We start from the raw sequence: 56,976 nt of genomic DNA on the forward strand, positions 1-56,976 counted from the left end.
CCTGATACGGGCTCAGCGCTTCACCGAGCAACAGACTGATACTTTCCATCTCGATCACCACTCAATAGTCCGAAAACAAAGTGCCTGGGGCGTGCTCACCATTAGTGACCACTGGCCCGAGTAGAAAGTTCTGGATTCCAGGTACACGCGCGTCGGCGCCTCTGGTTGTTAGAGCATGCACGGCAAAGATGACAGGGAAAAAACAAGCGCATCACCCGTCGCGGCTCCGCCCCCTGTCCGTCCAGCCGCCCAACAAACCACGCAATTGGCCATCGGCGCTATAGAACGGCACCGTCCACTGGTAGATATCCCTGATACCGTTCTTGAACTGCAATTGACGCTCGCTGAACCGCGCCTTGCGCGTACTCAACTGGCTGATGAACTCGGCATGCAAACGTTCAGCAGTCGCTTTGGGCAAGACATCCAGTTCAATCAACTGTCGGCCCTGAATCTGCTCGAAACGGGTCGCCAGGCTCTCCTCGTAACTTTTGTTGCACATGATCAAACGCCCTTCCAGATCACGCACAAACATCGGATCGGGCATGGCATCCATCAAGGCGTGCTGAAAGGCGAGCTGGTCGCCGAGGCTTTTCTCCGCTTCCAGCCGTTTCTTGATCAACACCGTGAAGCGACGACTCCACAGCAACGACAGCAAGCCAAACAGACTGACGAAGACCACTCCCCAGCAACCCCACTGGCTTAGCCGCTGCCATACAGTGGGCGCGTGCACCGGGCTGATACCGTCGAGCCATTTCAAGCGAATGGCGCGCAACTCGGCAGGCGGAAAAGCTTCGAGCGCTTTGTTGAGGATACTCAACAATTGCGCCTGGCCTTTGCGGACCGCCAGGTAATCGGGGTCCCACTTTCCCTCCAGGGTATGCCACACCTTAAGCTGTCCCGCGGGATAGAGATGCGCACCGATTTCGTTTTCGATGGTGGCATACGCCTCACCGCTCTCGACCAGCGCCCGGCCTTCGGCATAGGTTTTCACCGAGCGCAACACGATCGCCGGATGGTCACGACGAATCGTCGCCTCCAGCGCATGCCTGGCCGGTAGCACCAGCACCCGTTTTGCCATTTGATCCAGAGACTCAACGACAGGCATCCCCGCGCGCCCGATCAGCACCCAGCCAGCGCCCCCGAACGAGTGACTGAAATCCATAAACGTCTTGCGCTCGTCATTCATTGCCAGCGTCGTGGTCATGTCCGCGGCTCCACTTTCCAGACGCCCCATCAACTGATCAGTGGAAAACGTCTCTTCGTGAACAAATTGCAAGCCTGTCATGGCGCTGATGCGGTTGAGCAAATCGTTGTTCAAGCCGCTCCATTGACCGTGCTCATCCTTGAACAGATACAGCGGGTACTGCGCCGAAGCGACAATCACCCGAGGGTGTGCAGCAATCCATTCACGTTCTTGGGCATCGAGCTCGATCATCGCTCTGACGGCAGGCTCCGCGGACTGCGGCACTGCCAATTGCGCTGCTGTTGCCCCTTGAGCAAAACCCAGGGCAATGAGTAAAAACATCCAGCACACGGCTGGTTTTAATCCTTTGAAAAACTGCATCACCACTTCCTTGCTGTTCAACTCGTCTGTCCGTCATAGGCGGCTCTTCATTAACGAAGTGGGACAAGTGTGGCATGCAGAAACGAGAAAGCCCGTCAGGAGACGGGCTTCAAAATGTGACAGCTTTTAGCGCTTACAAGGGTTTACCACGGTTGCCATGCTGACTGACAAAGGCCTGTACAGCTTTCAGGTCGTTCGGCAACACGGTGCAACGCTCATCTCGCTCAAACAAATCAGAAAGATGTGCAGGGAGCTCAAGCGCTTTTCCTACGCCAGCCTTCTCCACCGCGTCCGGGAATTTGACCGGATGGGCCGTCCCCAGAATCACCATTGGAATATCCAGGCTACGACGGCACTCGCGCGCAGCTTTCACGCCGATGGCCGTGTGCGGGTCCAGCAATTCGCCGGTCTGCTCGTACACTTCGGCGATGGTTTCGCAGGTTTGTGCATCATCCACAGCCAGCGAATCAAACAGCTTGCGGGCTTCGGTCCAGCGCTCCTCTTCAACGCTGAAACCGCCACCCTGTTTGAAGCTGTCCATCAGGCCGGCAATGGCTGCACCGTTGCGACCGTGCAGGTCAAACAGCAGGCGTTCGAAGTTCGACGACACCATGATGTCCATCGACGGCGACAGCGTGGCGTGCAGGGTTTCCTTGACGTACTGATTACCGCTCATGAAGCGGTGCAGGATGTCGTTGCGGTTGGTAGCGACGATCAACTGGTTGATCGGCAGGCCCATGTTGCGCGCCAGGTAACCGGCGAAGATGTCGCCGAAGTTGCCGGTCGGCACCGAGAACGATACCGAACGCGCCGGGCCACCCAGCTGCAGCGCTGCGTGGAAGTAGTAAACGATCTGGGCCATGATCCGCGCCCAGTTGATCGAGTTCACCGCCACCAGACGCGTGCCTTTGAGGAAGCTCTGGTCGGCGAAGCTGGCCTTGACCATTTCCTGGCAGTCATCGAAGTTGCCTTCGATGGCGATGTTGTGGATGTTCTCGCCGAAGATCGTGGTCATCTGGCGACGCTGCACTTCCGACACGCGGTTATGCGGGTGCAGGATGAAGATGTCGACGTTTTCGCAGTGCTTGCAGCCTTCGATGGCGGCCGAACCGGTGTCGCCGGAAGTAGCGCCGACAATCACCACGCGCTCACCGCGCTTTTCCAGCACGTAGTCGAGCAAACGACCGAGCAGTTGCAGGGCGAAATCCTTGAAGGCCAGGGTCGGGCCGTGGAACAGTTCCAACACCCATTCATTGCCGTTCAGCTGACGCAACGGTGCCACGGCGTTGTGCGAGAACACGCCGTAGGTTTCTTCAAGGATCTTTTTGAAATCGGCGTCGGGAATGCTGCCGGTAACGAACGGGCGCATGACGCGGAAAGCCAGCTCGTGATACGGCAGGCCGGCCCAGGAGGCGATTTCTTCCTGGGTGAAACGTGGCAGGTTTTCCGGGACGTACAGACCGCCGTCGGTGGCAAGACCTGCCAGCAGGACGTCTTCGAAATTCAGGGCCGGTGCCTGGCCGCGGGTACTGATGTAACGCATGACTGACTCCAATGGACAGTGTTCGTAGTGCCGGGCCCGCAAGCGAGCCCGGTCAACGATATCGGCTTAGTTCAGGTGCTCGACGCGGATCCGTACAACCGGACCGACGACGCCCGCCAGGGCTTCGAGAGCGGCGATCGCATCGTTGATGTGCTGCTCCAGCACGCGATGGGTCAGCAGGATCATCGGCACCAGGCCGTCGTGTTCCTCGGCCTCCTTCTGCATGATCGACTCGATGTTGATGCCGCGCTCCGACAGGATGCTCGCCACCTGGGCCAACACGCCCGGATGGTCCTTGGCCTGAATGCGCAGGTAGTAGGCGCTTTCGCAGGCTTCGATCGGCAGGATCGGGTGAGCCGACAGCGAGTCCGGCTGGAAGGCCAGGTGCGGCACACGGTTTTCCGGGTCGGACGTCATGGCGCGAACCACGTCCACCAGGTCAGCGATCACGGACGAAGCCGTTGGCTCCATGCCGGCGCCAGCACCGTAGAACAAGGTCGAACCGGCAGCGTCGCCGTTGACCATGACCGCGTTCATCACGCCGTTGACGTTGGCGATCAGGCGATCAGCCGGGATCAGCGTCGGGTGTACGCGCAGTTCGATACCGCTGGCGGTGCTGCGTGCAACGCCCAGGTGCTTGATGCGGTAGCCCAGCGCTTCGGCATAGTTCACGTCAGCAGTGGTCAGCTTGGTGATGCCTTCGGTGTAAGCCTTGTCGAACTGCAGCGGGATACCGAACGCGATGGACGCCAGGATCGTCAGCTTGTGGGCTGCGTCGATGCCTTCAACGTCGAACGTCGGGTCAGCTTCGGCGTAACCCAGGGCTTGCGCCTCGGCCAGCACGTCTTCGAAGGTGCGACCCTTCTCGCGCATTTCGGTGAGGATGAAGTTGCCGGTGCCATTGATGATCCCGGCGACCCAGTTGATACGGTTGGCGGACAGGCCTTCACGGATCGCCTTGATCACCGGAATGCCACCGGCCACCGCCGCTTCGAACGCCACGATCACGCCTTTCTCACGTGCCTTGGCAAAAATTTCATTACCGTGAACGGCAATCAATGCCTTGTTCGCGGTGACCACATGCTTGCCATTCTCGATGGCCTTGAGTACCAGCTCGCGGGCAACGGTATAGCCGCCCATCAGCTCTATAACGATGTCGATCTCAGGGTTCGTGGCCACTTCGAAGACATCGTTGGTAATCGCAATACCGGTCGTCTGGAACTGAGGCTTTGGCGTGCGCATGGCAATTTGTGCCACTTCGATTCCACGCCCGGCACGACGAGCAATTTCCTCGGCGTTGCGCTGAAGTACGTTGAAGGTACCGCCACCGACGGTTCCTAACCCACAGATGCCTACTTTGACCGGTTTCACTGTGAACTCCCCATAAAACGGCCGACGCAAGGTCGGCCGTGAAAACAACCGCGTGCTCGCGGTTCTCTATTAATGGCCCGGCGATGTGGCTGCCGGACCATGATCGTCAATGGCTGACCGTGACGATGCGAATTTACTTCGCGCCCAGTGCCAGTTTGGCGACTTGTGGCGCCGGCTGGTAGCCCGGAATGACCTGACCGTCGGCCAAAACGATGGCCGGTGTACCGTTCACGCCGATCGACTGACCGAGGGCGAACTGCTTGGAAACCGGGTTATCGCACTTGGCGGCCTTGATTTCCTTGCCATCGACCATTTTGTCCATGGCCGCTTTCTTGTCCTTGGAGCACCAGACCGCTTGCAGCTGTTCGTCACCCGGCGAACCCAGGCCCTGGCGCGGGAACGCAACGTAGCGCACTTCAATGCCGCGCTTGTTCAGCTCAGGCACTTCGGCGTGCAGCTTGTGGCAGTACGGGCAGGTGGTGTCGGTAAATACGGTGATGTGCGACTTGGTTTCGCCAATGGCCGGGTAGACCACGGTGTCAGCCACAGGAATGTCGTTGACCAGTTTGGAAATACCCAGGCGCTCGGTCTTCTCGGTCAGGTTGACCGGTTTGCCATCCTTGAGCTGGAACAGGTAGCCCTGAACGACATACTGGCCGTCGGCGCTGGCATACAGCACACGGCTGCCCTTGAGTTTGACTTCGTACATCCCTGGCAACGGGCTGGCCGTAATGGTTTCGACGGGCACGTCGAGCTGGAGGTTTTCCAGGCTTTTACGAATGGCTTTGTCGGCCGCGTCATCGGCGACGGCAAAGGTGCTGACCAACGCAATGGCGGCGGCGGCGAAAATCTGGGTCAGACGCATGAGAACTCCTGAAGGCGGACAAATGGGACGATCAGAACGCCCGTGCCGAAACACCGGGTCATAAACGCCCATCGTGCAAACCGGCAAAGCCTACCACATAAGGTCCGTGTGGCCGAATGCGCCTGTCGTAAGTCATCTCACTCACCGTGCACGACGCTTTTATGTAGCAGCTGGCGAAGCCTGCGTTCGACTGCGCAGCAGTCGTTAAATCAGACACTGAGGTGTATCAGTTAAACCGCGGGCTCAGGGTTTACGGCTGCTGCGCAGTCGAACGCAGGCTTCGCCAGCTGCTACACGGTCCTGTGTTAGCCACGCGGGTGATGTTTGGCGTGCAGGTCTTGCAAGCGCGCCCGGGCTACATGAGTGTAGATCTGGGTGGTGGACAAATCGCTGTGGCCGAGCAGCATTTGCACCACCCGCAAGTCGGCACCATGGTTGAGCAGGTGCGTGGCGAAAGCATGGCGCAACGTGTGCGGCGACAGCGACTTGCCGATCCCGGCGACCTTGGCCTGGTGCTTGATGCGGTGCCAGAAGGTCTGGCGGGTCATTTGCTCGCCGCGCAGACTCGGGAACAGCACATCACTGGGGCGCCCGCCGAGCAGTTCGCCACGGGCATCGCGCATGTAGCGCTCAACCCAGACAATCGCTTCCTCCCCCATCGGCACCAATCGTTCCTTGCTGCCCTTGCCCATCACCCGCAACACGCCTTGACGCAAGTTGACTTGCTCCAGGGTCAGGCTGATCAACTCGGTCACCCGCAAGCCACAGGCATACAGCACTTCGAGCATGGCGCGGTCACGCTGGCCGATCGCTTCGCTCAAGTCCGGCGCCTTGAGCAAGGCTTCAACGTCGGCTTCCGACAGGGATTTAGGCAAAGGCCTGCCCAATTGAGGCATGTCGACGCGCAAGGTCGGATCGACAGCGATCAACTTTTCCCGCAGCAGATAGCGATAAAAGCCACGCACACCCGAGAGAAATCGCGCAGTGGAACGGGGTTTGTAGTTCTGCTCCAAGCGCCAGGCCAGATGATCGAGGATCAGCTCACGACCGGCGTTGATCAGCTCCAGATCCTTCTCCTGCAGCCAACCGTTGAACAGGGCCAGGTCGCTGCGATAAGCATCGCGGGTATTGTCGGAAAGACCTTTCTCCAGCCACAGGGCGTCGAGAAACTGGTCTATCAGCGGATGATCGATAGCAGGCATGGGCGCTCTAGGCACACAGTCTCGGGACTGCGCGCGAAAAAAAGGTGAACTGTAAAAATGGCCGCTAGTCTTTCATAGCCCGCCACTTCAAGGAACAGGAGCTTCAATGAGCGAACAGCAGATTCTGTTGGTTTTTGGCGGTATCGGTGCGGCAGCGTTGGGCTGCCAATGGTTGGCCTGGCGCCTCAAGTTACCGGCGATTCTGTTTCTATTGTTGACCGGGATTCTGGTCGGGCCGGTTCTGGGTCTGCTCGACCCGCTGGAAATGTTCGGACCATTGCTGATGCCGCTGGTATCGCTGGCGGTGGCACTGATCCTGTTTGAAGGCAGCCTGACCCTGCACCTTTCAGAATGGCGCGAGATTGGCAGCGTGGTGCATCGACTGGTCACCATCGGCGCGCTCTCGACCTGGGTGGTCATTGCCGTCGCGACCCATTGGCTACTGGGGTTCGACTGGTTGCTCGCCATTCTGTTCGGCAGCTTGACGCTGGTCACCGGCCCCATGGTCATCGTGCCAATGCTGCGCGTCGTGCGGCCGAAAGCCTCGATTGCCAACATCCTGCGCTGGGAAGGCATTGTCATCGATCCAATCGGAGCCCTGCTCGCCGTGGTGGTTTACAGCTTTATCATCGCCCGCGCCTCGGGTGATGGCTGGAGCCAAAGCCTGCTGACTTTCGGTGGCGTGATTGTGTGCGGCAGCTTATGCGGGATCGCCGGGGGCTGGGTGCTCGGCACGATCATCCGACGCCAATGGCTGCCCGAATACCTGCACAACCTGGCAGCGCTCGCGGCGGTGTTGGGGATTTTCATTGCGGCCAATGAAGTCATGAACGAATCCGGATTGCTGGCGGTGACGTTGATGGGGATGTGGCTGGCCAACATGAAGGGCGTGGATGTGCGCGACATCCTGCACTTCAAGGAGAACCTCAGTGTGCTGCTGATCTCCGGGCTATTCATTCTGCTGGCCGCGCGGCTGGACTTGAACGCCTTGATTGCACTGGGGCCGCTGGTGCTGATTCTGCTGCTGATCATTCAGTTGATTGCCCGGCCATTGAACGTGATGCTTTCCACGGCGGGTTCAAGCCTGAGCTGGCGTGAACGCGCGCTGCTGGCCTGGATCGCACCGAGAGGGATTGTGGCGGCGGCGGTCTCGGCGATTTTCGCGATTCGTCTGGATGAAGCCGGCCATGAAGGTGCCTTGCTGCTGGTGCCGCTGACGTTTGCTGTGATCATCGGCACGGTGGTACTGCAAAGTGCCACGGCTCGACCGTTAGCCCGGTTATTGAAAGTCGCTGAACCAGCGCCCAGCGGCTTCCTCATCGTCGGCGCCAACGGCCCGGCGCGAACCGTGGGCAAAGCCTTGCAACAACTGGGCAGTCGAGTACTGCTGACGGATTCAAGTTGGGAGAACATTCGGGCGGCGCGAATGGACGGTCTGCCCACCTACTTCGGCAATCCGGCATCACAGCATGCCGATGCTCATCTGGATCTGGTTGGCCTGGGGCATTTGCTGACCCTGTCACCTTCGGGCGAATTGAACACGGTGGCGACCATGCGCTTTCGTCATGACTTTGGTCATCAGCGCATGTTCGGCGTAGCCAGCGGCCAGGACAGCCGCCGCACCGACAAGCATCGGGCGAGCCGCAAGCATCGTGGGCGCTTGCTCGGCAGCGAGGGAATGACCTACGGCAAATTGGCCAGTCTGCTCAGCCAGGGCGCCGAGCTCTACAGCACGCATCTGACAGAAGAATTTGATTTGGAAGACTACCGGGAGCTGCACGGGGATCGGGCAACGTTGTTGTTCATCCGCGATGCCAGCGGATGGGTGCATGTGGTGACGCCTGGCAGTTCGCTGCAACCTTCGGCGGGGTGGACGCTGCTCGCGCTGATTCAGCCAGACACCGTCTGCGCCTGAGAAATCGCAGGCAACAAAAAAGCAGCCCGCAGGCTGCTTTTTTTTGCATCGGAAGCTGGACTTAAGCCAGTTTTTCCTTGATGCGAGCTGCTTTACCGGACAGGTCACGCAGGTAGTACAGCTTGGCTTTACGTACGTCACCGCGACGTTTAACGGCCATGCTGTCGATTTGCGGGCTGTAGGTCTGGAAAGTACGCTCTACGCCAACACCGTTGGAGATTTTACGAACGGTGAATGCACTGTTTACGCCGCGGTTACGCTTGGCGATTACAACGCCTTCGAACGCTTGCAGACGTGCACGGTCGCCTTCCTTCACTTTCACCTGAACGACAATGGTGTCGCCCGGGGCAAAGGTAGGGATTTCTTTGGTCATCTGCTCTGCTTCGAGTGCAAGGATGATTTTGTTAGTCATGCTGTGCTCCTAAGGTAAATCAACGGATTTACCATCGATACGTTGTTAACTATCGTCCCGCTCGCGGATGTATTCCTCGAGCAGCTTCTTCTCTTCTCCAGAAAGCGAGCGGCTTTCCAGAAGATCGGCTCGTCGTTCAAAGGTCCTACCAAGGGACTGCTGTAAACGCCAACGCCGGATGTGCGCGTGATTGCCACTTAGCAATACGTCGGGAACACGCTGATCCGCATACACCTCCGGTCGGGTGTAGTGCGGGCAATCCAGCAAACCATCCGTAAAGGAATCTTCCTCGGCGGAGTCCGCATGCCCTAAAGCTCCAGGCAGCAGTCGTGTAACCGCATCGATCAGGACCATCGCCGGCAGCTCGCCGCCAGACAGTACATAGTCGCCAATCGACCACTCTTCATCGACATGAGCTTCAATAAAACGCTCGTCAATGCCTTCATAGCGGCCGGCAATCAGGATCAATGCATCCAGATTCGCCAACTCGCGCACCGCCGACTGAGTCAGTTGACGGCCTTGGGGGGACAGGTAAATTACCTTCGCCGCCTCCCCGGCTGCTGCCTTGGCCTGAACCAGTGCATCTTCCAGGGGCTTGATCTTCATCACCATGCCCGGACCACCGCCAAATGGGCGATCATCCACAGTGTGATGTCGATCCGTCGTGTAGTCTCGCGGGTTCCAACAGGTGAGCTGCAACAGCCCCTGTTTCACCGCCCGACTGGTGATGCCGTACTCGCTGATGGCGGAGAACATCTCGGGAAACAAACTGATCACTTCTACGCGCAAGTTAGCCACGCTTAGAAATCCGCGTCCCAATCCACCTTCATCTCGCCTGCGGCCAGGTCGACAGCCAACACGCATTGCTCCGTATAGGGCAACAGACGTTCGCGATCATCCAGGCTGCCAGCGCAAGGCTTGACCACCATGACATCGTTCGAGCCAGTCTCTAACAGGTGATCGATCTTCCCGAACAATTGCCCGAGTGTGTCGATAACCTTGAGACCTTCCAGCTGGTACCAGTAGTACTCGCCGTCGGTCAGTTCAGGGAACAGGTTGCGCGGCACGCAGATCTCATAACCGGCCAGAAGACGAGCTTCTTCGCGATCATCGAGATCCTTGAGCTTTGCGACCAGGAATTTGTCATTCCCGCGTCCGCTGACCAGCTCTACCTGCTTTACATTACCGTCACGCTTGAGCGTCCAGGTTTTGTATTCCAGCAGGTTTTTAATTGGATCAGTAAAGGAGTACACCTTCACTTCGCCGCGAACGCCATGAACAGAATAAATTTTGCCAATAACGATCAAATCATCGGCAACAGCTGGCGTCGCGTTCATATTGCTCAGGCCGCAGCCTTAGCAGATTCCTTCAACAACTGAGCAACACGCTCAGAAGGTTGTGCACCAACGCTCAGCCAGTAGGCTACGCGCTCTTGGTTCACGGACAGACGGACTTCTTGACCACGAGCAACAGGGTTGAAGAAACCAACCTGTTCCTTGTGCGAACCGTCGCGCGGGTTGCGGCTGTCGGTTACGGTCAAGTGGTAAAACGGGCGCTTTTTGGAGCCGCCAAGGGCAAGACGGATTGTTAGCATGTGAACATCGTTCCTGTAGTCGGTGCTGCAAATCTAAAGGCACAGCGGGCATAGGTGCCCGAAAGGCCGCATATTCTAAGGAATATCCGGACTTTTGCAAATGACTTTTTCCGGCGGCCTATCGGACGCCATCCAGATTTGCTATAGAGCCGTCGTTGAAAACGGCCGGTCAGCTCCCGCCAAGTGCGGGTTTGCTGGAGATCCCGCATCCTTGCGGGTCTGCGCCGGTGCGATGACCGGCGCGGATTCTTTACATCTTTGGCATGCCGCCGCCGGGCAACATACCGCCCATGCCGCGCATCATTTTGGCCATTCCGCCTTTCGCGGAGAATTTCTTCATCATCTTCTGCATCTGCTTGTGCTGCTTGATCAAGCGACCGATGTCCTGCACCTGAGTGCCGGAACCCATGGCGATCCGGCGTTTGCGCGAACCACTGATCATCTCAGGGTCGCGGCGCTCGGCCGGGGTCATGGAGTTGATGATGGCTTCCATCTGCTTGAATTGCTTCTCTGCCGCACCCTGGGCGTTGCCCATCTGCGCCAGATTCACGCCGCCCATGTTCGGCAGCTTGTCCATGAGCCCGCCGAGGCCGCCCATGTTCTTCATTTGTTGCAACTGATCGCGGAAGTCTTCGAGGTCGAAGCCCTTGCCCTTCTTCAGTTTCTTGGCCAGTTTGTCGGCCTTGTCCTTGTCGAGGGTCGCTTCGGCCTGTTCGATCAGGCTGAGCACGTCGCCCATGCCGAGGATGCGTGAAGCAATACGCTCAGGGTGGAACGGATCGAGCGCTTCGCTCTTCTCGCCCATACCGATGAACTTGATCGGCTTGCCGGTGATGGCGCGAACCGACAGGGCGGCACCGCCACGGGCATCGCCGTCGACCTTGGTCAGGATCACACCGGTCAGCGGCAGCGCATCGCCGAAGGCCTTGGCCGTGTTGGCGGCATCCTGGCCGGTCATGGCGTCAACCACGAACAGGGTTTCAACCGGGTTGATCGCGGCGTGCAGCGCCTTGATCTCGCCCATCATCTCTTCGTCGATGTGCAGGCGACCGGCGGTATCGACGATGACCACATCAATGAACTTAAGCTTTGCTTCTTTTATAGCCGCTTGCGCGATGTCGACCGGCTTCTGGCTCAGGTCGGACGGGAAGAAGGTAACGCCGACTTCACCCGCGAGCATTTCCAGCTGCTTGATCGCCGCCGGACGGTAAACGTCCGCGGACACGACCATGACCGACTTCTTCTTGCGCTCCTTGAGGAAGCGCGCAAGTTTGCCGGCGGTGGTGGTTTTACCCGCGCCCTGCAAGCCGGCCATCAGGATCACGGCGGGTGGAACGGCGCTCAGGTTCAGGTCTTCGTTGGCCGCGCCCATCAGGCTTTCGAGCTCGGCCTGGACGATCTTCACAAAGGCCTGGCCCGGCGTCAGGCTGCGCGACACCTCGGTGCCGACAGCGCGTTCCTTGACCGAGTTGACGAAGTCTTTGACCACGGGCAAGGCGACGTCAGCTTCGAGCAACGCCATGCGCACTTCACGCAGGGTGTCTTTGATGTTGTCTTCGGTCAGCTTGGCCTTGCCGGTGACATGGCGCAGCGTCTGCGAGAGACGGTCGGTTAAGTTTTCAAACATTGCGCGATCCTTTCAGGCCCTGTGTAGACCGGGATAATGGCGGCCCAGACCGGAATAAACATGTGCTCGGCGAGCCTGCGGCGTGGGCAGGTCGCGGATTATAGCGAAGACTGCGTCTGGCGGACACCTCGCACTTTCGTGCCGCGGGGGTTCTATGCCAAACTCAGCGCCTTTCGGGCCTGCCTAACAGGATTTATGCTCCCCTTGTCACCCAGTTTGCTTACTACCCTCGCCGCCGCCTGCTTATATGCCGCTGCGACTCTTTATCAGGGCTCTCGTCTGGCCACCGGCGCCAAGGCGAACAAGCGCCTGCTGGTCACGCTCGGCGTGCTGGCCGTCCTGGCTCACAGCGCCAGCCTGTTCACCCATCTGCTGACGCCGATCGGCCTGGGCCTGGATTTTTTCAGCGCCGCCAGCCTGATTGCCGCAGCGGTCATCGCACTGACCCTGCTGGCCTGCTCACGGATCCCGGTGGAAAACCTGCTTATATTGCTCTTCCCGCTGGGGGCCGCGACCGTGTTGCTGGCGCAGCTCGCCCCGGCCGGCACCGTACAGGTCATCGACGAAGAACCGGGCATCCTCGCCCATATTCTCTTGTCGATCCTCGCTTACGGCATGTTTACCATTGCGGTGTTCCAGTCGTTGTTGCTGCTGGTTCAGGACCATCAGCTCAAGCACAAACATCCGTCAGGGCTGATCAAGAACTTCCCGCCGCTGCAAACCATGGAAAGCCTGCTGTTCGGCTTCCTGTGGGCTGGCTGGACCCTGCTATCGTTGTCGTTGATCTCCGGCTGGTTGTTTGTCGACAACCTGTTCGCCCAGCACCTGGTGCATAAAACCTTGCTGGCGTGCCTGGCCTGGGTTGTCTTCAGCGTGCTGCTGTGGGGCCGTAACCGCCTCGGTTGGCGCGGCCACAAGGCGATTCGCTGGACCCTCGCCGGTTTCTGCCTGCTGATGCTGGCGTATTTCGGCAGCAAGCTGGTTCGTGAATACATCCTGCATATCTGACGAGCGGCATTAATGGACGACTTGCCCATAGGGCCGATGCTCGCGGTATTGGCCCTGCTGATTTTATGGTCGGGGCTGTTTACCGCTATCGAAGTGGCACACCAGCATTTGCTGGCCCAGCGGACCGCATCGCGCTCGAGCGACAAACCGGTGGCGAAGCTGAGCTTTCCACTCAACAGCCTGATCTTCTGCAATACCCTGTGCCGCGCGCTGGTCATGGTCATCAGCACCTTGCTGGCGATCTTCACCTGGTCGGCCAATGGTCCGTGGGCTGCCTGCATCGGCGCCGGCGCCGCGCTGCTGATATTCGCTGACTACCTGCCACGCACCCTCGCCACTCGCTATCCGGACGCCGTGCTGAACCTGGGCAACACCTTGCTCGGCGCGCCCCTGAAAATCATCTACCCGCTCGCCTGGATGCTCAATGGCATCAGCCAGTTGCTGATGCGACCGTTCGGCCGCAAAGTCAAAGTGGTGCAGCAGAGCGAAGACGAAATGCCCACGGATCGCCATGACGATCAGGACCACGGCGTCTGCCGCCCGCATCCACTGTCCGGCATCCACGCGCTGGACAACATCACGGTCAACGACATTCTGGTGCCGCGCAGCGACGTCGACGGCATCAACCTCGACGACCCGATTGAAGAAATCATCGAGCAGTTGCGTCATAACAAGCGCACGCGCCTGCCGGTATTCCACAGCGATATCAACCAGGTCGAAGCCGTCCTCAACACCCGGCACATCCGTCACTTGCTAGGCGATGCAAGCTTGACCCTGGATGCGCTGATGGCGGCCAGCCACGACCCTTATTTCGTACCGGAAAGCACGCCGCTGCAGCTGCAGCTGCTGAATTTCCACAAGCAGCAGCGACGCTTGGGCATGGTGGTCGACGAGTACGGCGAAGTGCTCGGTATCGTGACCCTGGAAGACATTCTTGAAGAGATCGTCGGCGAGTTCGAAAGCCAACACAGCCTGAAGAATCCGCACATTCATCCACAGGCCGACGGGCGCCTGGTGATCGAAGGGGCGGCATCGATTCGCGAACTGAACAAGAGCCTGGGCTGGCATTTACCCAGCGATGGTCCAAAAACCCTTAACGGGTTGGTGACCGAGGCCCTGGAGACCATTCCGGACAGCGCCGTATGCCTGAAGATCGGACGCTATCGCCTGGAGATTCTGGAAACCGAAGATAACCGTGTCACGCGGGTGCTGATCTGGCATACCAGCTCAGTGCCAGCAATCCTCTAGCCTCAACCCCTGTAGCAGCTGCCGAAGGCTGCGTCCGGCTGCGCAGCAGTCGTAATACCGGACAATGCGGTGTTTCAGGGCGTCCGCGTGTACAGGGTTTACGACTGCTGCGTAGCCGGACGCAGCCTTCGGCAGCAGCTACAAGGATTTGCGCTTGTTTGATCGTTAGCAGCCTTCCTATAATCGAGTCGCTTACCCAAGCCCCGCCTTACTCCAGTGCTACCCGCACTCTGCGTTAAGCCCACATCCCTGGGTGTTCGACCATAATAATTCGCTCCACTGGGGCACATGACTGTCAGGGATAACCGCATGACGACCAGCACGACTTACACCCAAACCACACCTGCACAACCGACCAACTCCGCCACCCGCGTGGCCACCGCGAGTTTCATCGGTACCGCCATCGAGTTTTACGACTTCTACGTCTATGCCACGGCGGCCGCACTGGTGATCGGTCCGGTGTTCTTTCCGCAGACCTCCGGCACCGCGCAAATGCTGTCGGCATTCCTAACTTTCGGCATCGCCTTTCTTGCACGACCACTGGGCTCAGCGCTGTTCGGCCACTTCGGTGACCGTATCGGCCGAAAATCGACACTCGTTGCCTCGCTGCTGTTGATGGGCGTCTGCACCACGTTGATCGGCGTGTTGCCGGGCTACGACAGCATCGGTGCCTGGGCGCCGATCCTGCTTTGTGTGCTGCGCTTCGGCCAAGGCCTGGGACTGGGCGGCGAATGGGGGGGCGCGGCGTTGCTGGCGACCGAGAATGCCCCCAAGGGCAAACGCGCCTGGTTCGGCATGTTTCCGCAGCTTGGCCCTTCGATTGGCTTTCTGGCGGCGAACGGCCTGTTCCTGACACTGGCCATGACCCTGAACGACGAGCAATTCCGCTCGTGGGGCTGGCGCATTCCGTTCCTGCTCAGCGCCGCACTGGTCATGGTCGGCCTGTATGTGCGTCTCAAACTCCACGAAACCCCGGTGTTCGCCAATGCCATGGCCCGCCAGGAAAGGGTGAAGATCCCGCTGATCGAGTTGCTCAGCCAATACTGGGCGCCGATGCTGTTGGGTGCCGGCTCGATGGTCGTGTGCTACGCGCTGTTCTACATCTCGACCGTGTTTTCGCTGAGTTATGGCGTGTCGACCCTCGGCTATACCCGTGAAACCTTCCTCGCCTTGCTGTGCTTCGCAGTGCTGTTCATGGCGGCAGCCACCCCACTGTCGGCGTGGGCCAGCGACCGGTATGGACGCAAGCCAGTGCTGATCATCGGCGGCGTGCTGGCGATTCTGTCGGGGTTCTTGATGGAGCCGCTACTGACCCACGGTTCGACCTGGGGCGTGGCATTGTTCCTGTGCATCGAGCTGTTTCTGATGGGCGTGACGTTTGCGCCGATGGGTGCGCTGTTGCCTGAGCTGTTTCCGACTCACGTTCGCTACACCGGCGCATCGGCAGCGTACAACCTGGGCGGGATCGTCGGGGCCTCGGCGGCACCGTTCTTCGCACAGAAACTGGTGGCGATGGGGGGACTGAGTTATGTCGGCGGGTATGTGTCGGGGGCGGCGGTGCTGAGCTTGATTGCGGTGCTGTGCCTGAAGGAAACGCGTCACAACGATTTGAATCGGGTGGCCTGATAGAAGATCGTTCCCACGCTTTGCGTGGGAACGATCAGAGAGGAAGTTTACAGCTCTACAACAACAGCCTGAGAAGCACGGGTCGCCTTGGCGCGAGCCGCATCAATCGACTCATCACGCGCCAACGCCACGCCCATCCGGCGCTGACCGTTCACTTCTGGTTTGCCAAACAAACGCAACGCCGTGTCCGGCTCGCTCAACGCAGCACCCAGGTTAGCGAAAGCGGTCTGGGTCGACTGCCCTTCCACCAGAATCACCGCAGAAGCCGAAGGACCGAACTGACGGATCAATGGGACCGGCAGGCCCAGAATTGCCCGTGCGTGCAGCGCGAACTGCGACAGGTCCTGGGAAATCAAGGTGACGAGGCCCGTGTCATGCGGACGCGGCGACACTTCACTGAACCACACCTGATCGCCTTTGATGAACAACTCGACGCCGAAAATTCCACGACCGCCCAACGCTTCAGTCACGGCTTTGGCAACACGCTCGGACTCAGCCAGGGCAACCGGGCTCATGGCTTGTGGCTGCCAGGATTCCTGATAGTCGCCTTTCTCCTGACGGTGACCGACTGGCGCGCAGAACGTGGTGCCGCCCACATGACGCACGGTCAGCAGGGTAATTTCGTAGTCGAAGTCGATGAACCCTTCGATGATCACCCGACCTTTGCCGGCACGACCGCCTTCTTGCGCGTAATCCCAAGCGGTCTTCACGTCATCGGCACTGCGCAGCAGGCTCTGGCCTTTACCCGACGAGCTCATGACCGGTTTGACTACACAAGGGAAACCGAGGTCTTCGACCGCTTTGCTGTAGTCCTCGAAGGTATCGGCGAAGTGGTACGGCGAGGTCGGCAGGTCGAGCTCTTCGGCGGCCAGGCGACGGATACCCTCGCGGTTCATGGTCAGCTGTGCAGCGCGAGCAGTCGGGATCACGGTGAAGCCTTCGGCTTCCAGTTCGACCAGGGTGGCCGTGGCGATGGCTTCGATTTCCGGCACGATGAAGTGCGGCTTCTCGGCTTCGATCACTGCACGCAGGGCGGCGCCGTCGAGCATGTTGATCACATGGCTGCGATGGGCGACTTGCATGGCGGGTGCATTGGCGTAGCGATCCACGGCAATCACTTCAACGCCCAGGCGTTGCAGCTCGATCACCACTTCCTTGCCCAACTCACCACAGCCACACAGCAATACGCGGGTCGCGGTTGGCGACAATGGAGTTCCGATACGGGTCATCTCAGGTCCTCAAGAAGCGGATCATCGAGGGATGCGCCACGCGCTTCCCATGGGGAGAAAGCGCGGCATTTTACATGAACCTGAGGGTTTGGCTTCAGCTGACGACGGCCTGTTTGCGCAAGCGCCAGGCCATGATCAGCCACACGGCGGTCACGCCCGCGAACTTCGAGCCCATGGCCGTGAGGATCACGGCCGGGGTGAACGCGTCGATCATGCCAAAGAAGATGAAGGTATCGAGGGGAATGCTCAGCGCCGAACTTATCCACAGGCGGTCGTGCAGCGGGCGCTTGGTGATGCTGAACACCAGCCAGTCGATGCACTCGGACACGGCAAACGCCGTGGCGCTGGCCAAGGCAATGGACGGATCGGAGGTGACATAGGACAGGACCAGCGCCGCCAGCATCGCGGCGATGGCGCCGTGACCGAAACGGGTCTGCACCATGTCGCGCAACACGAACACCAGACCACCCCAGGCCGACCAGATGATGTCCAGGTGCGGAGCGGTGGAGAAGGCGTAGTTGATCAGCACGACGCTGCTGATGTAAGCGATCAGGAAGAGCATGGGGCGTGGGGATACCTGTCAATTTGGCGAACAGATTACTTCAGCCCTGCCCAACAACCAAACCCGAACACGAACCTGTAGCAGCTGGCGCAGCCTGCGTCCGGTTGCGAAGCAGTCGTAAAATCAGGCCATTGAGTCATTCAGGCAAACCTCACGTTCAGGATCTACGACTGCTACGCAGCCGGACGCAGCCTCCGGCAGCTGCTACAGGTCCGGGGTTTTACCGATCATCCAGACCAGCCCGCTGGACTTGGCCCGTTCATGACACAACCCCAACACCGCGCGGCGCTCGTCGTTGGTCATCCGGCTCCAGCGGGTAATCTCTTCCACCGTGCGCTGGCACCCGGTGCAAATATCATCCTCGTCCAACGCGCAAATGTTCACGCAGGGCGATAGCACCGGTCGTTCAGTGGCGCTCATTCTTCCTGCTCGACCAGATCACGGGCATAGCGTTGCGAGTTATGCACATAGTGAGCGGCGCTGGCCTCCAGCATCTTCTTCTGCGGCTCGGTCAGCTCACGCACCACTTTGCCCGGCGAGCCCATGACCAGCGAACCGTCCGGGATTTCCTTGCCTTCGCCGATCAGCGAATTGGCGCCAATGATGCAGTTTTTGCCGATTTTCGCGCCGTTGAGAATCACGGCATTAATACCGATCAAGCTGTAGTCGCCCACGGTGCAACCGTGAAGCATGGCATTGTGGCCGATGGTCACGCCGGTGCCGATGGTCAGCGGGAAGCCCATGTCGGTGTGCATCACGGTGCCGTCCTGGACGTTGCTGTTCTTGCCGATCAGGATCAGTTCGTTGTCGCCGCGCAGTACGGCGTTGAACCAGACATTGGCACCCTCTTCCAGTTTGACCTTGCCCACCAGTACGGCATTGGGTGCGACCCAGCTCTGCGGGTGGGTTTCGACGCGGGCGTCGCCCAGGCGATACTTCATCTTGTTGTCCTCAAGGCCAGGCAGGCTTATGCACAGCACGGTTCACGCCATACGAACGATGGCTTCAGGTGTTGATAAAACTCTTGGGCGGTTGATGCAGGCTGATTTTCGCGTCATAGAGCAGATTGATCAACTCGACGATCATAATCGCGGTGAGGCCCCAGATTTTGTATTCGCCATACCGATAGCTCGGAACGTACCAGCTACGGCCCTGGTAATCGATGCGATGGGTGTGTTCGCGCGGGTCCTTGCGGAAAAACTCGAGCGGCACGCTAAAGACGGCGGCGATCTCGGCATCGTTGGCCCGGTACTCGACAAAATCCGGAATCACCCCGACATAGGGTGTGACCTTGATACCGTGCAGGGAGATCAGCGGGCTAAGCGGGCCGATCACTTCAACCAGACCCGGCGGCAAGCCAATTTCTTCTTCGGCCTCACGTAGCGCGGTGAAAATCAGGTCGGGGTCCTCGGGATCGCGACGACCACCGGGAAAGGCCACTTCGCCACCATGGGTCGAGAGCCCGCTGGCGCGCAGGGTCAGAACCAGTTCCGGCTCATCACTGCGAGTGATGGGCACCAGTACCGCAGCTTCCGGGAAACGCTTGTCGGTTTCCAGTGTGCGAGGGGTGTGGTTACTAACTCGATGCAGTAGCTCGTCCAGCATGAGACTTCTCGATTTATTCGCTACTTTGCATCATGCACCAATCGAACCGAGCGCCCAAGCCCATAACCATTGCATGTCGCTAAACGACAACTTGCCGACAGACACCGCCGCACGCCAAGATAGGCGCAGCATTCAGGAACCCAAGCATGAAATTTTGCAGTCAGTGCGGCAACCCGGTGACCCAGCGCATTCCCGAAGGCGATTCGCGCCTGCGATTTGTCTGCGACAGCTGTCAGGTGATTCACTACCAGAACCCCAATATCGTCGCTGGCTGTGTCGCGACCTGGGGCTCGAAAGTGTTGCTGTGTCGACGTGCCATCGAGCCACGACTCGGTTACTGGACCCTTCCAGCCGGCTTCATGGAAAACGGTGAAACCATCGAGCAGGCGGCTATTCGCGAAACAGCCGAAGAAGCCTGTGCGCGGGTGCGCAACCTGAAGATCTATACGCTGATCGACGTACCCCACATCAGCCAGGTGCATGTATTCTTTCGCGCAGAGCTGGCGGACCTGGACTTTTCTGCCGGTCCGGAGAGCCTGGAGGTGCAGCTTTTCGATGAAGCCGACATCCCTTGGTCCGAGCTGGCTTTCCGCACAGTGGGCCGTACCCTAGAATGCTTCTTCGCTGACCGACGGACCGAGGTCTACCCCGTGCGTTCCGAGTCGATCCCGCCGCTCGCTCAGCCTGCCAATACTTAAAAAACACCTATAACTAAAAATAGCCGACACCTCCTAGGGATATCGTTTCAATGCGCTGGTTGCTTGCCCTGTTTTGCTTGTCGTTCGTCACGGTATCCCAGGCTTCTGCCGCGGGAACCCTGAACGGCAAAGCCATCGATAAAATTCTGGTCATCAAGTCCACCCACCAATTGCAATTGATCAATGACGGCCAGCCGCTCAAGACCTATCGCATTTCCCTGGGTAAACGCCCCAAGGGGCCGAAGCTGATGGAGGGCGACAAACGCACCCCGGAAGGCTTCTACTGGGTGGATTGGCGCAAGACCAGCGACAACTTCAACCTGGCGATGCACATCTCCTACCCGAACATCAGCGACTCTGCGCGCGCTCGACGCGAAGGCGTCGCACCGGGTGGCATGATCATGATCCACGGAACTCCAGACACTGAAGACACCCCTGAAGACCTGTTCCACACCCTGGACTGGACCGACGGCTGCATTGCCATGCGCAACATGGACATGCGTGAAGTCTGGAACCTGGTGCCGGACGGCACGATGATCGAAATCCGCCCGTAATCCGGACTATCAGTAGAAGCGCTGCATCCATCAATTCGCAGACAATAAAAAACCCGCTGAAATCGCTTTCAGCGGGTTTTTCGTTTAAGCGCTTGAAGGATCAGAAATCCTCTAACCGCCACACCTCATAAGCCGGCGTCTCGTAGGGATGGCTCTCTTTCAGCGCCAACACCACCGCCCGAATCAACTCATCGCTGACCACCAGCTCAACCTTCCATTCCTCAACCTGCTCGACCTGCCCCGCTTCGCCAATGAACGGCTGACTACCATCCAACGGCCGAAACTGGCCGAGGCCGAGCACTTGCCAGGCGCAATGGTCGTAAGCGCCGATCCGTCCGCCACCGGCGGCGAATACGGCACTCTTCACGTCTTCGACGTGACTGGCTGGAACAAAAAAGCTGAGCTTGTACACAGCTGTCAGTTAACCCGCTTTTAGTTTACCCAGACCCGAGCGTTACGGAACATACGCATCCAAGGTGCATCTTCGTTCCAGTCTTCCGAACGCCACGAGTTCTGCACGGCGCGGAACACACGTTCCGGGTGCGGCATCATGATCGTTACGCGACCGTCGCGGCTGGTCAAACCGGTGATCCCGCGCGGCGAGCCGTTCGGGTTGGCCGGGTATTTTTCGGTGACCTTGCCGTGGTTGTCGACGAAACGCATCGCCACGCAACCCGACAGATCGGCTTCCAGCAGTGCTTCTTCGCTGGCGAACTCGGCATGGCCTTCGCCGTGAGCGATGGCGATCGGCATGCGCGAACCGGCCATGCCTTGCAGGAAGATCGAGTTCGACTCCTGGACCTGAACCATGGCCACGCGTGCTTCGAACTGCTCGGAGCGGTTACGCACGAAGTGCGGCCAGAACTCGCTGCCCGGGATCAGTTCGTGCAGGTTGGACATCATCTGGCAACCGTTGCACACGCCGAGGGTGAAGCTGTCGTTACGTTCGAAGAAGCCCTGGAACGCATCGCGAGCGCGGCTGTTGAACAGTGCGGACTTGGCCCAGCCTTCGCCGGCGCCGAGTACGTCGCCGTAGGAGAAACCACCGCACGCCACCAGACCTTTGAACTCGTTCAGGTCGACACGGCCGGCTAGAATGTCGCTCATGTGCACGTCGATCGCGTTGAAACCTGCGCGGTCGAACGCGGCCGCCATTTCCACCTGACCGTTGACGCCCTGCTCACGCAGCACGGCAACCTGTGGGCGGATGCCTTTCTTGATGTAAGGCGCGGCGACGTCCTGGTTGACGTCGAAGCTGAGCTTGACGCTCAGGCCCGGGTTTTCTTCTTCCAGCAGCACGTCGAACTCTTGCTCGGCGCAGTCGGCGTTATCACGCAGACGCTGGATCTGGTAGCTGGTTTCAGCCCACTGACGTTGCAGCAGACGACGCTGACCTTCGAACACGGTGTCGCCGTTGAAGGTGATGCTGATCTGGCCGTTGTTCATCGGCTGACCGATCACCGACACGCAGTCGCCCAAGCCAGCCGCGCTGAACTGCGCAAGGATGTCCGGGGTCGAGTCCTGACGAACCTGAATCACAGCGCCCAGCTCTTCGTTGAACAGGATCGCCGCGATGTCGGCGGAAGTTTCCGCCAGGCCGTCGAGGTTCAGGCTCAGGCCGCAGTGGCCGGCGAAGGCCATTTCCACCACGCTGGTCAGCAGACCACCGTCGGAACGGTCGTGGTACGCCAGCAGGTGACCGTCGGCGTTGAGGCCCTGGATCACGGCGAAGAAGGCCTTGAGGTCTTCGGCATCGTCCACGTCCGGCGCTTGCGAACCGAGCTTGCCGTGAACCTGAGCCAGGATCGAGGCGCCCATGCGGTTCTGGCCACGGCCCAGATCGATCAGGATCAGGTCAGTGGTGCCCTTGTTCATGCGCAGTTCCGGCGTCAGGGTCTGACGGATGTCAGCCACTGGCGCGAAACCGGTCACGATCAGGGACATTGGCGAGGTGACGGTCTTGTCGACGCCTTCATCGCTCCAGCGTGTGGCCATGGACATGGAGTCCTTGCCCACCGGAATGGTGATGCCCAGCTCAGGGCACAGTTCCATGCCGACCGCTTTCACGGTGTCGTACAGACGCGCGTCTTCGCCCGGGTGACCGGCAGCGGACATCCAGTTGGCCGACAGTTTGATGTCGGAAATCTTGTTGATGCGCGAAGCCGCGATGTTGGTCAGGGTTTCGCCAATGGCCATGCGGCCCGACGCCGGAGCGTTCAGCAATGCCAGCGGAGTACGCTCGCCCATCGCCATGGCTTCACCGGTGTAAACGTCGAAGCTGGTGGCGGTGACGGCAACGTCAGCCACCGGGACCTGCCACGGGCCAACCATCTGGTCACGAGCCACAAGGCCGGTGATGGTGCGGTCGCCGATGGTGATCAGGAAGCTTTTGCTCGCCACGGCCGGGTGATGCAGAACGCGCTCGACGCAGTCGGCAATCGCCAGCGTCGACGGATCGAAGTCGTCGCCCAGTTCGCTTTCGCGAACGGCCGAGCGGTGCATGCGCGGCGCTTTGCCCAGCAACACTTCCAGTGGCATGTCCACCGGGCTGTTGCCGAAGTGGCTATCCGTGACAGTCAGTTGCGGTTCGGCAGTGGCTTCGCCGACGACGGCGAACGGGCAACGCTCGCGTTCGCAGATCGCTTTGAAACGCTCGAAGTCAGCCGGGCCGACTGCCAGAACGTAGCGCTCCTGGGATTCGTTACTCCAGATTTCGTGCGGGGCCATGCCCGGCTCGTCGTTTGGAATGTTGCGCAATTCGAAACGGCCACCACGGTCGCCGTCGTTGACCAGTTCCGGGAAGGCGTTGGACAGACCGCCTGCGCCCACGTCGTGGATGAAGCTGATCGGGTTCTTGTCACCCAACTGCCAGCAACGGTCGATCACTTCCTGGCAACGGCGCTCCATCTCAGGGTTTTCGCGCTGTACGGAAGCGAAGTCCAGGTCAGCCGAGCTGGTGCCAGTGGCCATGGAGGAAGCGGCGCCGCCGCCCAGGCCGATCAGCATTGCCGGGCCACCCAGCACGATCAGCTTGGAGCCAACGATGATTTCGCCTTTCTGCACGTGTTCGGCACGGATGTTACCCATGCCGCCAGCCAGCATGATCGGCTTGTGGTAACCGCGAACTTCGTCGCCACGCGGGGTGGTGATCGATTGTTCGAAGGTACGGAAGTAACCGGTGAGGGCCGGACGACCGAATTCGTTGTTGAACGCGGCGCCACCCAGTGGGCCTTCGATCATGATGTCCAGCGCGGTCACGATGCGCTCAGGCTTGCCGTATGGCACTTCCCACGGCTGTTCGAAACCCGGGATTTGCAGGTTGGACACGGTGAAACCGGTCAGGCCAGCCTTTGGCTTGGCACCACGGCCGGTCGCGCCTTCGTCACGAATCTCGCCGCCACTGCCGGTGGATGCGCCCGGGAACGGGGCAATCGCAGTCGGGTGGTTGTGGGTTTCGACTTTCATCAGGATGTGCACCGGTTCCTGCACCGCGCCGTACTGGCGGGTTTCAGGGTCCGGGAAGAAACGGCCGGCGACGTTACCGACGATCACCGAGGCGTTGTCCTTATAAGCCGACAGGACGCCTTCGCTGTGCATCTGGTAAGTGTTCTTGATCATGCCGAACAGGCTTTTTTCCTGGCTTTGACCGTCGATGTCCCAACTGGCGTTGAAGATCTTGTGACGGCAGTGCTCGGAGTTCGCCTGGGCGAACATCATCAATTCGATGTCATGCGGGTTGCGCTTCAAGCCGACGAAGGCATTGACCAGGTAGTCGATTTCGTCTTCGGCCAGGGCCAGGCCCAGCTCGGTGTTGGCTTTTTCCAGCGCGGCACGGCCGCCACCCAGCACGTCGATCGCGGTCAGCGGTTTCGGTTCGGCGTGGCTGAACAGGCCGGCGGCTTGTTCAAGGTTGGCCAGAACGATTTGCGTCATGCGGTCGTGCAGGGCATCACTGATCAGTTGGGCCTGGGCGTCGCTGAACTGGCCGGCGACGTAGAACGCGATACCGCGCTCCAGACGCTGGATCTTGCCCAGGCCACAGTTGCGGGCGATGTCGCTCGCTTTACTGGACCATGGCGAGATGGTGCCGAAACGCGGCAACACCAGGAACAGACGACCGGTCGGCTCTTGTACCGGAACACTTGGGCCGTACTTCAGAAGGCGCGCGAGCACCTGCTGTTCGTCGCCGGTCAGGACGCCGGTAACTTCGGCGAAGTGAGCGAATTCAGCATACAAGCCGCTGACAGCCGGGACCTTCTGGCTCAGTTGCTCAAGGAGTTTGCTGTGGCGAAAGGCAGAAAGGGCAGGAGCGCCGCGCAGGATCAACATCTTCGGGACAGCCTCGGGAAGGGGTGTGCTTTGAGGCCGTGCATTCTAGCCTAAACCGCCCGCGACATCACCCGAAACGGTACGGGTGGCTGCACCCGGGTGTCGGACCGTAGATCCGGGTCTGCAAATGGCGCTTAAAAAGGGTTATTTTTTCTGTCACAAAATGCGCTGCGGACCCATTCCTGCGGGCTCCGGAGCCGTTTTCAATTGCCTAGCAGACAAGCCCTTCGCTGTCGAGATATGGCGGCCGTGGTCCTTTGCGTATACTGCGCAGATGTTTTCCCCAATGGCTTTGCGTCCGCGGTACGCCAAATGGCTGATCGCAACCGGACTCTTCCTGGTGCTCAGTGGATGTGTTGATAAACCCAACACGCTGGAGCGCGTAAAGGAGGATGGCGTGCTGCGGGTGGTTACCCGAAACAGTCCCGCCACCTACTTCCAGGATCGCAACGGTGAAACCGGCTTCGAATACGAGCTGGTGAAGCGCTTCGCCGACGATCTGGGGGTGGAGCTCAAGATCGAGACCGCCGACAACCTCGACGACCTGTTCAATCAGGTGGGCACGCCTAACGGCCCGGTGCTGGCGGCTGCCGGCCTGGTCAGCAGCGAGGAACGCCAAAAGCAGGTCAGGTTTTCCCACTCTTACCTGGAAGTCACCCCACAGGTCATCTACCGCAACGGTCAGTCACGGCCAACCGATGCGGGTGATCTGGTCGGCAAGAAGATCATGGTGCTCAAGGGCAGCACCCACGCCGAGCAGTTGGCTGCGCTTAAACAGAAATATCCCGGCATAGAATACGAAGAGTCCGACGCGGTTGAAGTGGTCGACCTGTTGCGCATGGTCGATGAAGGTCAAATCGACCTGACGCTGGTCGACTCCAATGAAGTGGCGATGAACCAGGTGTACTTCACCAACATTCGCGTCGCCTTCGACCTCGGCGACGCCAGCAACCAGAGCTGGGCGGTGGCCGCCGGCGAAGACAACAGCCTGCTCAACGAGATCAACGCCTACCTCGACAAGGTGCAGAAAAACGGCACCCTGCAACGCCTGAAAGACCGCTACTACGGGCATGTCGATGTACTCGGCTACATGGGCGCCACTACGTTCGCCCAACACCTGCAACAGCGGTTGCCCAAGTACGAGCAGCACTTCAAGGCATACGCCAAGAAAGAAAAAGTCGACTGGCGCCTGCTGGCGGCGATCGGCTATCAGGAATCTTTGTGGCAACCGGCCGTCACGTCCAAGACCGGCGTGCGCGGCCTGATGATGCTGACCCAGAACACCGCGCAAGCCATGGGCGTGTCCAACCGCCTGGACCCCAAGCAAAGCATTATGGGCGGCGCCAAGTACCTGGCCTACATGAAGGATCAACTGGACGAGTCGATTCAGGAACCGGACCGCACATGGTTTGCCCTCGCGGCCTATAACGTTGGCAGCGGTCACCTGGATGACGCGCGCAAACTGGCGGCGAAGGAAGGGCTGAACCCGGACAAGTGGCTGGACGTGAAGAAAATCCTGCCGCGCCTGTCAGAGAAGAAGTGGTACAGCAAAACCCGTTACGGCTACGCCCGTGGCGGCGAGCCGGTGCATTTCGTGGCGAACATCCGTCGTTACTACGACATCCTGACGTGGGTCACGCAGCCTCAGCTTGAAGGTGACCAAGTGGCTGAGGGCAAACTGCTTGTACCTGGGATCGACAAGACCAAGCCCGCTCAAGAGCCTGCGCCGCTTTAACTATCACCAAAACACAATGTGGGAGCGGGCTTGCCCGCGATAGCAGAGTGTCAGTTAACGATTCTATTGACTGACACGACGCCATCGCGGGCAAGCCCGCTCCCACAGGGTTTTGTGTTTGCTCTTTAAGCTTTTGCGGCGGCCAGGATCAACGCTTTCATCTCCGACACCGCCGACTTGAAGCCGACGAACAACGCATGCGCCACCAGCGCGTGGCCGATGTTCAGTTCATTGATACCTTTGATCGCTGCCACCGCTTCTACGTTGTGGTAGTGCAGACCGTGCCCGGCGTTGACGATCAAACCCTGAGCCAGGCCAAACGCGACACCGTCAGCCACACGCTTGAGTTCTTCAGCCACCTCCGTCGGCGTCTCGGCATCGGCGTAACGACCGGTGTGCAGTTCGATGGCGGGGGCACCGACGCGGCGTGAAGCTTCGATCTGCCGCTCATCAGCGTCGATGAACAGCGACACCTCACAACCAATCTTGGACAGGCGATCGACGGCCGCTTTAATTCGCGCTTCCTGCCCTGCTACGTCGAGGCCACCTTCGGTGGTCAGTTCCTGACGAGTCTCCGGGACCAGGCAAATGTGCGCCGGACGGATGCGCTCGGCGAACACCATCATTTCTTCGGTGACGCCCATTTCGAAGTTCATGCGGGTTTGCAGCACGTCCTTGAGCAGCAGAACGTCGCGCTCCTGGATGTGCCGACGGTCTTCGCGCAAATGCACGGTGATACCGTCAGCGCCCGCCTCTTCCGCATCCAGCGCTGCCTTGACCGGGTCCGGGTAGCGAGTACCCCGAGCCTGACGCAGGGTGGCAACATGGTCGATGTTCACGCCAAGAAGAATGCGATTGCTGGTGGTCACGGAAGCGCTCCTGAAGAAGGTAAATTCGGTGCACAGCATACGGGGAGACTACGGCTTGCGAAACAACTCGCGACTGACCAGCGGACGACCGCCCAGATGGACAGCAAGCGCCTGACGCATCAAACGCTTGGCCGCTGACAGTGCGCCGGGGGCGGACCAGTCGGCATCGGCCATGGCCAGCAGCTCGGTGCCATTGAACAGACCGGGTTGCAGCAGGTAGACCCGCTCCAGGCCCGCGTCCACCTGCAGACGGTAGAGCCCGTCCGGGGCAATGAGCTCGCCATGGAGGTCAGTGGTCAATGCAAAACCGTAACCGAGATCGTCCAGCAGGCGCCATTCGAAGGAGCGCAGCAACGGCTCCAGCGGACGACCCTCTGCTAACGCCAACAACGTCGCAGCATAGTGATCGAACACAGCGGGATGAGGGTCTTCGGCGGGCAGCAGACGAATCAATAGCTCATTGAGATAGAGGCCACTGAACAGCGCCTCGCCATTGAGCCAGGTCGATACACCGGCGCTTTCCATGCGACCGACATTCTTCAACTCCCCCCTCCCACGGAACTCGACCTCCAGCGGCACGAATGGCCGCGCCAACGTCCCGGCCTTGCCCCGCGCACTGCGCAACACCGCCCGCAGCCGACCTTGCGGCGTGAGGAAATCCACCAACGCACTGCTTTCGCGGTAGGCGCGGGAGTGGAGAACGTAGGCGAGTTGGCCGATGGGAGGGTGTGACATGGACGTCAGGGTTCTCTGTGAGCGAGCGCAATTTTACAAACAACCAAAACCAATGTGGGAGCGGGCTTGCCCGCGATGGCGGACTCACATTCAACATCTCTGCCGAACATTACATCCTCATCGCGGGCAAACCCGCTCCCACAAGGTTCTACGGTGTCTCAGCAACCGAGACTTTACAGGTCGCCGTAACCCAACGAACGCAACGCGCGCTCGTCATCGGACCAGCCGCCTTTCACTTTGACCCAGAGGTTGAGCATGATCTTGGAGTCGAACAACAGCTCCATGTCCTTGCGCGCCTCGGTGCCGATGCGCTTGATGCGCTCGCCCTTGTCACCAATGATGATTTTCTTCTGGCCGTCACGCTCAACGAGGATCAAGGCATGAATGTGCAGGGTCTTGCCCTGCTGCTTGAACTCTTCGATTTCGACGGTGATCTGGTACGGCAGCTCGGCACCCATCTGGCGCATGATCTTCTCGCGCACCAGTTCTGCGGCGAGGAAACGGCTGCTGCGGTCAGTGATTTGGTCTTCCGGGAAGAAGTGATCGTTTTCCGGCAGATGCTCGGCGATCACGCGCTCCAGCGTTTCAAGGTTGTGCCCGTGCTGGGCCGAGATCGGCATGATCTGCGCGTTCGGCAGCTGTTCCTGCAACCAGGTCAGGTGCGGCATCAACTCGGACTTGTCTTCGATACGGTCGGTCTTGTTCAGCGCCACGATCAGCGGGCCGGTCACGTATTGGACGCGCTCGAGGACCATCTGGTCTTCGTCGGTCCACTTGGTGCGGTCAACCACGAAGATCACTACGTCGACGTCTTTCAACGCCGCCGAAGCGGTCTTGTTCATGTAGCGGTTCAGCGCCTTTTCGCCGCCCTTGTGCATGCCCGGGGTATCGACGTAGATCGCCTGCACGGCACCTTCGGTCTTGATCCCCAGCATGTTGTGACGGGTGGTTTGCGGCTTGCGCGAGGTGATCGCCAGCTTCTGACCCAGGATGTGGTTCAGCAGCGTGGACTTGCCCACGTTGGGACGGCCGACGATGGCAACATAGCCACAGCGAGTTGCGGTTGTATCAGTCATTGCCATTCTCCACACCCAGGGCAATCAGTGCTGCGGCGGCCGCTACCTGTTCGGCAATACGACGACTCACACCCTGACCTCGGCTTTTTTCGTTCAGTAAGGTGATTTCGCATTCGACGAAGAACGTCCGGCAATGCGGTTCACCCTGGATATCCACCACTTCGTAACGCGGCAGCTCACAGCCACGCGATTGCAGGAATTCCTGCAGGCGGGTCTTTGGATCTTTGTTGGTGTCCACCAGGGTCAAGCCCTCGAACTCCCCGGCCAGCCAGGCCAGTACGCGCTCACGTGCCACGTCCATGCCGGCGTCCAGGTAGATCGCACCAATCAGCGCTTCCAGGGCATCGGCCAGAATCGACTCGCGACGGAAACCGCCACTTTTCAACTCACCGGAACCCAGGCGCAGGTATTCACCCAGATCAAAACCACGGGCCAGTACGGCCAGGGTCTCACCTTTCACCAAGCGTGCGCGCAAACGCGACAGCTGGCCTTCGCGGGCCAGAGGGAAGCGATCGAACAGCGCCTCGCCTGCGACGAAGTTGAGGATGGCATCACCGAGGAATTCCAGGCGTTCGTTGTTGCGCCCGGCAAAGCTGCGGTGAGTCAGGGCCAGGACCATCAGTTCCTGATCCTTGAAGGTGTAGCCGAGCTGACGCTCTAGACGGCTTAAGGAGACGCTCACGGTTTACCCACGCTGAGTTCGTGGTTGGATTCCACCGCCATCGCCGAGAGTCGACGCAGGCCTGGGACAATTAACGCTGTGTTCAAAAATAACGTCCTGAATATCATTGGCTTCATGCTTCCGGCCCCGAAATCTATCGGTTCCAAAAATGCATTCGGCGCTGTGTTCAACAGCGCCGTGTGTGATTACTTGATCAGGCCAACCCGCGAAAAATTCGGCAGGTGACTGAGTTTAGGTTCCGGCCAGCTCATCCAGACTGCGAAGGCCTTGCCGACGATATTCTTGTCGGGAACCATGCCCAGCAGATCCTTGGGAATAGTTGGGTCATCCCAATAGCGACTGTCATTGGAGTTGTCGCGGTTGTCACCCATCATGAAGTAGTGCCCGGCAGGCACGGTCCACGAATGGTCCGGTGTTGCGCGATAGCGGCTCATTTCCTTGCGGATCAGGTGCTCGGCAACGCCGAGTTTTTCCTTATAGAGCTCAGCGCTACCCAGCGTTCCCGGCTCGGAGCCGACCATTTGTTCGGCAATCGATTCGCCGTTGACGAACAGACGCTTGTCAGCAGTGTAGCGAATCTTGTCACCCGGCAGGCCCACTACACGCTTGATGTAGTTGACGTTCGGATCGCTCGGGTAACGGAACACCATCACATCGCCGCGCTGTGGATCACCGACTTCGATGACTTTCTTGTCGATCACCGGCAGGCGGATCCCGTAAGAAAACTTGTTCACCAGAATGAAGTCGCCAACGTCCAGGGTCGGTTTCATCGAGCCGGAAGGAATCTGGAACGGCTCCACCAGGAACGAACGCAGGACCAGCACGATGAACAACACCGGGAAGAACGACTTGCCATATTCGACCAGCATCGGCTCTTTGTTCAGTTTCTCGACCACCTGCACATCAGGCTGGCTGACGCTACCCTGATAGGAGGCAATGGCGGCACGCCGACGCGGGGCCAGCAAAACCATATCGAGCAACGCCAACAAGCCGCAGACGAACACGGCGATGACCAGCAACAGCGGGAAATTTAGTGACATAGGACCTAACTATCCAACCTGAGCACTGCAAGGAAGGCTTCTTGTGGAATTTCCACGTTGCCGACTTGCTTCATGCGTTTTTTACCGGCCTTTTGCTTTTCCAGCAGCTTTTTCTTACGGCTGACGTCACCACCGTAGCATTTGGCCAATACGTTCTTTCTCAGCGCCTTGACGGTTGTCCGCGCCACAATCTGCCCGCCAATGGCGGCCTGGATTGCCACGTCGAACATCTGCCGAGGAATCAGTTCCTTCATCTTCTCGGTCAACTGGCGACCTTTGTAGTGCGAGTTGTCACGGTGCACGATCAGCGCCAGGGCGTCGACCTTGTCACCGTTGATCAGCACATCCAGTTTCACCAGGCTGGCCGATTGATAACGATCGAAATGGTAGTCCAGCGAAGCATAGCCGCGACTGGTGGACTTCAGACGGTCGAAGAAGTCCAGCACCACTTCGTTCATCGGCAGGTCGTAGGTCACTTGTACCTGGGAGCCGAGGAACAGCATGTCGACCTGTACGCCGCGTTTCTCGATGCACAGGGTAATGACGTTGCCCAAGTGCTCTTGCGGCACAAGAATATTGGCCCGCACGATCGGTTCGCGCATGTCTTCAATCGAGGACAGGTCCGGGAGTTTCGACGGGTTATCGACGTAGATCGTCTCGCCGGTCTTGAGCAGCAGCTCGAAGATTACCGTCGGCGCCGTGGTGATCAGGTCCAGGTTGTACTCGCGCTCCAGGCGCTCCTGGATGATTTCCATGTGCAGCATGCCGAGGAACCCGCAACGGAAACCGAAGCCCAGGGCATCAGAACTTTCCGGGGTGTACTGCAGCGATGAGTCGTTGAGCGTGAGCTTTTGCAGGGCTTCACGGAAATCTTCGAAGTCGTCGGAGCTGACCGGGAACAGACCGGCGTAAACCTGCGGCTGGATACGTTTGAAGCCTGGCAGTACATCAACGTCCGGCGTCGAGCTCAAGGTCAGGGTGTCGCCCACTGGCGCGCCGTGAATGTCCTTGATGCTGGCGATGATGAAGCCCACTTCACCGGCCTTCAGGTCAACGGTAGGGGTGTGTTTCGGGTTGAATACACCGACGCTGTCCACCAGGTGGATCTTGCCGGTGGATTTGACCAGGATCTTGTCGCCCTTCTTCACACGCCCGTGGCGCACGCGTACCAGGGAAACAACGCCCAGGTAGTTGTCGAACCAGGAATCGATGATCAACGCTTGCAGCGGATCTTCGTAGTTGCCAGTCGGTGCAGGAATGGTGGCGACCAGACGCTCGAGCACTTCGTCGACGCCCAGACCGGTCTTGGCCGAGCACTCGACCGCATCGGTAGCGTCGATGCCAATGATTTTTTCGATTTCTTCTTTCACGCGATCCGGATCGGCCTGCGGCAGGTCGATCTTGTTCAGGACTGGCATGACTTCCAGGCCCTGCTCGATCGCCGTGTAGCAGTTGGCAACCGACTGCGCTTCAACGCCCTGACCGGCATCGACCACCAGCAATGCACCTTCACAGGCCGCCAGCGACCGGCTGACTTCGTAGGTGAAGTCAACGTGGCCGGGGGTGTCAATGAAGTTCAGCTGATACTTGATGCCATCGCGTGCGGTGTAATAAAGGGTGACGCTATGGGCCTTGATGGTGATCCCGCGTTCACGTTCCAGGTCCATGGAGTCCAGCACCTGGGCCTCCATTTCGCGCTCGGCAAGGCCACCGCACATTTGAATGAAGCGGTCGGCCAGCGTCGACTTGCCATGGTCAATGTGGGCGATGATGGAGAAATTGCGGATATGACTCAAATCACTCACGGATCAACACTCAAAAAGGCTGCAGGCATAGCCCGCCGAAAAATAGCCGGGAATTGTACCTGATCCGCGGTGCAAGCGTCACGTTCACAGGTCAGACGGCGGGTACAAAAACGCCCCGGTCTTGCGACAGGGGCGTTTCTTCATGGCAGGCAACGACAGGAGAAGCCCGTAATCAACCGGCTCGGCGCAACAGCCAGACACCGGCCAGGGCACAGACGCCGGCCGGGATCAGCACCGCAAACAGCGGCGAGAAACCGAACACCAGGCTCGAAGGCCCCAGCAAATCCTGGACGATACGGAAGGTGAACCCCACCAGTACGCCGGTGAATACTCGCTGACCGAGGGTCACCGAGCGCAAAGGACCGAAGATGAATGAGATCGCCATCAGGACGAGCGCGGCGGTGACCAACGGCTGCAATACCTTGACCCAAAACGCCAGCCAGTAACGGCCGTTGCTCAAGCCCTGGTCTGCCAGGTAGTGGATGTAACCCCACAGGCCGGAGATCGACAGCGACTCTGGTGCCATGACCACGGTATCCAACAATTGCGGGCTCAGGGCGATTTCCCAGCGCTCGACCGGCGTCGTCACCACTTCGGTGCTCTTTTCATGGAACACCGTGGTCGTGATGTCGGATAGCTGCCAGTGATCCTTGTCGAACTCGGCACGCTTGGCGAAGCTGGATGACAGCATGCGCCGCTCGTTATCAAAGCGATACCGCGTCACGCCATACAGCAGGCCGTTGGGCTGCACGGAGTTGACGTGAATGAACTCCTCACCCTGGCGATGCCACAAGCCGTGCTTGGCGCTTTGCGCATCGCCGCTGCCTTGAGCCAGCGAGCGATTGGCCTGAGCCGTCACTTCGGTGGCCGGCGCGACGTATTCGCCGATCAGTACACCGACTGCCATCAGGATCAGCATCGGCCTCATGACCGCCCAGACGATACGGCCGATCGATACGCCTGCGGCGCGCATGATGGTCAGTTCACTGTTGCTGGCCAGGCTGCCCAGACCAATCAGACATCCGATCAGCGCGGCCATTGGCAACATGTCGTAAAGACGGCGCGGCGCCGTTAGAAAGACGTAGCTGGCCGCATCAAGCAAGGTGTAGGTATCGCTGATTTCCCCCATCTCATCGATGAAGGCGAAGAGCGTCGCCAGGCCAAGAATGATCCCAAGCACGGCCAGAATGGCCACAAACACGCTGCTACCGATGTAGCGATCGAGCTTAACCACGAGCCACCTCCAACGCGCTGCGGCGACTCGCCATTTTCAAGCGCAACGGCTCCCAGTACAGCAATCCGAGACCAATGATCAGGAACAACCCGTGAACCCACCACAACCCCAGGGCTGGCGGAATCTTGCCCTTATCAAGAGCACCGCGAGCGGCAATCAGGATGGTCAGGTAAGCCATATAAAGAAGAATCGCCGGCAGCAACTTGAGGAAGCGACCCTGGCGCGGATTGACTCGCGCCAACGGCACCGCCATCAGGGTCACGATGAAAACCAGCAACGGCAGGGACAGCCGCCATTGCAGTTCAGCGCGCAAGCGAGTGTCGTCGCTGCCGATCAATGAACGGGTAGACATTGCATCACGGTCGGTCACTTCGTCGCTGACGTCCGGTTTTGGCAGCAACACGCCGTACTCGTCGTATTTGATCGCACGATAGTCGGCCTGCCCCGGATTACCGTCGTAGCGATAACCGTTGTCGAGAATCAGGTAGCGGTTGCCGTCCGGGCGGATTTCCTGACGGCCCCTTTCGGCCACCAGCACGGAAATCCCGCGATCCTTCTGGTCAGAGCTGGTGTTTTTTTGCGAAATAAACACGCCGCCCAGTTTGACGCGGTCATCCGTCAGCGTTTCGGTGTAGGTCACGCGAGTTCCGTCACGCAGGGCCTGGAAGCGACCCGGCTCGAGGGTGTCGAACTCGGTCAGGGCGTCCTGCTTGTTCAGCAACAACTGGAACTGATTGGCACCTTGTGGCGCCAGGCCCAGGCTCAACCACGCCACCACCAGCGCAACCAGCGTGGCCGGAAACAGCGTCATGGCGAGCAGACGCTGCTGACTCATACCGGTTGCCGACAACACCGTCATTTCGCTTTCAAGGTACAGGCGACCGTACGACAGCAGGATCCCGAGAAACAGGCCCAGAGGCAGGATCAACTGCAGGAAGCCTGGCAGACGGAACCCCATGATCAGGAACAGGGAGCCGGGATCCAGCAGGCCAGCGGCCGCCTGGGCAAGGTATTTGATAAAGCGACCGCTCATGATGATGACCAGCAGCACGGCGCTGACGGCGCTCAAGGTCAACAGGACTTCGCGGGATAGATAACGGAAGACAATCAAACCAGACACTCCAGGGTTGTCAGGCTAAGGCGGCCAAACAAGCAAACGTATCAGGCGCCCCACAGGACAGGGCCGCCGAAAAAGATGGCGCATTATCCTGTGATTGAGTGCGCCTGTCACTGCGCATGCTCAAGCTGGCGGTCAATGCGTTGAAGATCGTACAACCGAGGGTTGTCAGGCGCAGGGAGCGAGGTTCAAACTGCGGCCTTTGTCGCAGGCCGTGACCTGCGTCTTCCATCTATATAAGCAAGCGTCTGTGCGTCGCCGTTTTGCCCACGCACGTTGACCATTATTCAGGGACCCGGACATGGAACTGGTTGTAAAAAGCGTTAGCCCAGAAACGTTGAAGACCGCCACGCTGGTTGTCGCCGTCGGCGAAGGCCGCAAACTCGGTGCCGTGGCCAAACAACTGGACGAATTGAGCGGTGGTGCGATCAGCGCAGTGCTCAAGCGTGGCGACCTCGCCGGCAAAGTCGGCCAGAGCCTGTTGCTGCACAGCCTGCCGAACCTGAAGGCCGAGCGCGTTCTGTTGGTAGGCGTGGGCAAGGACGAAGAACTGGGCGACCGCCCGTTCCGAAAAATCATTGCCGGCGTACTCAACACCCTCAAAGGCCTGGGCGGCAACGATGCGGTACTGGCCCTGGATGAAGTCGTGGTCAAAGGCCGCGACAGCTACGGCAAGACCCGCTTGCTGGCGGAAACCCTGGTGGACGGCGAATACAGCTTCGACCAGTTCAAGAGCCAGAAAGCCGAACCCCGCGCCCTGAAGAAAGTCACCTTGCTGACCATCAAGGCTGCACAGGCTGAAGTCGAGCGCGCCGTGGCCCACGCCACTGCCATCGCCAACGGCATGGCCTTCACCCGTAACCTGGGCAACCTGCCGCCAAACATCTGCCACCCGACGTTCCTCGGCGAACAGGCCAAGAACCTCGGTAAAGAATTCAAGACCCTGAAAGTCGAAGTCCTTGATGAAAAGAAGATCAAGGAACTGGGCATGGGTTCGTTCTACGCCGTCGGCCAGGGCAGCGCCCAGCCACCGCGCCTGATCGTCATGCAATACAACGGCGGCAAGAAATCCGAGAAGCCATACGCGCTGGTCGGCAAAGGCATCACCTTTGACACGGGCGGCATCAGCCTCAAGCCTGGCTTGGGCATGGATGAAATGAAGTACGACATGGGCGGCGCCGCCAGCGTATTCGGTACCCTGCGCGCCGTGCTTGAGCTGAAACTGCCGATCAACCTGGTGTGCATTCTGGCCTGCGCCGAGAACATGCCGAGCGGCAACGCTTCGCGCCCGGGCGACATCGTCACCACCATGAGCGGCCAAACCGTGGAAATCCTCAACACCGACGCCGAAGGCCGTCTGGTGCTGTGCGACGCCCTGACCTACTCCGAGCGTTTCAAGCCACAAGCGGTGATCGATATCGCCACCCTGACCGGCGCTTGCGTCGTTGCACTGGGCGCCCACACCTCGGGCCTGCTGGGCAACAACGACGAACTGATCGGCCAATTGCTCAGCGCCGGCAAGGCTGCCGACGACCGCGCCTGGCAACTGCCGCTGTTCGATGAATACCAGGAGCAACTGGACAGCCCGTTCGCCGACATCGCCAACATTGGCGGCCCGAAAGCCGGCACCATCACTGCTGCCTGCTTCCTGTCGCGCTTCACCAAGAACCTGAACTGGGCACACCTGGATATCGCCGGCACCGCATGGACCAGCGGCGGCAAGGACAAGGGCGCCACTGGCCGTCCGGTTCCATTGCTGACCCAATACCTGCTGGACCGCGCCAAAGCCTGAAACCGATGACCCTGAACGGCGTCACTTTAGGGTGACGCCGGTCAAGGCTCAGGAACCGCAATGACCAAAGTCGACTTCTATATCCTGCCCAGCGCCGATCCTTCGGCTCGGCTGGATTTCGCCTGCAAGCTCACCGAAAAAGCCTGGCGCATGGGCCACCGCATTTACTTGCACTGCAGCGATGCCGCCCAGCGCGAGGAGCTCGATGCACGTTTGTGGGCGTTCAAGGGCGAAAGCTTCGTGCCTCATGGTCCTGCCGAAAGCGAACCGCAGAGCTTGATTGTGCTGGGGCTTGGCGATGACTGCGGTCAGCACCAGGATCTACTGGTCAATCTCGACCTGAAAGTGCCGGCATTCGCCAACAAATTCGCCCGCGTGGCGGAAGTGGTGGTGGAAGAGCCGATGATTCGTGCGGCTGCGCGGGAGAGTTTCCGTTTCTACCGCGAACAGGGCTATCCTCTGCAAGACCACCGTTTACAGCGACTCTGAGCATTCCGATGGACACTCCGAAACCGCAACAACAGTCCGCGCACCTGCTGGACGACCTCGAGTCGATCCGCCAACTGCTCGGCGATGACAACCTGCAACCACCGCTGCTGACCGACACGGTCGTTGACGGTGACCAGGAGCAGATTCCCATGTTGTTCGAATCTGTCGACAACGCGCCACAGCCCGTCGAACCCCCTTCACCGCCAGCCGCAGCCGCGCAACCATCACCGCCCCCGAGTAAAGGTCCCGACGCCCTGCTGCATCTGGACAGCGAATTGCGCGCTGCCGCGCTGTTGATCATGCAGGACGTGATCGACGACTTCGCCCCGCACATCGAAACCGAAATCAAACGCCGGCTGGATGCGCGGATGGAACGGTTGCTGAGCCAGTACGAATAACTCCCACAGTAGATCAGCGCTGTATTTGATACAGCGCCCTGTCCGCACCTGCTCGCCCTCTGCCCCTTGCCCCGCTATACTTGCCGGCTTTTCCTGAATAAATGCCAATAGGGTCCCGCCGCGCATGGATAAGACCTACCAGCCGCACGCCATTGAAGCTTCCTGGTACAACACCTGGGAGTCAGAGAATTACTTCGCCCCGCAAGGCGCGGGCGAGTCCTACACCATCATGATCCCGCCGCCGAACGTCACCGGCAGCCTGCACATGGGTCACGGCTTCAACAACGCGATCATGGACGCCCTGATCCGTTTCCGCCGCATGCAGGGTCGCAACACCCTGTGGCAGCCGGGCACCGACCACGCCGGTATCGCCACCCAAATGCTGGTGGAACGCCAACTCGAAGCTCAAGGCCAGAATCGTCACGATCTGGGTCGTGAGAAGTTCCTCGAGAAAGTCTGGGAGTGGAAAGATCAGTCCGGCGGCAACATCAGCCGTCAGATCCGCCGCCTCGGCTCGTCCGTGGATTGGAGCCGTGAGCGCTTCACCATGGACGATGGCCTCTCGGAAGCCGTAAAAGAAGCCTTCGTACGCCTGCACGAAGACGGTTTGATCTACCGCGGCAAGCGTCTGGTCAACTGGGACACCAAGCTGCACACCGCGATTTCCGACCTTGAAGTGGAAAACCACGACGAGAAAGGTTTCCTGTGGAACCTCAAATACCCGCTGGCCGACGGCGTAAAAACCGCGGAAGGCAATGACTATCTGATCGTCGCGACCACTCGCCCGGAAACCATGCTCGGCGACGCCGCCGTGGCCGTTAACCCGAACGACGAACGCTACAAAGCCCTGATCGGCAAATTTGTCGAGCTGCCTCTGGTTGGCCGCCGCATTCCGATCATCGCCGACGATTACTGCGACCCTGAATTCGGCACCGGTTGCGTGAAAATCACCCCGGCCCACGATTTCAACGACTACGAAGTCGGCAAACGCCACAACCTGCCGCTGCTGAACATCTTCGACAAGAACGCGGCCGTACTGCCGGCCTGCCAGGTGTTCAACCTCGACGGCACGCTGAACGACAGCATCGACGGCAAGATCCCGGCCGAATACGTCGGCCTCGACCGTTTCGAAGCGCGCAAGCAAATCGTTGCTGCATTCGACGCTGCAGGCCTGCTGGTCAGCGTCAACGATCACGCCCTGAAAGTGCCGAAAGGCGACCGTTCCGGCACCATCATCGAGCCGTGGCTGACCGACCAGTGGTACGTGTCGACCAAGCCATTGGCCGAGCCGGCCATCGCCGCCGTTGAAGACGGCCGCATCGCCTTCGTGCCAAAACAGTACGAGAACATGTACTTCTCGTGGATGCGTGACATCCAGGATTGGTGCATCAGCCGTCAACTGTGGTGGGGCCACCGGATTCCGGCCTGGTACGACGAGTCGGGCAAAGTCTACGTCGGTCGCGACGAAGCCGAAGTTCGCGCCAAGAACAACCTCGGTCCGGACGTTGTACTGCAACAGGACAACGACGTTCTCGACACCTGGTTCAGCTCGGGGTTGTGGACCTTCTCCACACTCGGCTGGCCTGAGCAGACCGAATTCCTGAAGAAATTCCACTCCACCGACGTGCTGGTGACGGGCTTCGACATCATTTTCTTCTGGGTTGCCCGGATGATCATGCTCACCATGCACCTGGTGAAAAACGAAGACGGCACACCACAGGTTCCGTTCAAGACCGTCTATGTTCACGGCCTAGTGCGTGATGGCCAAGGCCAGAAAATGTCCAAGTCCAAGGGCAACGTCTTGGACCCACTGGACATCATCGACGGCATCGAGCTGGAAGAGCTGGTGCAGAAACGCACCTCCGGCATGATGCAGCCGAAACTGGCGAAGAAGATCGAGAAGCAGACCCGCGAGGAGTTCGCCGACGGCATCGCCAGCTATGGCACCGACGCCCTGCGTTTCACCTTCTGCTCGCTGGCGTCCACCGGTCGTGACATCAAGTTCGATATGGGCCGCGTTGAAGGCTATCGCAACTTCTGCAACAAGATCTGGAACGCCGCGCGCTATGTTCTGGACAAGGGCGAAGACTGCGGCCAGAACGGTGAAGCCTTTGAGCTGTCCCTGGCGGATCGCTGGATCATTTCGCAGTTGCAACGCACCGAAGCCGAAGTGACCCGTCAACTCGATCAGTTCCGCTTCGACCTGGCGGCACAAGCCTTGTACGAGTTCATCTGGAACCAGTATTGCGACTGGTACCTGGAACTGTCCAAGCCTGTGTTGTGGGACGAGAACGCACCGGTCGAACGCCAGCGTGGCACCCGTCGCACCCTGGTTCGCGTACTGGAAGTTGCGTTGCGCCTGGCGCACCCGTTCATGCCATTCATCACCGAAGAAATCTGGCAGCGCCTGGCGCCGCTGGCCGGTATCGAAGGCAAGACGATCATGCTGCAACCTTGGCCAGTGGCTAACGAAGCGCGCATTGATCAGGCCGCCGAAGACGACATCGAATGGCTCAAGGGCTTGATGCTCGGCACACGCAACATCCGTGGCGAAATGAACATTGGTCCAGGCAAGCCGCTGCCATTGTTCCTGAAGAATGTCAGCACCGAAGACCAGCGTCGCCTCACCGAGAACGATGCCCTGCTGAAGAAACTGGCGCGTCTCGAATCGATCACTGTTCTGGCTGCCGGCGAAGAAGCACCGCTGTCTGCCACGGCACTGGTTGGCGAGATGGAAGTGCTGGTACCAATGGCTGGCCTCATCGACAAAGGTGCGGAACTGGCGCGTCTGGACAAGGAAATCCAGCGTTTGCAAGGTGAAGTGCAACGCGTCGGCGGCAAGCTGTCCAACGCTGGCTTCGTCGACAAGGCCCCGGCCGAAGTGATCGACAAGGAGCGCGCCAAACTGGCTGAAGCCGAACAGGCTTTGAGCAAGTTGGCCGAGCAGCATGCGCGGATTGCCAGTCTGTAACGGCAAATCGCAATGAAAAAGGGAGGCCCGCAACGGCCTCCCTTTTTTGTGCCTGTCACTTTATAACTAACAACGACTATTCCTGTAGGAGCCGAGCTTGCTCGCGATGGCGGCTGAACATTCGACATAGATGCAGCCTGACCGTCCGCCATCGCGAGCAAGCTCGGCTCCTACGGGAATCTGTGTTGCTTCTGATATTGCGTTCCCAAGAGCTGGATGTGGGACAATACCCGCCACTTTTAGCCATACCCGAATCGACCTCGCCCATGAACGCCCCCCGCACACCTAGACCTGCGCGTAAAAAGCCTGACACCGCGACCCCGGCCAAAGCCGTGGAACCGCGCGAAAAAGCCAGCCTTCACCCGCGCAACCGCCATCAGGGTCGTTACGACTTCCCGGCGCTGATCAAAACCACGCCGGAACTGGCGAAGTACGTGATCATCAACCCGTACGGCAAAGAAAGCATCGACTTCGCCAGCCCCGATGCGGTGCGTGTGTTCAACCGGGCGTTGCTCAAGTCGTTCTATGGCATCGCGCATTGGGACATCCCGGCTGATTACCTGTGCCCACCGGTTCCGGGTCGTGCCGACTACGTGCACTTCCTCGCCGACCTGTTGGCCAGCGTCAATGACGGTGAAATCCCTCGCGGCGCGCCAGTCAAAGTGCTCGATATCGGCATGGGCGCCAACTGCGTTTATCCGTTGATCGGCTACAGCGACTATCGCTGGCACTTCCTCGGCTCGGAGATCGATCCGACGGCCGTGGCCGCTGCCAAAGCCATCGTGCAGTCCAACGGGCTGAACAAAGCCATCCAGCTGCGTCAGCAAACCAACCCCAAGCACATTCTGCTGGGCCTGCTGGAGCCGGGCGAACGTTTTGACCTGACCATGTGCAACCCGCCGTTCCACGCCTCGATGGACGAAGCGACCAAGGGCAGCGAGCGTAAGTGGCGCGCCTTGGGCCGTGCCGACCCGAAACGTAAATTGCCGGTGCTGAACTTCGGCGGACAATCGGCTGAGCTGTGGTGCGAAGGTGGCGAGGCGCGGTTTGTCACGCAATTGATCGCCGAGAGCGCCCATTTCCAACACAAAGTGCTGTGGTTCAGCACCCTGGTGTCGAAGGCTTCAAATCTGCCAGCGATCCAGACCGCCTTGAAAAAGGCCGGCGTCCTGGAAAGCCAGGTGGTGGAAATGTCCCAAGGACAAAAGCAAAGCCGCTTCGTTGCCTGGACCTTCCAGACAAAATCCGAACAGCAAGTGTGGCGTGAACGCTGGGCTCGTAAAAGCTGATTAGCGACTGCAACAGCGGCTGACCGCCGGTCAGTCGCTGAATCGCAGACACAAAAAAACCGTGCCCGGATTGCTCCGGAGCACGGTTTTTTTTAACAAGTCTTACTTGTTAACAGCGTCGGTCAGGCCTTTGGCCACAACCAGCTTGATAACTTTCTTGGCAGCGATTTCGATGGCAGCGCCAGTCGAAGGGTTACGGCCAGTACGGGCAGGACGCTCAGTCACTTTCAGTTTGCCGATACCTGGCAGAGTGATTTCGCCGCCGTTTTCCAGCTGATCAGCAACGATTTGGCCCAGTTGGTCCAGAGCGTTACGCGCGGTGGTTTTTGGCGCGTCGATGGCTTCAGCGATGTCGGCGATCAGTTGGTCTTTAGTAAGAGCCATGTAGTGTTCCTTCCCTATCAAATTCATATGGATTGCAGAGTGCAGTGTCAGCCATCGAGCCCGATCTTCTGGATCTGGCACCCTCGGCCAATAACCACTGGATCGGGGTTATAGATACCGAAATCAGGGTTTGGTTCGACCTGACAAATGCTGAATGCACGCTTAACGCAGTGACTTCGCGTAAGACGGGGCAAAACTAGCACAGAGACGGGGAAATATCCGCCTCTAGCTACCCATTTGGTCAGCTTTATTGCTCTAAATCGGGAAAAAAACGCATAAGCACCGTCGGTCGCCCGGGATTTGCCCTTCATCCCGCGCCAAAACCAGTGGTTGCGGTACACTTGGCACTTTTTCGGGGAGCACGCCCTCCTCTCTTCATTCAGCCGAGAAGCCCATGCCGATCCGTCATTGCATCGTCCACCTGATCGACAAAAAACCCGACGGCACACCCGCAGTTCTTCACGCCCGCGACTCTGAACTCGCCGAGTCGAGCGCGATCGAGAACATGCTTGCCGACCTCAATGAGAGCTACAACGCCAAACAAGGCAAGGCGTGGGGGTTTTTCCATGCCGAATCCGGCGCGCACCCGTTCAGCGGCTGGCTGAAGGAATACTTCGAGGGCGGCAAGGACTTCACGGCGTTCAGCCGGGTGGCAGTAGAGCACCTGCAAAAGCTGATGGAAGAGTCGAACCTCTCGGTGGGCGGCCACGTGCTGTTTGCCCATTACCAACAAGGCATGACCGATTACCTGGCCATCGCGCTCCTGCACCACAGTGAAGGCGTTGCAGTGACCGATCAGCTGGATGTCACCCCGTCCCGCCATCTGGATTTGGGCCAATTGCACCTCGCGGCGCGGATCAACGTGTCCGAGTGGCAGAACAACAAGCAATCCAAGCAGTACATTTCGTTCATCAAAGGCAAGAACGGGAAAAAGGTTTCGGAGTATTTCCGCGACTTCATCGGTTGCCAGGAAGGTGTCGACGGCCCTGGTGAAACCCGCACTTTGCTCAAAGCCTTCAGCGACTTCGTGGAAAGTGAAGATTTGCCGGAGGAATCTGCCCGCGAGAAGACCAAGACCCTGGTCGATTACGCCAGCAGCCAGGCCAAACTCGGTGAGCCCATGGGCCTGGAAGAACTCTCGGAGCTGATCGACGAAGAGCGCCCGAAAGCCTTCTACGATCACATCCGTAACAAGGACTACGGCCTGTCCCCGGAAATCCCGGCGGACAAACGCACCCTGAACCAGTTCCGCCGCTTCACTGGCCGCGCCGAAGGCTTGTCGATCAGCTTCGAAGCACACCTGCTGGGTTCGAAGATCGAGTACGACGAAGAAGCCGGCACGCTGATCATCAAAGGCCTGCCCACCCAACTGACCGACCAGCTCAAGCGACGCAACTGATGCTGAACAGCATCCTGAAGAAATTCCTGCTGATCGTGTTGGTGGTCGTGGTCTACCAGAACTGGGGCAAGATCGAGCGGGTGTTCAACCCCTCACAAGTCGTGTCAGAGCAGACGCAGGCCAAGGCCAACGTCGTGCTCTACGCGACCGACTGGTGCGGCTACTGCAAGCTGACCCGGCGTTTTCTCGACCAGAAAGGTATTCCGTACAAGGAATTCGACATCGAGAAAGATGCCGAGGCGCGCAAGGCTTATGAAGCCTTGGGTGGTGGCGGAATTCCGATCATCGACGTGAATGGTACGTTGATTCGCGGGTATGACCCGGATGCGATCCTCGCCGCATTGAAGTAACTCTTCGCCTCACACAATTCCTGTAGGAGCCTGGCTTGCCCGCGATGGCCGCGACTCGGTCTAACAGTCACACCGCGTAATCGTTCATCGCGGGCAAGCCATGCTCCCACAGGGGCAGGTCAGTGTTTCTCGATGCGGAATCCGAACCGTGGAAAGTGCACATGCACCACGCCGCCACGCTCGTCTTCACGACGCAGAATCAATTCCTCGCTGCCCGCGAACACTAATTCCCCGGCCACCGGATCAACGCCATAATCGGTTGCGGCAATGACCACCTGCTGGCCCGCCTCAAATCCATTGGGCTCATCGAACTGCTCATCCGGCAGTGCCGCTGGCGTGCTATTGCGCGCGATCTCCAGCGCCTCTTCGGAGGTCATCTCGCTGAAGGCACCGTGCCCGAAACCCAATACTCGCGCGTGCCACGCGGCAACCGCCGGGTAAGCATCCACCAGCGGTGCAGTGACCGGGGTGGCTTTGAGGAACCAGAGGCAATGCGCCAGGGCGAAGTCGGCAATCGACGGTTCGCCGAACAGGAAGTCACCCTGCTCGCGCTGCAATTGCAGCTCCAGCCGCGACATGATCGTGGGCCACTGGTGCCGCGCCTGCTCGGCGGACAATCGGGTCGCACTACCGCCACTGAACAATCCAGCGCGGTCAGCGAGAAACGCCTTGATTGCTTCCGGCGACAACCTGCCAAATCTGACGGCGATCGATTCCGGCTGAAACACCAGGCTGACCGCATGCTGGAACACCACCGAATCGGCCCATGCAGCGAGGGTCGCGGCAATCATTTCCTGACCTTCCGGGAAGAACGCCGGCAAGGCTTTTTCCTGTTCCAGTCGACGGGCGATCAGCGACGTGTCGCAGTAAATATCCGCCCCGATCTGCAATACCGGCGTCTTGCGGTAACCGCCAGTCAACGCCGTCAGATCGGGTTTTGGCATCACCGGCGAGATGTTCACCGAGCGCCAGGACAGCCCCTTGAAGCCCAATAACAGACGGGCCTTTTCGGCAAAGGGGGACGTCGGGTAATGGTGAAGAATCAACTCGGACATGCTCGGCTCCGCCGCACGGATTAGGAATCCGCAGCTTAGCGCGCAATCCGCACGCGGCCTACAGATCTGCCTGATGGGAACCTATCAGTCAGGTTGATAAGCCCGCAGCAGCACTCGCCACCAGACATTTCTTGGCTAAGAGAGGCACAAGTCAGTCAGTTGGCGGCCTTGAAACATGCCGACCATCGGCAGACCACTGTACATATAGACATATAGGTTTATATCCGGCACATTTCGCCCCCATTGTTATAATTTGGGTCTGCAAACCCAAGGAGATTGAAATGCCTGCTCAACACATCCCGGTCCGGGCTGTCGATGTAGCGGCCGCCATTCAGGAGCGAATGGGGGAAATGACAGCAATGAAGCTTCAAAAACTTGTTTACTACAGCCAGGCTTGGTCACTTGTTTGGGATGAGGCACCGCTCATAACGGAGCAGGTGCAGGCGTGGGCAAATGGCCCAGTAATTCCTGAGCTCTACACCGCTCATAGGGGGCTTTACTCAGTCGCACCAGGCCAGATCGAAGGCGACTCGGGCAAACTCGACAAAGACCAACTTGAAACGATTGAAGCCGTGTTACAGCACTACGGTGACAAGCACTCTCAATGGCTAAGTGACCTCACACACGCAGAAGACCCATGGAAAAATGCTCGCCAACAAGCTGGCTTGACGGACGGCGCGCGAGGCAACGTTGAAATCAGCCAAGCGGCTATGGCCGAGTATTACAGCTCTTTGTGAGGCTTTATGGCGAAGGGATCGCAAAAAAAAGTACCAAAAACCCGCGTAGCTCCAACTTTCGACAAACCTGCAAAGCACCCCCACTCGCGAGAGATGCCAATATCCGGCATTTCCTGGCGCTTCAGCCGCATCGATAAAGGCGGTCCTTTTTCATGGTCTGATCTCGCAGAACCCACTGACTACAAAGCTGTAATGGAACGCTTGCACTGCGTTGAAACGATGTGCGCACGGGAGATACGAGAAAGCGGCTCGCATGACATCGATATAGTCGACTTGTCGAAGGGAGCACGACATCGACTCCAAGAAATCCAACAAGACGACATTGATTCCCTGATGTCATTTCGTATCACCGGCGCAAAAAGAGTTTTTTGTATTCGAGAGCGTGAAGTCATGCGCGTTCTTTGGTATGACCCGGACCACCAAGTCTGCCCTTCACTAAAAAAACACACTTGAACCATGCTCGTTTGATGCTTTGGGCACTCGCATGCTAGCAACGGCATCCTCATCTAAGTGCATCGCTTCGAAACTCCTACGATCTTGGTCAACTTATCAAATCGATAAGCCCGCAGCAGCACTCGCCACCAGACATTCCTTGGCACTTTTCTTGAGTTTTTTGATCAGCCGTTCCTGTCGTAGCGCTTCGCTTTTATCGCGACAGACTTCGGTGTAGACCAAGGCCACGGCAGGGCTGGACAGGAAAAACCGCGCGCCCTTGCCGCTCTGGTGAGTGGCGAAGCGACGCACGGGATCGTCGCTGATCCCGCAGTAGAGCGAACCATTGGCCGCGCGAACGAGGTAGACGAACCAGGGTTTGCTGACGGGCAGCGCCGGTTCGGCGGCAATGTCGGAAGATTCGCTCTGGGTGTTCACGTGACGATCAAGGCTTGTAGGAAACAAGCCGCGATCTTATCAGCGACTGGCCTGGAATGCCTTCAGCCCCTTCAGGGCTTGAGCTCGCACGGCGTTTCTGACCAGAGGTGTCCAGCCCAGAATCAGCCCTTTGAAACCCAGCGCCTGGCGGGACCAGGTCCACAGGTCGAAGCTGTCGTGATGTTCGCAAATCTTGCCATCGCGAAATATGAAGCGGGCCTGAATGTCGTTGACCACGGTGTTGCCAGTCTGGCTGAACAGATACGTCGCGACCCAATGCGCACCGCCGGTGCGCTCGTCGGCCCGCACGTTATCGAACGTCAGGGAGAAATCCTTCGCCCGGGTGGTGAGCATGCGCCACATGTCGCCGGCGTCGCGGCCGCGCAGTTCACCGAACGCCGGATCACTGAACACCACGTCGTCGGTATAGCAGGCGCTCATGGCCTCGGCATCCAGACGCTGGAAAGCTTGATAGAACCGGGTGATCAATTCGTTGTGGGCATCACTCATGGGCAGACTCCCTGTGCTTGCAAAATGGCCTTGAAAGATTGCCTGCACGATAGTCTGCAACGGAGCGAAACACTATCGGCATTCGCGGGCCGAATACCGACAGTGCGCAGGCGTCAGACTTTTTCGCTTTCGACTCGAACGTACAGCGAACGTCCTGCACCGAGCCCGGCAACAATTGCACCGAGACCAATCACGCCAAAGATCCAGCCCAGCGCCGTCCAGCCGCCGGTCCAGTCATGCACGATACCCACCGCGAACGGTCCCATTGATGCCAGGGTGTAGCCGAACCCCTGGGCCATGCTCGACAGGTTGGCCGCGACATGCGAGTCCCGCGAGCGCAGCACAATGAGGGTCAATGCCAGACTGAACGTGGCGCCCTGCCCCAGACCGAGCAGAATCGCCCAGCCCCACAGGCCTTCAATCGGCGCATACAGACAGCCGAACAGGCCGCCGAGGGTCATCAGCATCACTACCACAATCGCCAGGCGCTGATCCTTGCCGCGTGTCGCCAGCCAAGGCGCCGCCAGTGAACTGACCAACTGAACAATCACCGAACCTGACAGCACCAGACCGGCTTGTGTCGGCGTCAGGCCACGGCCGATCAGGATCGACGGCAACCAGCCAAACACGATGTAGGCCAGGGAGGATTGCAGCCCCATGTACAAGGTCACTTGCCACGCCAACGGATCACGCAGTAGCCCGCGAACCCGGTAAGCGACATTGTGTGCACCGTGTTTCTGGCCGCCCACTTGCGGCAACCAGAAGATCGCCGCGATCAATGCTGGCAACACCCAGAAGCCAAGACCCAAGGCCCAGCTTTTGTCGAAATGCTCGCTCAGTGGCACGGTCGCACCTGCGGCCATCGCCGCCCCCAGACACAAAGCCATGGTGTAGACACCGGTCATGGTGCCGGCCTGTTTCGGGAAATCTCGCTTGACGATACCGGGCAACAAAACACCGATCACACCAATGCTCGCACCAGCCAGCACACTGCCGGCGAACAAGCCTGTCTGGCCAAATGAGCTGCGCAAAATGATCCCGCCCGCCAGCATCAGCAGAATGCCCAACACCACCCGCTCGGCACCAAACCGTCGCGCCAGCACCGGCGCCAACGGCGCGAACAAGCCGAGGCACAGCACCGGTAAAGTCGTCAGCAGGCCGGCCTGGGCAGCCGACAAACCGAGGGTCTTCGAGACCTCGCTGAGCATCGGCGCCATGCTCGACAACGCCGGGCGCAAGTTCAACGCCACCAGGATCAGCCCCAGTAACAACAGCCATGGCCGGCGCAGTATCGGGTGACTTTGCTGGACTTGTTCGTCATCCGCTTCGGCGTCAATCAGCAGCTCTTCGAGCTCCGTCGTGCGCTTGGATTGGGCGAGGTTGTTTTCGCTGCTGGACATGGGCTTCCCGGTTTCAAGGTTCATTGATCAACTGCCTCGACAAGGCTTTGGCCCGCTCCGGGTCACGTTGTTCGACGGCATCCAGCAGCTCGATATGCAGGTCGAATACTTCCTGGCGTCGCGGGGTGATATTCAGGGTCTGGCGCAATTGCGCGCCGATGACGCTGGAGAAATAGCGATACAGCTCGCTGAGCGTCGGGTTGTGCGCGGCATCCACCAGACGGCGGTGGAAGACCAGGTCGCAGGCGATGTAACTGTCGAGATCGCCGTGGTAATGACGGCCGCTGACGCCGAGTGCCTCGCGCAACGCCACCAGGTCTTCATCCGTTCTGCGTAACGCAGCGAGACCGATGGCTTCAACTTCGAGGATGTGCCGCGTTTCGCGGGCCTGCTCATGGGAGCAGCGGGACAAGGCTTTCATCGTGTCCAACGGATCGATCACGGCCCGCAGGTAACTGCCGTCGCCCTGGCGGATTTCGATCAATCCGGAAAACGCCAATACACGCATGGCTTCGCGCACCGTGTTGCGGCTGATGCCCAGTTCGGTCGCCAGTTCCGGTTCGGTGGGTAGACGTTGGCCGACGACCCAGACGCCTTGCGTGATACGAAGGCGTAGCTGGTCCAGCGCTTGGTCGACCAAGGATCGCTTGGTCAATGGAGAAATGTCTGACATGGAATTCGCCCTTTCATCCAATCATAGGATGAATTTTCTGACATGTTAGTCAGCTACGTGTAGGACGGCAACCGCCTACGGTCAGAGAGAAGGAAATGGAGCGGGATTTTCGATTGGTCAAAATTACCCTTTAAGGGTAATTTCAGGGATAGGGTTCACAGCTTCTTATGGAAAAGAACACACCCCACTACGCCTTGTCAGTCATCAAGGACGAGGTAAGAAGGCAAGGAGCCAAAGCGTTTACTCAAGTCGCATTGAGATCTGGCACGCAAATGGGATTGCACCTGCGAGATATGGAATCAATCATTTGCTCGCTGGAACGCCGAATGCTCTACAAGTCAATGACGTGCTACTCCGATCACCGAAGGTGGCAGGATGTTTACCACACTACATTTCGTGAAATGGAGCTCTACATCAAAGTGACCTACTGCCCCAACGGTGGGCCCCCGGTGATCTCTTTCAAGGAGCGGAACTTATGAACACGCGGCAATGCATGAGTTGTGGCACTCGACATGCCATGCAACATTTCGAAGGTCGCAGCCTCAGTGTCGACTACAAGAACGTATCACGCTGGGTGCACGATATCGCCGGCTGGGAGTGCAAGGTATGCGGTGAAATCATTTTCGATAATGAAACTGACAGCGCCGAGCGCTATTCCGACGCTGGCGATAAATTGCTCGAAGACTGCTTTCAGACCATGGGCGCGGAGATGAAACGCATCCGCCGAAAATTACATCTCACGCAGAAGGAAGCGGTGAAGCAGCTTTCCGGTGCTGGCCACAATGCGTTCTCACGTTACGAGCGCGGCGAACTTCCACCCCCTCAAGCGTTGTTCACGCTGATGCGCCTGCTGGATCGGCATCCTCACTTGCTGGCTGAAATACAAGCCATGAACGAAGGTTCCGACTTGAAGCGACTGCTGGCAGCACGCTTCCCGGAGCAGGAAACGGTACTGGCGTCCTGACCCCGAATATCAGCCAAAAATAAACCCGGAACACTGTCCGGGTTTATTTCACTGCCTGGCTTCGATCAATGCAGGATCTGGCTCAGGAACATCTTGGTCCGCTCATTCTGCGGGTTATCGAAGAAGTCGTTCGGCGCGGCCTGTTCCACGATTTCACCCTTGTCCATGAAGATCACGCGATTGGCCACGGTACGGGCGAAGCCCATTTCGTGGGTTACGCAGAGCATGGTCATGCCGTCTTCAGCCAGGCCGATCATGGTGTCCAGCACCTCTTTCACCATCTCGGGGTCGAGCGCGGAAGTGGGTTCATCGAACAGCATGATTTTCGGTTTCATGCACAGCGCGCGGGCAATCGCCACACGCTGTTGCTGACCACCGGACAGTTGCCCCGGGAATTTATGCGCCTGCTCCGGAATGCGTACGCGCTCCAGGTAATGCATGGCGATTTCCTCGGCCTGGCGCTTGGGCATTTTGCGTACCCACATCGGCGCCAAAGTGCAGTTCTGCAGAATGGTCAGGTGCGGAAACAGATTGAAGTGCTGGAACACCATGCCGACTTCACGGCGCACCGATTCGATCTGCTTGAGGTCGTTGGTCAGTTCCACGCCATCGACCACGATGCGCCCCTGCTGGTGTTCTTCCAGTCGATTGAGGCAACGGATGGTGGTGGACTTGCCGGAACCCGACGGGCCGCACAACACAATACGCTCGCCCTGTTTCACGTTCAGGTTGATGTCTTTCAACACGTGAAACTGGCCGTACCACTTGTTCACGCCCTGCATCTGAATAATGCCTTCAGGGCTCACAGGCTTTTTGATTGCTTCGCTCATTACAGAACTCCTAACGCTTGTGGCCAGTGTCGAGCTTGCGTTCCAGATGCATGGAATAGCGCGACATACCAAAACAGAAAATCCAGAACACCAGGGCCGCGAACACATAACCTTCAGTAGCCATGCCCAGCCATTTCGGGTCGGCGGCGGCTTGTTTGACGCTGTTGAGCAGGTCGAACAGGCCGATGATGATCACCAGGCTGGTGTCCTTGAACAGCGCAATGAAGGTGTTGACGATGCCGGGAATGACCAGCTTCAGGGCTTGCGGCAGGATCACCAGGCCCATGCTGCGCCAGTAACCGAGGCCCATCGCGGCAGCCGCTTCGTACTGACCTTTTGGAATCGCTTGCAGACCACCGCGCACCACTTCGGCCACATAGGCCGACTGGAACAGGATCACGCCGATCAGCGCCCGCAACAGTTTGTCGAAGCTCATGCCTTCAGGCAGGAACAACGGCAGCATCACCGACGACATGAACAGCACCGTGATCAACGGCACGCCGCGCCAGAATTCGATGAAGGTCACGCAGACCACGCGAATCGCCGGCATGTTCGACCGACGGCCCAACGCCAGGACAATCCCCAGCGGCAACGCACCGGCAATCCCCACGGTGGCGATCACCAGGGTCAGCATCAGCCCGCCCCACTGGCTGGTTGCCACGTTGGTCAAGCCGAAGATGCCGCCATGCAACAGGAAGTAGGCAATGATCGGGTACAGCACCAGGAAGCTCAGCGCGTATACCGCTTTACGGTGAAAGCGCGAGATGAACAACGGTGCAATGCCGATGACGGCCAGCCACACGGTCATGTCCACGCGCCAGCGCAGTTCCGGTGGGTAGTAGCCGTACATGAACTGACCAAAACGCTGTTGGATAAACACCCAGCAGGCGCCTTCCTTGGTGCAGTCGGCGCGGGTCGTGCCCACCCAGTTGGCGTCGAGGATGGCCCAGTTCAGGATCGGTGGGACGACCAGGTAAATCAGGTAAAACGCGAACAGGGTCAGCAAGGTGTTGAGCCAGCTGGAAAACATGTTCGCGCGCATCCATGCAACCACACCGATGCTGCTGCTCGGTGGAGGCATGTCAGGTTTGAAAGTATGAGTACTCATGCGCTTTTCCTTACCGCTCGATCAGCGCAATGCGCTTGTTGTACCAGTTCATCAGCAGGGAGATGCTGATACTGATCGCCAGGTACACGCTCATGGTGATGGCAACCACCTCGATCGCCTGCCCGGTCTGGTTCAGCACCGTACCGGCAAACAACGAAACCATTTCCGGATAACCGATACCGGCCGCCAGCGAGGAGTTTTTCGCCAGGTTCAGGTATTGGCTGGTGAGCGGTGGAATGATCACGCGCAAGGCTTGCGGGATGATCACCTTGCGCAGCGTCGGACCGTTGCGCAGGCCAAGCGAATGCGCCGCTTCGGTCTGGCCGTGGCTGACCGACTTGATGCCCGAACGCACGATTTCGGCGATGAACGCCGCGGTGTACACCGTCAGGGCCAGGGTCAACGCCAGCAATTCCGGGATCAGTACCCAGCCACCGATGAAGTTGAAGCCTTGCAGCTTTGGCATTTCCCAGTGCAGCGGCGCGCCGAAAATCAGTGCGCACAGCGCCGGTATCACCAGGAACATCGCCAGACCGGTCCAGAATTTGTGGAACGGTACACCGGTCTCTTCGAAGCGCTTGGTCGCCCACCGGCTCATCACCACGATGGCGACGATGGCCACCACAACGCTCGCCACAAACGGCCAGAACCCGTCCGCCATCAGGGCGGCCGGCATGTTCAGGCCGCGGCTGCTGACGTAGAAGGTGTCGCCGAAATTATGACTGTTACGCGGCCCCGGCATCGTCAGGAACACCGCGAAGTACCAGAACAGGATTTGCAGCAGTGGCGGAATATTGCGGAAGACTTCCACATACACCGTCGCTACCTTGCTGATGATCCAGTTCTTCGACAGCCGTGACACGCCGACGATGAACCCGAGGATCGTCGCCAGGATCACGCCGATGAAGGTCACCAGCAGCGTGTTGAGCAAGCCGATGACAAACACTCGGGCATAGGTGTCCGATTCGGTGTAGTCGATCAGGTGTTGAGCGATGCCGAAACCGGCACTGCGCTCCAAAAAGCTGAAACCGGAGGTAATGCCCCGGTGCTGAAGATTGGTCTGGGTGTTATCAAACAGATACCAGCCCATCGAGACCACCGCCACGATGGTGATGATCTGAAATAGCCACGCACGCACTTTGGGATCGCTGAGGCTAAGCCTCTGCTTTGGTGCGCCGATTGAATTTTGCATGAAGTGCCCCGGATGTAATGGAACAGAACATCACCCGGTGGTTGGCCCACCGGGTGATAGAACCATCAGCGCACTGGTGGTGCGTATTGAATGCCGCCAGCGTTCCACAGAGCGTTCAGCCCGCGGTCGATTTCCAGCGGAGTGTTCTTGCCGAGGTTCTTCTCGAACACTTCGCCATAGTTACCGACTTGCTTGACGATCTGGACGACCCAGTCTTTTTTCACTTTCAGGTCTTTGCCGTATTCACCGTCGGTGCCCAGCAGACGAGCAACGTCCGGGTTCTTGGTGCCTTTGGCTTCAGCTTCGACGTTTTTCGAAGTGATACCGGCTTCTTCAGCGTTGAGCATGGCGTAGCCAGTCCAGCGCACGATGGCCAGCCATTCGTCGTCGCCGTTACGCACGACAGGGCCCAGAGGTTCTTTGGAAATGGTTTCCGGCAGAACCACGTAGTCCTTCGGCGAGGCCAGCTTGCTGCGCTGGGCGAACAGCTGAGACTTGTCGGAGGTCAGTACGTCGCAACGACCGGACTCGAGCGACTTGGCGCTTTCGTCAGAGGTGTCGAACGTGATCGGGGTGTATTTCAGACCGTTGCCGCGAAAGTAGTCGGAAACGTTCAGCTCGGTGGTGGTACCGGCCTGGATGCAGATGGTTGCACCGTCCAGCTCCTTGGCACTCTTGACGCCCAGCTTGTTGTTAACCAGGAAGCCGATGCCGTCGTAGTAAGTGATGAAGCCAGGGAATTTCAGGCCCATGCCCGCGTCACGAGAGCTGGTCATGGTGGTGTTGCGCGACAGGATGTCGATTTCGCCCGACTGCAGCGCAGTGAAGCGCTCTTTGGCGTTCAACTGGCTGAACTTCACTTTGGTCGCGTCGCCGAAAACGGCAGCGGCCACAGCACGGCAATAGTCAGCATCGATACCAACGATCTTGCCAGTGGAGTCCGGAACCGAGAAACCCGGCAGACCGTCACTTACACCGCACTGTACGAAACCTTTCTTCTGCACTGCATCCAGGGTTGCACCCGCCTGAGCGAACCCGCTGACACCGAGTACTGCGGCTGCAGTCACGATGGCCAGGGTGGATTTCAACATCTTCATTCAAACCTCCAGTTTTGCTCTTGTTGTGTCGGAGCTTGAGTCCTGCCGCACCCTTTTGAGGCGTAATTGACCCCTGTTGATTTTTTTTAGGGTCAACCGACGTAAGGACCTGCGCTATGAGTCTAGTAGGAGAAAACCCACATCATGGATTACTCACTTCTCACCAATCGGCCGAACGGGCTGTAGCCCTTTCACGCTCGCTAAGCCCGTAACGGCCACTGGCGAACATCCATCACCGGATTCTTTGCTATCCCACCACCAACAATGGCCTGATAGTGTTACCGACAGGCGTGGGATTGTTCGTGCAGGTTTTCCCATAGCAAGGCCCGTACCAGACCGCCTGCTGAAGCGTTTATGCGACAGGTCAATAGCAAAACTTGTAGCCTTGCGACATCTTGTTAACTGATCAACCAGACGCGCACCCGGATCTCGCACTCAATGAGAGCGCGCGCACAACTATGGAGCAGCCATGACCGAGCCCCTTATCCTTGAACCCGTGAAGGCCGCAGACGCCTGCGTTATATGGCTTCACGGCCTGGGTGCCGACCGTTACGACTTCCTGCCGGTGGCGGAAGCGTTGCAGGAAACCCTGCTGAGCACCCGATTCGTTTTGCCCCAGGCGCCGACCTGTGCCGTCACCATTAACGGCGGCTACGAGATGCCGAGCTGGTACGACATATTGGCCATGAGCCCAGCACGCTCGATTAACCGTGAACAGCTGGAAGCGTCGGCGGACAGGGTCATTGAATTGATCGAAGCACAGCGAGCGAGCGGAATAGACGCCTCGCGGATTTTTCTGGCAGGCTTTTCCCAGGGCGGTGCCGTGGTGTTGCACACCGCATTCCTGAAATGGCAGGGGCCATTGGGTGGCGTAGTTGCCCTCTCCACTTATGCCCCGACGTTCAGCGATCAGCTTGAGCTTTCAGCCAGCCAGCAACGCATTCCCGTGCTGTCGTTGCACGGTCAATTCGATGACGTGGTGCAAAACGCCATGGGCCGCTCTGCCTATGAGCATTTAAAGCAGCGTGGTGTCACCGTGACATGGCAAGAGTACCCAATGGGTCACGAAGTGTTACCCGAAGAGATTCGCGACATTGGCACCTGGCTCGCAGAGCGTTTGCGTTAACGTTCAGGTGAAATACCGCCCTTTGATCATCCCACTACGCCGCGCCCGATTCTTGCATTACACTGGCCGGCGTACATTCCTTAACCAATTGATGAGATGACCGTGCTCAAAGCACTCAAGAAAATGTTCGGTAAAAGCGAGGCTGAGCAGCTCGCGCCAGTTCCCAGCGCTCCGTCTCATACTCCCAGCCACCGCACCGACGGTAATCAGCCTGGCCGGACCGCAACCGTAGCGGCACCGAAACACGAGCCGATGACCACACCGGCCACTCCCTCTGCCCCGGCGACTGCCGATGAGCAGCCGCGTAGCGAAGCGCCAAAACCGGCAAAACCGCGTCGCGAACCCAAGCCAAAAGCCTCTGTCATTCCCTGGAAACTCGAAGATTTCGTCGTCGAACCCCAGGAAGGCAAAACCCGCTTCCACGATTTCAAACTCGCCCCGGAACTGATGCACGCCATCCAGGACCTTGGCTTTCCGTACTGCACGCCCATTCAGGCGCAGGTGCTTGGCTTTACCCTGGCGGGCAAAGACGCCATCGGTCGCGCCCAGACCGGCACCGGCAAAACCGCGGCGTTCCTGATTTCGATCATCACCCAACTGCTGCAAACCCCGCCGCCGAAAGAGCGCTACATGGGTGAGCCGCGGGCGCTGATCATTGCGCCAACCCGCGAACTGGTGGTGCAGATCGCCAAAGACGCAGCGGACCTGACCAAATACACCGGCCTCAACGTCATGACGTTTGTCGGTGGCATGGACTTCGACAAGCAACTCAAGCACCTCGAAGCCCGCCACTGCGACATCCTCGTCGCCACCCCGGGCCGCTTGCTCGACTTCAACCAGCGCGGCGACGTGCACCTGGACATGGTCGAAGTCATGGTGCTGGACGAAGCCGACCGCATGCTCGACATGGGTTTCATCCCGCAAGTGCGTCAAATCATTCGCCAGACGCCGCCGAAGAACGAGCGTCAAACGCTGCTGTTCTCCGCAACCTTCACCGAAGACGTGATGAACCTCGCCAAGCAATGGACCACCGACCCGTCGATCGTCGAGATCGAAGCGCAGAATGTGGCCAGCGAAAACGTCGAGCAGCACATCTA

General features: G+C 58.9%; 56 protein-coding genes (2 of these 56 only partly in view). 20 read left to right on the plus strand and 36 right to left on the minus strand.

Features of this window, described 5'->3' with window-relative positions; genetic code table 11:
- The 6 genes from C7534_RS13375 to xerD all read right to left on the minus strand — a co-directional run.
- Positions 1 to 49: the beginning of a DUF3509 domain-containing protein gene (locus C7534_RS13375; protein WP_109786036.1), read on the minus strand. The gene continues 239 nt to the left of window position 1, outside the view; the window shows 49 of its 288 coding nt (coding positions 1-49); it begins with the start codon at positions 47 to 49; its stop codon lies beyond the left edge, outside the window.
- Between the two features lie 162 nt (positions 50 to 211).
- Entirely contained in the window at positions 212 to 1,564 is a 1,353-nt protein-coding gene (locus tag C7534_RS13380) for a transporter substrate-binding domain-containing protein (RefSeq protein WP_109786037.1), read from the minus strand.
- A gap of 133 nt (positions 1,565 to 1,697) precedes the next feature.
- Entirely contained in the window at positions 1,698 to 3,107 is a 1,410-nt protein-coding gene (gene thrC, locus C7534_RS13385) for a threonine synthase (protein ID WP_077430817.1), read from the minus strand.
- Between the two features lie 66 nt (positions 3,108 to 3,173).
- Complete coding sequence (locus C7534_RS13390; protein ID WP_046029043.1) at positions 3,174 to 4,478, minus strand: homoserine dehydrogenase; 1,305 nt, start codon at positions 4,476 to 4,478, stop codon at positions 3,174 to 3,176.
- 133 nt (positions 4,479 to 4,611) lie between these two features.
- Complete coding sequence (gene dsbC, locus C7534_RS13395; protein WP_109786038.1) at positions 4,612 to 5,343, minus strand: bifunctional protein-disulfide isomerase/oxidoreductase DsbC; 732 nt, start codon at positions 5,341 to 5,343, stop codon at positions 4,612 to 4,614.
- Positions 5,344 to 5,648: 305 nt separating this feature from the next.
- Entirely contained in the window at positions 5,649 to 6,545 is an 897-nt protein-coding gene (gene xerD, locus C7534_RS13400) for a site-specific tyrosine recombinase XerD (RefSeq protein ID WP_046029039.1), read from the minus strand.
- A gap of 106 nt (positions 6,546 to 6,651) precedes the next feature.
- Here xerD and C7534_RS13405 point away from each other — a divergent pair, with 106 nt between their 5' ends.
- The gene (locus C7534_RS13405) at positions 6,652 to 8,460 is read left to right on the plus strand and encodes a cation:proton antiporter (RefSeq protein WP_109786039.1); all 1,809 of its coding nucleotides are present in this window, start codon (positions 6,652 to 6,654) and stop codon (positions 8,458 to 8,460) included.
- 61 nt (positions 8,461 to 8,521) lie between these two features.
- On the opposite strand, the gene rplS is transcribed toward C7534_RS13405, so the two are convergent.
- The 5 genes from rplS to ffh form a co-directional block, all read right to left on the minus strand.
- The gene (gene rplS / locus C7534_RS13410) at positions 8,522 to 8,872 is read right to left on the minus strand and encodes a 50S ribosomal protein L19 (RefSeq protein ID WP_030139558.1); all 351 of its coding nucleotides are present in this window, start codon (positions 8,870 to 8,872) and stop codon (positions 8,522 to 8,524) included.
- 45 nt (positions 8,873 to 8,917) lie between these two features.
- Complete coding sequence (gene trmD / locus C7534_RS13415) at positions 8,918 to 9,670, minus strand: tRNA (guanosine(37)-N1)-methyltransferase TrmD (RefSeq protein WP_010463006.1); 753 nt, start codon at positions 9,668 to 9,670, stop codon at positions 8,918 to 8,920.
- Positions 9,671 to 9,672: 2 nt separating this feature from the next.
- Positions 9,673 to 10,209: a ribosome maturation factor RimM gene (gene rimM / locus C7534_RS13420; protein ID WP_109786040.1), complete on the minus strand. Its 537-nt coding sequence runs from the start codon at positions 10,207 to 10,209 to the stop codon at positions 9,673 to 9,675.
- 5 nt (positions 10,210 to 10,214) lie between these two features.
- Positions 10,215 to 10,466 carry a 30S ribosomal protein S16 gene (gene rpsP / locus C7534_RS13425; protein ID WP_003198088.1) on the minus strand — a complete coding sequence of 84 codons (252 nt, stop codon included), beginning with the start codon at positions 10,464 to 10,466 and terminating at the stop codon, positions 10,215 to 10,217.
- Between the two features lie 250 nt (positions 10,467 to 10,716).
- Entirely contained in the window at positions 10,717 to 12,093 is a 1,377-nt protein-coding gene (gene ffh / locus C7534_RS13430) for a signal recognition particle protein (protein WP_034149000.1), read from the minus strand.
- 195 nt (positions 12,094 to 12,288) lie between these two features.
- Here ffh and C7534_RS13435 point away from each other — a divergent pair, with 195 nt between their 5' ends.
- The 3 genes from C7534_RS13435 (at position 12,289) to C7534_RS13445 (ending at position 15,975) form a co-directional block, all read left to right on the plus strand.
- On the plus strand, positions 12,289 to 13,101 hold the full coding sequence (locus C7534_RS13435) for a cytochrome C assembly family protein (protein WP_046029026.1): 813 nt from the start codon (positions 12,289 to 12,291) through the stop codon (positions 13,099 to 13,101).
- Positions 13,102 to 13,113: 12 nt separating this feature from the next.
- Positions 13,114 to 14,349: a transporter associated domain-containing protein gene (locus C7534_RS13440; protein ID WP_109786041.1), complete on the plus strand. Its 1,236-nt coding sequence runs from the start codon at positions 13,114 to 13,116 to the stop codon at positions 14,347 to 14,349.
- A 309-nt stretch (positions 14,350 to 14,658) separates the two neighbouring features.
- Positions 14,659 to 15,975 (plus strand): MFS transporter, encoded by a 1,317-nt coding sequence (locus C7534_RS13445; RefSeq protein ID WP_046029023.1) that lies wholly within the window; start codon positions 14,659 to 14,661, stop codon positions 15,973 to 15,975.
- 47 nt (positions 15,976 to 16,022) lie between these two features.
- Here C7534_RS13445 and purT read toward each other — a convergent pair whose 3' ends face one another.
- From purT to C7534_RS13470, 5 genes are all read right to left on the minus strand, one after another.
- Positions 16,023 to 17,204 (minus strand): formate-dependent phosphoribosylglycinamide formyltransferase, encoded by a 1,182-nt coding sequence (gene purT / locus C7534_RS13450; protein WP_109786042.1) that lies wholly within the window; start codon positions 17,202 to 17,204, stop codon positions 16,023 to 16,025.
- A 94-nt stretch (positions 17,205 to 17,298) separates the two neighbouring features.
- Positions 17,299 to 17,766, minus strand: a complete 468-nt coding sequence (locus C7534_RS13455; protein ID WP_008151608.1) for a VUT family protein — start codon at positions 17,764 to 17,766, stop codon at positions 17,299 to 17,301.
- A gap of 204 nt (positions 17,767 to 17,970) precedes the next feature.
- Positions 17,971 to 18,186, minus strand: a complete 216-nt coding sequence (locus tag C7534_RS13460) for a DUF1289 domain-containing protein (RefSeq protein ID WP_077430820.1) — start codon at positions 18,184 to 18,186, stop codon at positions 17,971 to 17,973.
- Positions 18,183 to 18,707 (minus strand): gamma carbonic anhydrase family protein, encoded by a 525-nt coding sequence (locus C7534_RS13465; RefSeq protein ID WP_034154816.1) that lies wholly within the window; start codon positions 18,705 to 18,707, stop codon positions 18,183 to 18,185. The genes C7534_RS13460 and C7534_RS13465 overlap by 4 nt, the downstream gene beginning before the upstream one ends.
- 64 nt (positions 18,708 to 18,771) lie before the next feature.
- Complete coding sequence (locus C7534_RS13470; RefSeq protein ID WP_007944856.1) at positions 18,772 to 19,371, minus strand: CoA pyrophosphatase; 600 nt, start codon at positions 19,369 to 19,371, stop codon at positions 18,772 to 18,774.
- A 146-nt stretch (positions 19,372 to 19,517) separates the two neighbouring features.
- On the opposite strand from C7534_RS13470, the gene C7534_RS13475 reads away from it, so the two are divergent.
- Together C7534_RS13475 and C7534_RS13480 are read left to right on the plus strand one after the other, a co-directional pair.
- A complete protein-coding gene (locus tag C7534_RS13475; RefSeq protein ID WP_109786043.1) occupies positions 19,518 to 20,069 on the plus strand; it encodes an NUDIX hydrolase in 552 nt (183 codons plus the stop codon).
- A 50-nt stretch (positions 20,070 to 20,119) separates the two neighbouring features.
- Positions 20,120 to 20,623: a L,D-transpeptidase family protein gene (locus C7534_RS13480; protein ID WP_046029007.1), complete on the plus strand. Its 504-nt coding sequence runs from the start codon at positions 20,120 to 20,122 to the stop codon at positions 20,621 to 20,623.
- Positions 20,624 to 20,723: 100 nt separating this feature from the next.
- Here C7534_RS13480 and C7534_RS13485 read toward each other — a convergent pair whose 3' ends face one another.
- Together C7534_RS13485 and purL are read right to left on the minus strand one after the other, a co-directional pair.
- Entirely contained in the window at positions 20,724 to 21,035 is a 312-nt protein-coding gene (locus C7534_RS13485; protein ID WP_046029005.1) for a Nif3-like dinuclear metal center hexameric protein, read from the minus strand.
- 20 nt (positions 21,036 to 21,055) lie between these two features.
- Positions 21,056 to 24,952, minus strand: a complete 3,897-nt coding sequence (gene purL / locus C7534_RS13490; protein WP_109786044.1) for a phosphoribosylformylglycinamidine synthase — start codon at positions 24,950 to 24,952, stop codon at positions 21,056 to 21,058.
- A gap of 274 nt (positions 24,953 to 25,226) precedes the next feature.
- Here purL and mltF point away from each other — a divergent pair, with 274 nt between their 5' ends.
- Complete coding sequence (mltF, locus tag C7534_RS13495) at positions 25,227 to 26,687, plus strand: membrane-bound lytic murein transglycosylase MltF (RefSeq protein WP_109786045.1); 1,461 nt, start codon at positions 25,227 to 25,229, stop codon at positions 26,685 to 26,687.
- A 125-nt stretch (positions 26,688 to 26,812) separates the two neighbouring features.
- Here mltF and pdxJ read toward each other — a convergent pair whose 3' ends face one another.
- The 8 genes from pdxJ to lptF all read right to left on the minus strand — a co-directional run bounded on the left by pdxJ (position 26,813) and on the right by lptF (position 35,239).
- A complete protein-coding gene (pdxJ, locus tag C7534_RS13505; RefSeq protein ID WP_109786046.1) occupies positions 26,813 to 27,556 on the minus strand; it encodes a pyridoxine 5'-phosphate synthase in 744 nt (247 codons plus the stop codon).
- 48 nt (positions 27,557 to 27,604) lie between these two features.
- Positions 27,605 to 28,291 (minus strand): DNA repair protein RecO, encoded by a 687-nt coding sequence (gene recO, locus C7534_RS13510; RefSeq protein WP_109786047.1) that lies wholly within the window; start codon positions 28,289 to 28,291, stop codon positions 27,605 to 27,607.
- Between the two features lie 173 nt (positions 28,292 to 28,464).
- Positions 28,465 to 29,367, minus strand: a complete 903-nt coding sequence (gene era, locus C7534_RS13520) for a GTPase Era (RefSeq protein WP_046028999.1) — start codon at positions 29,365 to 29,367, stop codon at positions 28,465 to 28,467.
- Positions 29,360 to 30,049, minus strand: coding sequence for a ribonuclease III (gene rnc, locus C7534_RS13525; RefSeq protein ID WP_017340629.1), 690 nt, complete (start codon positions 30,047 to 30,049; stop codon positions 29,360 to 29,362). Before rnc ends, era begins: the two co-directional genes overlap by 8 nt.
- A 185-nt stretch (positions 30,050 to 30,234) precedes the next feature.
- Entirely contained in the window at positions 30,235 to 31,089 is an 855-nt protein-coding gene (gene lepB, locus C7534_RS13530) for a signal peptidase I (RefSeq protein WP_109786049.1), read from the minus strand.
- Between the two features lie 5 nt (positions 31,090 to 31,094).
- Positions 31,095 to 32,894, minus strand: a complete 1,800-nt coding sequence (lepA, locus tag C7534_RS13535; RefSeq protein ID WP_046028997.1) for a translation elongation factor 4 — start codon at positions 32,892 to 32,894, stop codon at positions 31,095 to 31,097.
- Between the two features lie 172 nt (positions 32,895 to 33,066).
- Positions 33,067 to 34,128, minus strand: coding sequence for an LPS export ABC transporter permease LptG (lptG, locus tag C7534_RS13540; protein WP_109786050.1), 1,062 nt, complete (start codon positions 34,126 to 34,128; stop codon positions 33,067 to 33,069).
- On the minus strand, positions 34,121 to 35,239 hold the full coding sequence (gene lptF, locus C7534_RS13545; RefSeq protein WP_109786051.1) for an LPS export ABC transporter permease LptF: 1,119 nt from the start codon (positions 35,237 to 35,239) through the stop codon (positions 34,121 to 34,123). The genes lptG and lptF overlap by 8 nt, the downstream gene beginning before the upstream one ends.
- 307 nt (positions 35,240 to 35,546) lie before the next feature.
- Between lptF and C7534_RS13550 the strand changes: the two genes are divergently transcribed.
- From C7534_RS13550 to rlmF, 5 genes are all read left to right on the plus strand, one after another.
- Positions 35,547 to 37,037, plus strand: coding sequence for a leucyl aminopeptidase (locus tag C7534_RS13550; RefSeq protein WP_109786052.1), 1,491 nt, complete (start codon positions 35,547 to 35,549; stop codon positions 37,035 to 37,037).
- A 60-nt stretch (positions 37,038 to 37,097) separates the two neighbouring features.
- Entirely contained in the window at positions 37,098 to 37,526 is a 429-nt protein-coding gene (locus C7534_RS13555) for a DNA polymerase III subunit chi (RefSeq protein ID WP_109786053.1), read from the plus strand.
- A gap of 8 nt (positions 37,527 to 37,534) precedes the next feature.
- Positions 37,535 to 37,924, plus strand: a complete 390-nt coding sequence (locus tag C7534_RS13560) for a hypothetical protein (protein ID WP_046028992.1) — start codon at positions 37,535 to 37,537, stop codon at positions 37,922 to 37,924.
- A gap of 124 nt (positions 37,925 to 38,048) precedes the next feature.
- A complete protein-coding gene (locus C7534_RS13565; RefSeq protein WP_109786054.1) occupies positions 38,049 to 40,895 on the plus strand; it encodes a valine--tRNA ligase in 2,847 nt (948 codons plus the stop codon).
- Positions 40,896 to 41,161: 266 nt separating this feature from the next.
- Positions 41,162 to 42,184, plus strand: coding sequence for a 23S rRNA (adenine(1618)-N(6))-methyltransferase RlmF (gene rlmF, locus C7534_RS13570; protein WP_109786055.1), 1,023 nt, complete (start codon positions 41,162 to 41,164; stop codon positions 42,182 to 42,184).
- Positions 42,185 to 42,286: 102 nt separating this feature from the next.
- Here rlmF and C7534_RS13575 read toward each other — a convergent pair whose 3' ends face one another.
- The gene (locus C7534_RS13575) at positions 42,287 to 42,568 is read right to left on the minus strand and encodes an HU family DNA-binding protein (protein WP_007905514.1); all 282 of its coding nucleotides are present in this window, start codon (positions 42,566 to 42,568) and stop codon (positions 42,287 to 42,289) included.
- A gap of 394 nt (positions 42,569 to 42,962) precedes the next feature.
- Here C7534_RS13575 and yejK point away from each other — a divergent pair, with 394 nt between their 5' ends.
- Positions 42,963 to 43,967: a nucleoid-associated protein YejK gene (gene yejK / locus C7534_RS13580; RefSeq protein WP_007944833.1), complete on the plus strand. Its 1,005-nt coding sequence runs from the start codon at positions 42,963 to 42,965 to the stop codon at positions 43,965 to 43,967.
- Positions 43,967 to 44,317, plus strand: a complete 351-nt coding sequence (locus C7534_RS13585; protein WP_046028989.1) for a glutaredoxin family protein — start codon at positions 43,967 to 43,969, stop codon at positions 44,315 to 44,317. The genes yejK and C7534_RS13585 overlap by 1 nt, the downstream gene beginning before the upstream one ends.
- 119 nt (positions 44,318 to 44,436) lie before the next feature.
- Here C7534_RS13585 and C7534_RS13590 read toward each other — a convergent pair whose 3' ends face one another.
- Positions 44,437 to 45,372, minus strand: a complete 936-nt coding sequence (locus C7534_RS13590) for a glutathione S-transferase family protein (protein WP_046028987.1) — start codon at positions 45,370 to 45,372, stop codon at positions 44,437 to 44,439.
- A 281-nt stretch (positions 45,373 to 45,653) separates the two neighbouring features.
- Here C7534_RS13590 and C7534_RS13595 point away from each other — a divergent pair, with 281 nt between their 5' ends.
- Positions 45,654 to 46,109 (plus strand): Panacea domain-containing protein, encoded by a 456-nt coding sequence (locus C7534_RS13595; protein ID WP_109786056.1) that lies wholly within the window; start codon positions 45,654 to 45,656, stop codon positions 46,107 to 46,109.
- Between the two features lie 6 nt (positions 46,110 to 46,115).
- Complete coding sequence (locus C7534_RS32330) at positions 46,116 to 46,562, plus strand: hypothetical protein (RefSeq protein WP_146206171.1); 447 nt, start codon at positions 46,116 to 46,118, stop codon at positions 46,560 to 46,562.
- 96 nt (positions 46,563 to 46,658) lie between these two features.
- On the opposite strand, the gene C7534_RS13600 is transcribed toward C7534_RS32330, so the two are convergent.
- The 4 genes from C7534_RS13600 to C7534_RS13615 form a co-directional block, all read right to left on the minus strand.
- Positions 46,659 to 46,979, minus strand: a complete 321-nt coding sequence (locus C7534_RS13600) for a GIY-YIG nuclease family protein (protein WP_109786057.1) — start codon at positions 46,977 to 46,979, stop codon at positions 46,659 to 46,661.
- 39 nt (positions 46,980 to 47,018) lie between these two features.
- Entirely contained in the window at positions 47,019 to 47,489 is a 471-nt protein-coding gene (locus C7534_RS13605) for a nuclear transport factor 2 family protein (RefSeq protein ID WP_046028983.1), read from the minus strand.
- Positions 47,490 to 47,602: 113 nt separating this feature from the next.
- Positions 47,603 to 48,913 carry a CynX/NimT family MFS transporter gene (locus tag C7534_RS13610; protein WP_077430828.1) on the minus strand — a complete coding sequence of 437 codons (1,311 nt, stop codon included), beginning with the start codon at positions 48,911 to 48,913 and terminating at the stop codon, positions 47,603 to 47,605.
- Entirely contained in the window at positions 48,903 to 49,562 is a 660-nt protein-coding gene (locus tag C7534_RS13615; protein ID WP_046028979.1) for a FadR/GntR family transcriptional regulator, read from the minus strand. Before C7534_RS13615 ends, C7534_RS13610 begins: the two co-directional genes overlap by 11 nt.
- Positions 49,563 to 49,729: 167 nt before the next feature.
- Between C7534_RS13615 and C7534_RS13620 the strand changes: the two genes are divergently transcribed.
- On the plus strand, positions 49,730 to 50,041 hold the full coding sequence (locus C7534_RS13620) for a type II toxin-antitoxin system MqsR family toxin (protein WP_109786058.1): 312 nt from the start codon (positions 49,730 to 49,732) through the stop codon (positions 50,039 to 50,041).
- Positions 50,038 to 50,526: a type II toxin-antitoxin system MqsA family antitoxin gene (locus tag C7534_RS13625; protein ID WP_046028975.1), complete on the plus strand. Its 489-nt coding sequence runs from the start codon at positions 50,038 to 50,040 to the stop codon at positions 50,524 to 50,526. Before C7534_RS13620 ends, C7534_RS13625 begins: the two co-directional genes overlap by 4 nt.
- Positions 50,527 to 50,591: 65 nt before the next feature.
- Here C7534_RS13625 and C7534_RS13630 read toward each other — a convergent pair whose 3' ends face one another.
- From C7534_RS13630 to C7534_RS13645, 4 genes are all read right to left on the minus strand, one after another.
- Positions 50,592 to 51,356, minus strand: coding sequence for an amino acid ABC transporter ATP-binding protein (locus C7534_RS13630; protein ID WP_007944823.1), 765 nt, complete (start codon positions 51,354 to 51,356; stop codon positions 50,592 to 50,594).
- A 10-nt stretch (positions 51,357 to 51,366) separates the two neighbouring features.
- The gene (locus C7534_RS13635) at positions 51,367 to 52,464 is read right to left on the minus strand and encodes an amino acid ABC transporter permease (RefSeq protein WP_109786059.1); all 1,098 of its coding nucleotides are present in this window, start codon (positions 52,462 to 52,464) and stop codon (positions 51,367 to 51,369) included.
- A 10-nt stretch (positions 52,465 to 52,474) separates the two neighbouring features.
- On the minus strand, positions 52,475 to 53,656 hold the full coding sequence (locus C7534_RS13640) for an amino acid ABC transporter permease (RefSeq protein ID WP_109786060.1): 1,182 nt from the start codon (positions 53,654 to 53,656) through the stop codon (positions 52,475 to 52,477).
- A gap of 65 nt (positions 53,657 to 53,721) precedes the next feature.
- Positions 53,722 to 54,753 carry an amino acid ABC transporter substrate-binding protein gene (locus tag C7534_RS13645; protein ID WP_046028970.1) on the minus strand — a complete coding sequence of 344 codons (1,032 nt, stop codon included), beginning with the start codon at positions 54,751 to 54,753 and terminating at the stop codon, positions 53,722 to 53,724.
- 469 nt (positions 54,754 to 55,222) lie between these two features.
- Here C7534_RS13645 and C7534_RS13650 point away from each other — a divergent pair, with 469 nt between their 5' ends.
- Together C7534_RS13650 and rhlB are read left to right on the plus strand one after the other, a co-directional pair.
- The gene (locus tag C7534_RS13650; protein WP_109786061.1) at positions 55,223 to 55,879 is read left to right on the plus strand and encodes an alpha/beta hydrolase; all 657 of its coding nucleotides are present in this window, start codon (positions 55,223 to 55,225) and stop codon (positions 55,877 to 55,879) included.
- Positions 55,880 to 55,975: 96 nt separating this feature from the next.
- On the plus strand, positions 55,976 to 56,976 hold the 5' portion of the coding sequence (rhlB, locus tag C7534_RS13655; RefSeq protein WP_077430831.1) for an ATP-dependent RNA helicase RhlB. It continues 487 nt past the right edge of the window; 1,001 of the gene's 1,488 nt are visible here — the first part of the coding sequence; it begins with the start codon at positions 55,976 to 55,978; its stop codon lies beyond the right edge, outside the window.

The sequence above is a fragment of the Pseudomonas sp. OV226 genome, from assembly GCF_003148705.1.
Taxonomy (GTDB): domain Bacteria; phylum Pseudomonadota; class Gammaproteobacteria; order Pseudomonadales; family Pseudomonadaceae; genus Aquipseudomonas.

What these genes read in the sequence shown, in the direction of transcription:
- C7534_RS13380 (WP_109786037.1), bottom strand. Translation starts at nt 1,564, where the DNA reads ATGCAGTTTTTCAAAGGATTAAAACCAGCCGTGTGCTGGATGTTTTTA.
- thrC (WP_077430817.1), bottom strand. Translation starts at nt 3,107, where the DNA reads ATGCGTTACATCAGTACCCGCGGCCAGGCACCGGCCCTGAATTTCGAA.
- dsbC (WP_109786038.1), bottom strand. Translation starts at nt 5,343, where the DNA reads ATGCGTCTGACCCAGATTTTCGCCGCCGCCGCCATTGCGTTGGTCAGC.
- xerD (WP_046029039.1), bottom strand. Translation starts at nt 6,545, where the DNA reads ATGCCTGCTATCGATCATCCGCTGATAGACCAGTTTCTCGACGCCCTG.
- C7534_RS13405 (WP_109786039.1), top strand. Translation starts at nt 6,652, where the DNA reads ATGAGCGAACAGCAGATTCTGTTGGTTTTTGGCGGTATCGGTGCGGCA.
- rplS (WP_030139558.1), bottom strand. Translation starts at nt 8,872, where the DNA reads ATGACTAACAAAATCATCCTTGCACTCGAAGCAGAGCAGATGACCAAA.
- rimM (WP_109786040.1), bottom strand. Translation starts at nt 10,209, where the DNA reads ATGAACGCGACGCCAGCTGTTGCCGATGATTTGATCGTTATTGGCAAA.
- rpsP (WP_003198088.1), bottom strand. Translation starts at nt 10,466, where the DNA reads ATGCTAACAATCCGTCTTGCCCTTGGCGGCTCCAAAAAGCGCCCGTTT.
- ffh (WP_034149000.1), bottom strand. Translation starts at nt 12,093, where the DNA reads ATGTTTGAAAACTTAACCGACCGTCTCTCGCAGACGCTGCGCCATGTC.
- C7534_RS13435 (WP_046029026.1), top strand. Translation starts at nt 12,289, where the DNA reads ATGCTCCCCTTGTCACCCAGTTTGCTTACTACCCTCGCCGCCGCCTGC.
- C7534_RS13440 (WP_109786041.1), top strand. Translation starts at nt 13,114, where the DNA reads ATGGACGACTTGCCCATAGGGCCGATGCTCGCGGTATTGGCCCTGCTG.
- C7534_RS13445 (WP_046029023.1), top strand. Translation starts at nt 14,659, where the DNA reads ATGACGACCAGCACGACTTACACCCAAACCACACCTGCACAACCGACC.
- purT (WP_109786042.1), bottom strand. Translation starts at nt 17,204, where the DNA reads ATGACCCGTATCGGAACTCCATTGTCGCCAACCGCGACCCGCGTATTG.
- C7534_RS13455 (WP_008151608.1), bottom strand. Translation starts at nt 17,766, where the DNA reads ATGCTCTTCCTGATCGCTTACATCAGCAGCGTCGTGCTGATCAACTAC.
- C7534_RS13460 (WP_077430820.1), bottom strand. Translation starts at nt 18,186, where the DNA reads ATGAGCGCCACTGAACGACCGGTGCTATCGCCCTGCGTGAACATTTGC.
- C7534_RS13465 (WP_034154816.1), bottom strand. Translation starts at nt 18,707, where the DNA reads ATGAAGTATCGCCTGGGCGACGCCCGCGTCGAAACCCACCCGCAGAGC.
- C7534_RS13470 (WP_007944856.1), bottom strand. Translation starts at nt 19,371, where the DNA reads ATGCTGGACGAGCTACTGCATCGAGTTAGTAACCACACCCCTCGCACA.
- C7534_RS13475 (WP_109786043.1), top strand. Translation starts at nt 19,518, where the DNA reads ATGAAATTTTGCAGTCAGTGCGGCAACCCGGTGACCCAGCGCATTCCC.
- C7534_RS13480 (WP_046029007.1), top strand. Translation starts at nt 20,120, where the DNA reads ATGCGCTGGTTGCTTGCCCTGTTTTGCTTGTCGTTCGTCACGGTATCC.
- purL (WP_109786044.1), bottom strand. Translation starts at nt 24,952, where the DNA reads ATGTTGATCCTGCGCGGCGCTCCTGCCCTTTCTGCCTTTCGCCACAGC.
- mltF (WP_109786045.1), top strand. Translation starts at nt 25,227, where the DNA reads ATGTTTTCCCCAATGGCTTTGCGTCCGCGGTACGCCAAATGGCTGATC.
- recO (WP_109786047.1), bottom strand. Translation starts at nt 28,291, where the DNA reads ATGTCACACCCTCCCATCGGCCAACTCGCCTACGTTCTCCACTCCCGC.
- era (WP_046028999.1), bottom strand. Translation starts at nt 29,367, where the DNA reads ATGACTGATACAACCGCAACTCGCTGTGGCTATGTTGCCATCGTCGGC.
- lepB (WP_109786049.1), bottom strand. Translation starts at nt 31,089, where the DNA reads ATGTCACTAAATTTCCCGCTGTTGCTGGTCATCGCCGTGTTCGTCTGC.
- C7534_RS13550 (WP_109786052.1), top strand. Translation starts at nt 35,547, where the DNA reads ATGGAACTGGTTGTAAAAAGCGTTAGCCCAGAAACGTTGAAGACCGCC.
- C7534_RS13555 (WP_109786053.1), top strand. Translation starts at nt 37,098, where the DNA reads ATGACCAAAGTCGACTTCTATATCCTGCCCAGCGCCGATCCTTCGGCT.
- C7534_RS13560 (WP_046028992.1), top strand. Translation starts at nt 37,535, where the DNA reads ATGGACACTCCGAAACCGCAACAACAGTCCGCGCACCTGCTGGACGAC.
- C7534_RS13565 (WP_109786054.1), top strand. Translation starts at nt 38,049, where the DNA reads ATGGATAAGACCTACCAGCCGCACGCCATTGAAGCTTCCTGGTACAAC.
- rlmF (WP_109786055.1), top strand. Translation starts at nt 41,162, where the DNA reads ATGAACGCCCCCCGCACACCTAGACCTGCGCGTAAAAAGCCTGACACC.
- C7534_RS13575 (WP_007905514.1), bottom strand. Translation starts at nt 42,568, where the DNA reads ATGGCTCTTACTAAAGACCAACTGATCGCCGACATCGCTGAAGCCATC.
- yejK (WP_007944833.1), top strand. Translation starts at nt 42,963, where the DNA reads ATGCCGATCCGTCATTGCATCGTCCACCTGATCGACAAAAAACCCGAC.
- C7534_RS13585 (WP_046028989.1), top strand. Translation starts at nt 43,967, where the DNA reads ATGCTGAACAGCATCCTGAAGAAATTCCTGCTGATCGTGTTGGTGGTC.
- C7534_RS13590 (WP_046028987.1), bottom strand. Translation starts at nt 45,372, where the DNA reads ATGTCCGAGTTGATTCTTCACCATTACCCGACGTCCCCCTTTGCCGAA.
- C7534_RS13595 (WP_109786056.1), top strand. Translation starts at nt 45,654, where the DNA reads ATGCCTGCTCAACACATCCCGGTCCGGGCTGTCGATGTAGCGGCCGCC.
- C7534_RS32330 (WP_146206171.1), top strand. Translation starts at nt 46,116, where the DNA reads ATGGCGAAGGGATCGCAAAAAAAAGTACCAAAAACCCGCGTAGCTCCA.
- C7534_RS13605 (WP_046028983.1), bottom strand. Translation starts at nt 47,489, where the DNA reads ATGAGTGATGCCCACAACGAATTGATCACCCGGTTCTATCAAGCTTTC.
- C7534_RS13610 (WP_077430828.1), bottom strand. Translation starts at nt 48,913, where the DNA reads ATGAACCTTGAAACCGGGAAGCCCATGTCCAGCAGCGAAAACAACCTC.
- C7534_RS13615 (WP_046028979.1), bottom strand. Translation starts at nt 49,562, where the DNA reads ATGTCAGACATTTCTCCATTGACCAAGCGATCCTTGGTCGACCAAGCG.
- C7534_RS13620 (WP_109786058.1), top strand. Translation starts at nt 49,730, where the DNA reads ATGGAAAAGAACACACCCCACTACGCCTTGTCAGTCATCAAGGACGAG.
- C7534_RS13625 (WP_046028975.1), top strand. Translation starts at nt 50,038, where the DNA reads ATGAACACGCGGCAATGCATGAGTTGTGGCACTCGACATGCCATGCAA.
- C7534_RS13630 (WP_007944823.1), bottom strand. Translation starts at nt 51,356, where the DNA reads ATGAGCGAAGCAATCAAAAAGCCTGTGAGCCCTGAAGGCATTATTCAG.
- C7534_RS13635 (WP_109786059.1), bottom strand. Translation starts at nt 52,464, where the DNA reads ATGAGTACTCATACTTTCAAACCTGACATGCCTCCACCGAGCAGCAGC.
- C7534_RS13640 (WP_109786060.1), bottom strand. Translation starts at nt 53,656, where the DNA reads ATGCAAAATTCAATCGGCGCACCAAAGCAGAGGCTTAGCCTCAGCGAT.
- C7534_RS13645 (WP_046028970.1), bottom strand. Translation starts at nt 54,753, where the DNA reads ATGAAGATGTTGAAATCCACCCTGGCCATCGTGACTGCAGCCGCAGTA.
- C7534_RS13650 (WP_109786061.1), top strand. Translation starts at nt 55,223, where the DNA reads ATGACCGAGCCCCTTATCCTTGAACCCGTGAAGGCCGCAGACGCCTGC.